The 57,671-nt window shown below is 50.5% G+C and carries 45 protein-coding genes, 2 tRNA genes and 1 other annotated feature (2 of these 48 cut by a window edge); of the genes, 40 read left to right on the top strand and 7 right to left on the bottom strand.

The features are described 5' to 3' along the window. The 27 genes from H8S75_RS16580 to H8S75_RS16450 all read left to right on the top strand — a co-directional run. On the top strand, window positions 1–1,806 hold the 3' portion of the coding sequence (locus H8S75_RS16580) for a glycosyl hydrolase family 65 domain-containing protein (RefSeq protein WP_187022590.1). Its footprint begins 417 nt before the window's first position; only the last 1,806 of its 2,223 coding nucleotides appear in the window; the start codon falls outside the window, past its left edge; the stop codon is at window positions 1,804–1,806. Beyond that, window positions 1,788–2,861 carry a CdaR family transcriptional regulator gene (locus H8S75_RS16575; RefSeq protein WP_187022589.1) on the top strand — a complete coding sequence of 358 codons (1,074 nt, stop codon included), beginning with the start codon at window positions 1,788–1,790 and terminating at the stop codon, window positions 2,859–2,861. The genes H8S75_RS16580 and H8S75_RS16575 overlap by 19 nt, the downstream gene beginning before the upstream one ends. A gap of 118 nt (window positions 2,862–2,979) precedes the next feature. Further along, window positions 2,980–4,332: an ABC transporter substrate-binding protein gene (locus H8S75_RS16570; protein WP_243270295.1), complete on the top strand. Its 1,353-nt coding sequence runs from the start codon at window positions 2,980–2,982 to the stop codon at window positions 4,330–4,332. A 279-nt stretch (window positions 4,333–4,611) separates the two neighbouring features. After that, the gene (locus tag H8S75_RS16565) at window positions 4,612–5,562 is read left to right on the top strand and encodes a carbohydrate ABC transporter permease (RefSeq protein ID WP_187022587.1); all 951 of its coding nucleotides are present in this window, start codon (window positions 4,612–4,614) and stop codon (window positions 5,560–5,562) included. Continuing rightward, window positions 5,559–6,602 carry a carbohydrate ABC transporter permease gene (locus H8S75_RS16560; RefSeq protein ID WP_187022586.1) on the top strand — a complete coding sequence of 348 codons (1,044 nt, stop codon included), beginning with the start codon at window positions 5,559–5,561 and terminating at the stop codon, window positions 6,600–6,602. Before H8S75_RS16565 ends, H8S75_RS16560 begins: the two co-directional genes overlap by 4 nt. A gap of 10 nt (window positions 6,603–6,612) precedes the next feature. After that, entirely contained in the window at window positions 6,613–7,716 is a 1,104-nt protein-coding gene (locus H8S75_RS16555) for an ABC transporter ATP-binding protein (protein WP_117621121.1), read from the top strand. A 64-nt stretch (window positions 7,717–7,780) separates the two neighbouring features. After that, entirely contained in the window at window positions 7,781–10,450 is a 2,670-nt protein-coding gene (locus H8S75_RS16550; protein WP_187022585.1) for a glycoside hydrolase family 38 N-terminal domain-containing protein, read from the top strand. 3 nt (window positions 10,451–10,453) lie between these two features. Next, window positions 10,454–12,136 carry an alpha-amylase family glycosyl hydrolase gene (locus tag H8S75_RS16545; protein WP_187022584.1) on the top strand — a complete coding sequence of 561 codons (1,683 nt, stop codon included), beginning with the start codon at window positions 10,454–10,456 and terminating at the stop codon, window positions 12,134–12,136. Window positions 12,137–12,162: 26 nt separating this feature from the next. Continuing rightward, on the top strand, window positions 12,163–13,812 hold the full coding sequence (locus tag H8S75_RS16540; RefSeq protein WP_187022583.1) for an MGH1-like glycoside hydrolase domain-containing protein: 1,650 nt from the start codon (window positions 12,163–12,165) through the stop codon (window positions 13,810–13,812). Window positions 13,813–13,849: 37 nt separating this feature from the next. After that, complete coding sequence (locus H8S75_RS16535) at window positions 13,850–14,458, top strand: SGNH/GDSL hydrolase family protein (RefSeq protein ID WP_187022582.1); 609 nt, start codon at window positions 13,850–13,852, stop codon at window positions 14,456–14,458. A gap of 65 nt (window positions 14,459–14,523) precedes the next feature. Then, entirely contained in the window at window positions 14,524–15,576 is a 1,053-nt protein-coding gene (locus tag H8S75_RS16530) for a LacI family DNA-binding transcriptional regulator (protein WP_187022581.1), read from the top strand. Between the two features lie 431 nt (window positions 15,577–16,007). Next, on the top strand, window positions 16,008–17,939 hold the full coding sequence (locus H8S75_RS16525) for a glycoside hydrolase family 127 protein (protein WP_187022580.1): 1,932 nt from the start codon (window positions 16,008–16,010) through the stop codon (window positions 17,937–17,939). 55 nt (window positions 17,940–17,994) lie between these two features. Next, a complete protein-coding gene (locus tag H8S75_RS16520; protein WP_002601820.1) occupies window positions 17,995–19,374 on the top strand; it encodes an ABC transporter substrate-binding protein in 1,380 nt (459 codons plus the stop codon). A 37-nt stretch (window positions 19,375–19,411) separates the two neighbouring features. Next, window positions 19,412–20,296: a carbohydrate ABC transporter permease gene (locus H8S75_RS16515; RefSeq protein ID WP_002601819.1), complete on the top strand. Its 885-nt coding sequence runs from the start codon at window positions 19,412–19,414 to the stop codon at window positions 20,294–20,296. A gap of 1 nt (window position 20,297) precedes the next feature. Beyond that, complete coding sequence (locus H8S75_RS16510; protein WP_002601818.1) at window positions 20,298–21,155, top strand: carbohydrate ABC transporter permease; 858 nt, start codon at window positions 20,298–20,300, stop codon at window positions 21,153–21,155. 22 nt (window positions 21,156–21,177) lie between these two features. Beyond that, window positions 21,178–22,137: a family 43 glycosylhydrolase gene (locus tag H8S75_RS16505; protein WP_187022579.1), complete on the top strand. Its 960-nt coding sequence runs from the start codon at window positions 21,178–21,180 to the stop codon at window positions 22,135–22,137. Window positions 22,138–22,608: 471 nt separating this feature from the next. Beyond that, window positions 22,609–22,692 (top strand) — tRNA-Tyr (locus H8S75_RS16500). A 64-nt stretch (window positions 22,693–22,756) separates the two neighbouring features. Further along, window positions 22,757–22,841 (top strand) — tRNA-Ser (locus H8S75_RS16495). A gap of 30 nt (window positions 22,842–22,871) precedes the next feature. Continuing rightward, entirely contained in the window at window positions 22,872–23,030 is a 159-nt protein-coding gene (locus H8S75_RS16490; RefSeq protein WP_187022578.1) for a hypothetical protein, read from the top strand. Window positions 23,031–23,060: 30 nt separating this feature from the next. Then, on the top strand, window positions 23,061–23,339 hold the full coding sequence (locus H8S75_RS16485; protein ID WP_055654608.1) for a hypothetical protein: 279 nt from the start codon (window positions 23,061–23,063) through the stop codon (window positions 23,337–23,339). A gap of 92 nt (window positions 23,340–23,431) precedes the next feature. Continuing rightward, window positions 23,432–24,493 (top strand): AI-2E family transporter, encoded by a 1,062-nt coding sequence (locus tag H8S75_RS16480; RefSeq protein ID WP_055654610.1) that lies wholly within the window; start codon window positions 23,432–23,434, stop codon window positions 24,491–24,493. A gap of 217 nt (window positions 24,494–24,710) precedes the next feature. After that, window positions 24,711–26,075: a M20/M25/M40 family metallo-hydrolase gene (locus H8S75_RS16475; RefSeq protein WP_243270294.1), complete on the top strand. Its 1,365-nt coding sequence runs from the start codon at window positions 24,711–24,713 to the stop codon at window positions 26,073–26,075. Between the two features lie 87 nt (window positions 26,076–26,162). Next, window positions 26,163–26,510: a methionine--tRNA ligase subunit beta gene (locus H8S75_RS16470; RefSeq protein WP_002601813.1), complete on the top strand. Its 348-nt coding sequence runs from the start codon at window positions 26,163–26,165 to the stop codon at window positions 26,508–26,510. Between the two features lie 95 nt (window positions 26,511–26,605). Then, window positions 26,606–26,807: a binding site (T-box leader), on the top strand. Between the two features lie 314 nt (window positions 26,808–27,121). Further along, complete coding sequence (proS, locus tag H8S75_RS16465; protein ID WP_187022577.1) at window positions 27,122–28,555, top strand: proline--tRNA ligase; 1,434 nt, start codon at window positions 27,122–27,124, stop codon at window positions 28,553–28,555. A gap of 72 nt (window positions 28,556–28,627) precedes the next feature. Then, window positions 28,628–29,860 (top strand): CCA tRNA nucleotidyltransferase, encoded by a 1,233-nt coding sequence (locus H8S75_RS16460; RefSeq protein WP_187022717.1) that lies wholly within the window; start codon window positions 28,628–28,630, stop codon window positions 29,858–29,860. A 141-nt stretch (window positions 29,861–30,001) separates the two neighbouring features. Beyond that, entirely contained in the window at window positions 30,002–30,979 is a 978-nt protein-coding gene (locus tag H8S75_RS16455; RefSeq protein WP_055654616.1) for a protein kinase family protein, read from the top strand. Between the two features lie 78 nt (window positions 30,980–31,057). Further along, entirely contained in the window at window positions 31,058–32,794 is a 1,737-nt protein-coding gene (locus H8S75_RS16450) for a phospho-sugar mutase (protein ID WP_187022576.1), read from the top strand. Window positions 32,795–33,338: 544 nt separating this feature from the next. On the opposite strand, the gene H8S75_RS16445 is transcribed toward H8S75_RS16450, so the two are convergent. The 5 genes from H8S75_RS16445 to H8S75_RS16425 form a co-directional block, all read right to left on the bottom strand. Further along, window positions 33,339–34,097 (bottom strand): ABC transporter ATP-binding protein, encoded by a 759-nt coding sequence (locus H8S75_RS16445; protein WP_187022575.1) that lies wholly within the window; start codon window positions 34,095–34,097, stop codon window positions 33,339–33,341. A gap of 16 nt (window positions 34,098–34,113) precedes the next feature. Then, on the bottom strand, window positions 34,114–36,435 hold the full coding sequence (locus H8S75_RS16440; RefSeq protein WP_187022574.1) for an ABC transporter permease: 2,322 nt from the start codon (window positions 36,433–36,435) through the stop codon (window positions 34,114–34,116). A 3-nt stretch (window positions 36,436–36,438) separates the two neighbouring features. After that, a complete protein-coding gene (locus tag H8S75_RS16435) occupies window positions 36,439–37,671 on the bottom strand; it encodes an MFS transporter (RefSeq protein ID WP_187022573.1) in 1,233 nt (410 codons plus the stop codon). Next, window positions 37,655–38,311, bottom strand: a complete 657-nt coding sequence (locus H8S75_RS16430) for a TetR/AcrR family transcriptional regulator (protein WP_187022572.1) — start codon at window positions 38,309–38,311, stop codon at window positions 37,655–37,657. Before H8S75_RS16430 ends, H8S75_RS16435 begins: the two co-directional genes overlap by 17 nt. A gap of 180 nt (window positions 38,312–38,491) precedes the next feature. Further along, window positions 38,492–39,457: a putative ABC transporter permease gene (locus H8S75_RS16425; RefSeq protein WP_110322934.1), complete on the bottom strand. Its 966-nt coding sequence runs from the start codon at window positions 39,455–39,457 to the stop codon at window positions 38,492–38,494. Between the two features lie 164 nt (window positions 39,458–39,621). Between H8S75_RS16425 and H8S75_RS16420 the strand changes: the two genes are divergently transcribed. The 4 genes from H8S75_RS16420 to recD2 all read left to right on the top strand — a co-directional run bounded on the left by H8S75_RS16420 (window position 39,622) and on the right by recD2 (window position 45,476). Further along, complete coding sequence (locus H8S75_RS16420) at window positions 39,622–41,178, top strand: ABC-F family ATP-binding cassette domain-containing protein (protein WP_002601802.1); 1,557 nt, start codon at window positions 39,622–39,624, stop codon at window positions 41,176–41,178. Then, complete coding sequence (locus tag H8S75_RS16415) at window positions 41,142–41,291, top strand: hypothetical protein (protein WP_187022726.1); 150 nt, start codon at window positions 41,142–41,144, stop codon at window positions 41,289–41,291. The genes H8S75_RS16420 and H8S75_RS16415 overlap by 37 nt, the downstream gene beginning before the upstream one ends. Before the next feature lie 836 nt (window positions 41,292–42,127). Further along, the gene (locus tag H8S75_RS16410) at window positions 42,128–43,126 is read left to right on the top strand and encodes a rod shape-determining protein (RefSeq protein ID WP_187022571.1); all 999 of its coding nucleotides are present in this window, start codon (window positions 42,128–42,130) and stop codon (window positions 43,124–43,126) included. Window positions 43,127–43,241: 115 nt separating this feature from the next. Further along, entirely contained in the window at window positions 43,242–45,476 is a 2,235-nt protein-coding gene (gene recD2, locus H8S75_RS16405; protein WP_187022570.1) for an SF1B family DNA helicase RecD2, read from the top strand. A 48-nt stretch (window positions 45,477–45,524) separates the two neighbouring features. Here recD2 and H8S75_RS16400 read toward each other — a convergent pair whose 3' ends face one another. Both H8S75_RS16400 and H8S75_RS16395 read right to left on the bottom strand, forming a co-directional pair. After that, window positions 45,525–47,024, bottom strand: a complete 1,500-nt coding sequence (locus tag H8S75_RS16400) for a response regulator transcription factor (protein ID WP_187022569.1) — start codon at window positions 47,022–47,024, stop codon at window positions 45,525–45,527. Further along, window positions 47,018–48,808, bottom strand: coding sequence for a cache domain-containing sensor histidine kinase (locus tag H8S75_RS16395; RefSeq protein WP_187022568.1), 1,791 nt, complete (start codon window positions 48,806–48,808; stop codon window positions 47,018–47,020). The genes H8S75_RS16400 and H8S75_RS16395 overlap by 7 nt, the downstream gene beginning before the upstream one ends. 237 nt (window positions 48,809–49,045) lie before the next feature. Between H8S75_RS16395 and H8S75_RS16390 the strand changes: the two genes are divergently transcribed. From H8S75_RS16390 to H8S75_RS16350, 9 genes are all read left to right on the top strand, one after another. Beyond that, window positions 49,046–50,017, top strand: a complete 972-nt coding sequence (locus H8S75_RS16390) for a uroporphyrinogen decarboxylase family protein (RefSeq protein WP_187022567.1) — start codon at window positions 49,046–49,048, stop codon at window positions 50,015–50,017. 12 nt (window positions 50,018–50,029) lie between these two features. Then, window positions 50,030–51,421, top strand: coding sequence for an ABC transporter substrate-binding protein (locus tag H8S75_RS16385; protein ID WP_156832611.1), 1,392 nt, complete (start codon window positions 50,030–50,032; stop codon window positions 51,419–51,421). An 82-nt stretch (window positions 51,422–51,503) separates the two neighbouring features. Continuing rightward, a complete protein-coding gene (locus H8S75_RS16380; protein WP_187022566.1) occupies window positions 51,504–52,421 on the top strand; it encodes a carbohydrate ABC transporter permease in 918 nt (305 codons plus the stop codon). Next, on the top strand, window positions 52,418–53,263 hold the full coding sequence (locus H8S75_RS16375) for a carbohydrate ABC transporter permease (RefSeq protein WP_187022565.1): 846 nt from the start codon (window positions 52,418–52,420) through the stop codon (window positions 53,261–53,263). The genes H8S75_RS16380 and H8S75_RS16375 overlap by 4 nt, the downstream gene beginning before the upstream one ends. An 8-nt stretch (window positions 53,264–53,271) precedes the next feature. Next, window positions 53,272–54,708 carry a Sapep family Mn(2+)-dependent dipeptidase gene (locus tag H8S75_RS16370; RefSeq protein ID WP_187022564.1) on the top strand — a complete coding sequence of 479 codons (1,437 nt, stop codon included), beginning with the start codon at window positions 53,272–53,274 and terminating at the stop codon, window positions 54,706–54,708. A 156-nt stretch (window positions 54,709–54,864) separates the two neighbouring features. Then, on the top strand, window positions 54,865–55,599 hold the full coding sequence (locus tag H8S75_RS16365) for a ComF family protein (protein WP_187022563.1): 735 nt from the start codon (window positions 54,865–54,867) through the stop codon (window positions 55,597–55,599). Between the two features lie 48 nt (window positions 55,600–55,647). Then, complete coding sequence (locus tag H8S75_RS16360; protein ID WP_110322923.1) at window positions 55,648–56,139, top strand: GNAT family N-acetyltransferase; 492 nt, start codon at window positions 55,648–55,650, stop codon at window positions 56,137–56,139. A 217-nt stretch (window positions 56,140–56,356) separates the two neighbouring features. Then, window positions 56,357–57,046 carry a ThuA domain-containing protein gene (locus H8S75_RS16355; protein WP_187022562.1) on the top strand — a complete coding sequence of 230 codons (690 nt, stop codon included), beginning with the start codon at window positions 56,357–56,359 and terminating at the stop codon, window positions 57,044–57,046. Between the two features lie 10 nt (window positions 57,047–57,056). Continuing rightward, window positions 57,057–57,671 carry the 5' portion of an SDR family NAD(P)-dependent oxidoreductase gene (locus H8S75_RS16350; protein ID WP_187022561.1) on the top strand. It continues 75 nt past the right edge of the window, so the window shows 615 of its 690 coding nt (coding positions 1–615); its start codon is at window positions 57,057–57,059; the stop codon falls past the right edge of the window.

Raw genomic sequence — 57,671 nt, 5'->3', positions numbered from 1 at the left:
CGGCTGTTTTGCCATCAGCTGTCGGTCTCCTGTGAAAAAGGCGGTATTCTGGAGCTTTCCACCGGAATCAACGGGCAGATTACAAACAGCGGAGTGTCTCATTTCGACCATATGGAGGCCAGAGTATTTGAAAAAAAGCGGATGTTCCTGGAATGCGGATGCGACGATGGGCAGATACTATCTGTTATGACGGTATGCAGCACAGGCGAAAGCCGTGAGACGGCGGCCTTTCATCTGGAACGGAGAGGAATCTGTCAGGACTTCAAAAAGGAGCTTCGGCCGGGAGAGGTGTGGACAATCTGTAAGTATACGCTGTTTTATGTGGAAAACGGCGAAGAAGCTGCCGGAAAGACGGCTGGTCAGACCGTGACGGAGATGACGGACGTCCTGGAAGAAGCGCAGGAGGCTGGCTGGGGCGGGCTGAACCGCCGCCACAGAGAGGCATTTGACCGATTCTGGGATATGGCGGCAATTGAGATCACCGGGGCTTCGAAGGAAGAGCGGGCCGTCGTGGAATTCGCAGAGTATCATCTGGCGGGTATGGTTCCCTGGGACGGCTGTTCCTGCAGTGCGGCTGCAAAGGGACTGACCGGGGAAGGCTATAAGGGCCATGTCTTCTGGGATACGGAGATATTCATCATGCCATTTTTTATTTATATGTTTCCGGAGACAGCGAGGAATCTGCTGCTTTACCGGTACCATGGCCTTGCAGGAGCGCGGAAGAAGGCAGAAGAGTACGGATACTCCGGAGCCATGTATCCATGGGAGGCAGCGTCCTCCGGTGAGGAGGAAACGCCTCTTTACGCGGCAATCGATATCCATTCGGGAAAGGCCGCGAAGGTATGGTCGGGAATCAAGGAGCACCACGTGACCGCGGATATTATTCATGGGCTGATCTCTTACTATCAGGCGACCGGCGACCGGGAATTCATGGAGCAGTACGGATGCCGGATGATTCTGGAGACCGCTGTGTTCTGGCACAGCAGAGCCGTCTGGAACGAGGAAAAGGGCCGTCTCGAGATTCGTGATGTGATTGGACCGGATGAGTACACGGAGCATGTGGACAATAATGCATATACCAATTACATGGCTTACGAAAATGTAAAAGCGGCGGGAGATGTCCTGGCCTCCTGGAAAAACCCTCTGGCGGATTCCTACCAGGAGGAAGGATGGAGCGAGCGGTTTGAACATTTTCTTCGCTGCCTCTATCTGCCGGAGCCGAATGGTGAGAAGATCATTCCGCAGGATGATACCTTCCTCAGTAAAAAGAAGCTGCCGGACATTGAGAAATACAGGAATGCGGATGTGCGCCAGCTGATCTTGAAGGACTACAGCCGCAGCCAGGTAGTCAACATGCAGGTACTGAAACAGGCGGATGTGGTCATACTGCTGGAACTTCTGCCAGGCCGGTTTGACGCAGAAACTGTTAAGAAAAACGTGGAGTTTTACGAGGCACTGAACACTCACGATTCCTCCTTGAGCCTCTGTGCACACGCTGAGGCGGAGGCCGTGATTGGGGAAATGGACATGGCGATGAAATTTTTCCGTCAGGCGATGGAGATTGATCTCTGCGAGGGATATAAGGATTCTGCGGAAGGAATTCACGCCGCATCGCTGGGCGGGATCCTTAACTGCATCCTGAGGGGATTTGCAGGGATGAAAACGGATGGCGGAACGTATCGGTTTACTCCGCATCTGCCGGACCACTGGCAGTCCATGCGTTTTTCCTTTATGGATCATGGGAAGAAGAAAACGGCCGTGGTAACCAGAGAGGGGATGGAGATCACATGTACGAAAATTATCTGAACACAGAGAATGCGCAAAAGATTGCAGACGGGATTATGAAAATCATCCCCTGCAATATCAACATTACGGACACGGCCGGAGAGATCCTTGCAAGCGGTGACAAAAGCACGCTGGGAACGCTTCACAAGGGAGCGCTGACCGCGCTGAAGCGGAAGGAAGCCTATGTGATATACGAGAGCACTCCCACGGAACAGAAGGGAGTCAGCCTTCCGATTATCTATAACAACAGCATATTAGGCGTGATTGCGATTGGCGGGGACGTGGAAGAAGTGATGCCCATCGGGCAGATTTGTTTATCCATCGCGGTTCTGACCATTGAAAACCGTCTGTTGAGCGATATGTCCTCCATTAAGGAAAGCCGTCTGAAGGATTTTCTGTACGAATGGATCGGCTTAAGCAAGGAACAGTACGATGACACATTTTACGACCAGGCGGCGTATTTAGGCATCGATATGAAGATTCCGAGAACCGCTGTCGTCATAACCAGCAGCAGAATCCGCTACAGCATCATTGAAACCATAAAAAGCCATCTGGCGGCGGGAGAGTACATCGTGCGTCAGGGTATGGAGGAGGTCCTGATTCTGTTCCGGTCGGATAAAAGGCTGGAATCGCGTCTGGAGAAAATACTGGATATCAGCAAAGACCTGGAGAATTGTTATATCGGTGAATCCGATGTCATTGCCAGCAGAACCACAAACTCCGTCATGCAGACGTTTCACATAGCCAGGGTGCTGAATATCCGCAAACGGATTCTATGCTACCATGAGGTTTCACTGGAATGTCTTCTTAATAATATAGAAGTGACCAGGGAGCTGGAAGAGATCCTGAAGCTTCTGGAGGAGCGGGATGTGGACGGCGTCCTGAAGGAGACGATAACCGCTTACGTGGAAGACAACGATAACTATGCCCAGATCTGTGATAAGCTTCATATACACCGCAACACGTTAAACTATCGTCTGGCAAAGATTGAAGAGCTGCTGAACCGGAACCCGAGAAGGGCGAAGGATCTGATGATGCTCTATATCGCCGTGATTAAAATGGGCGGGGAAAAGTAGAAACGGCAATTGTGCAAATGCACAAAAGCGTGGCCCGGGTTTGGGCGCTGCCACATTGTAGTAAAAATGTTGGAATGTTATAATGTTATCATCAACAAATGGTAAAGGAGAGGGAACAATGAAAAAAAACTTAACGAAGAAATTAGCGGCACTTGGTCTTGCAGTGATAACGACGGCGAGCATGGCGGGATGCTCATCGAAGCCGGCTGAGACAAAGGCTCCCGAGACAACGACCGCGGCAGCTGGAGCAGAGAGCACGGAGGCGCCGGAGACGGAAGCAGCCAAGAAGGAAGCCGGCGGCTCGAATGTCTTAAAGGTTACCTACAGCGGCACTCCGGAAATTCATGAGAAGCAGTATTTAATGGATACCTTCTTCAAGAACTTCGAAGAGGAGAATAACTGTACCGTAGAAGTGGATTTTGTAGCTCAGGCGGACGCGGTGAAGAAGATCCAGTCGGAGCAGGAAGGCAAGAATTACATAACCGATATTATCTACGCTGACACAGCAAACATGGCGCCATACGTAAACGGCGGATGGATGCAGGATATTACAGAGCTGGTAAACAGCACAGGATCGACCTATACTCAGATGTTTGACAACACAACAAATAAAGACGGTGTCCGTTACTTCGCTCCGTTTACCTTTGATGTATACGTAACGTGTGCCAATAAGAAGGCCCTGGATTACCTTCCGGACGGACTGACAGAAGAAGATGTTGTTTCCGGTATCACATGGGAACAGTACGCAGACTGGGCGGTTGCGATAGCAGCCGGTGAAGGCGAAGGAAAGACCATGATGCCTGCCAACTTAACAAGCTCCCAGCTGTTATACCCGATGGGCGGCATGAGCCTGGCTTATGGCGGAGGTTTCCCGGAATTTACTTCTGACGGATTCAAGGAGGCGCTGGGGATTATCGCTAAGATCGCGGCAGGCAATGGATTCTACGCGGAGCAGGATCAGTACACCGCACCGACAGATCCGTTAAACAGCGGCGACGTATGGCTGACATTTGCACATATGGCACCTGTTGGTACAAGCTACAACGCAGCTCCCAACAACTATGTAATAGGCGCGGCTCCTAAGGGAAGCAAGGGCGCAGGTTCCACATCAGGCGCATGGTGCTACGGCATCGCTCAGGGAGCTCCGAATCAGGAACTGGCAGAGAAATTTATCAATTACATCGCAGATCCGGAAGTAAACTATGAATTCTGTTCCAACTACGGCGGATCCTTAAGCCCGATCGAAGAGGTTGGCGACATTCTGGAATCCAGCGACGTAGTGATGAGAGCCGGTATTGAAATGTTAAAGACCACGATTGTAACCGGTGTACCGGCAGCAGAGTATTCTGACTGGAACGCGGTAAAACTGCTTTACGGTGATATTTTTAACGATGTATTAAAGAATAAAGCGGTTCCTGGAGATGATTACCTTGCAGAAGAGCAGAGTAAGCTGGAAGCATTGAAGAACTAATTAATTATGCAAAGGCCCAGTGCTGTATTGTATAAGTTTTGGTGAATAGAGCGGTTGATATCTGCGTCAGGTGTGCGCCTGCGAAGCGACGGCGCAGCGGATCCTGCGTCTAGCTTTGCAGGCGTGCTCCAGGCGTAGATAGCGGCCGCTCTATTTGCCGGAACTTATGCAGCACAGTGCTGAAAAGCTGCGGTGTGGTAATACGATCTTCACCGGGCGTTTCCAGGCCTTTCTATTATACAGACAGGATTATCCTGCCTAAAGGAATGGGGGATATATTTGAACGAGAACGATTCAAAACAGACGACAAAGAAAGCAATATTCAGTAAAAAAAGCATTCCCTATCTGCTTCTGCTCCCGGCATTCCTCTTTTATGCAGTATTCTGGCTGCTGCCGGTGCTGTCGGGGGTAAAAGAGGTTTTTACTGATTTTGACGGCAATTTCACACTTCTTGGCAACTTTAAGCTGATGGCCCAGTCCGACTTAATTGGCCCGGCAATTTTTAACACCGCAACATTTGCAGCAGTCTCGGTTGTGCTTCAATATTTTCTGGCGCTTCTCTTAGCCGTACTCCTTTCGAGAAAGTTCAAAAGCTCCAAGCTTTTGATGTTCATTTCCATGATCCCCATGGCCATTACCCCGACCGCAGTAGCGATACTCTGGAAGACGGGACTGGTCAGAGATGGCTGGATCAACACCGTTCTGATCGGATTACACTTAATCGACAAGCCCATCGTGTTCATGGGGGCGGAGGGACTGTCCGCAGTCTTCCTGATTATCCTCATCGACACCTGGACTGTAACCCCTTCCGTCATGATTATCTTAATCGCAGGACTTCAGGGGGTACAGAGGGAGTTAAAAGAGGCGGCATACCTTTTTGGAGCCAACAAATGGCAGACCTTTAAGGACATCGTGATCCCGATCTTAAAGCCTTCCATTACCACGTCGATCATCATGAGACTGATCGCGGCCATTCAGGTGTGGTCGATCGCGGTTATGGTATTGGGATACAGCAAGGTTCCGTTCCTGGTGGAGCGAATCGCGTTCTATGTCGAAGCCGTACCCGGTGTCAACACGAGCCAGAAGCTGGCATTTACGCTCTCCTTCTTAACGACTCTGATCGTACTGTGTGCGACGGTTGTGTACTTGAAGGTATCGAAGGGCGCGGGAGCCGGTTCCCACGAAAAAGGCGGGAAACGCCTGGATAAAGCGAAGGAGGCAGCAAAATGATGGACAAACTGAATATCGTACAGAAAACCGTTATGGCCCTTATACTGGCGACCATGGTCCTCCTTGTGGCGGTTCCGCTTCTCGCATTTACAACGGTTGCATTTTCCAACTCCGTCGAAATGACGGAATTCCCCAAACGGCTCATCCCGAAACGCACAGTCACCGTCAAGGTGGCGCCGACTTCGGAGGGGGAATTCGAGATTTTCTATGACAGCGGAGAGGGATATGAATCTATTATCACGACGAAGAGAGCCTCCAAGCTGGAAGCACACTTTACCAGACAGTATGCGGTAACCGTGCCCGGCGAGGAGCTGGTCGAGGATTTTAAGCAGACTCTTACTAATGGCCCCATGGAGTTTACCTATAAGAAAGACTTATTCTATAATTTCAAGACATTTTTCAGTATCGTGCCAAACGCAGCCGGGGCGCTGAAAAACAGTATTATCGTTTCACTCTACACAATTCTGATTTCCCTGGGAATCGGCAGTCTGGCCGGGTTTGCCATGGCCAGGTTCCAGTTTAAGTTTAAGGAACAGATTAATGTATCGCTTTTAATCGTCCGCATGTTTCCGGTGGTGGGAATCAGTATTCCCATGGCAATGCTTTTGATTAAGTTCGGCCTCTTTGATACGAGAATCGGTCTGGCGCTTCTCTATTCCGTTCCCAATATCGCGCTGACGGCATGGATCACCAACAGTATCTTCATCGGAATCAACAAGGAGCTGGAAGAGGCGTCCATGATATTCGGGGCGGGCAGTGTGCAGACTTTTGCGAAGATTACTCTGCCGTTGGCCTTTCCGGCACTGGCGGCGAGCTCGATGTATTCGTTTTTAACAGCCTGGAATGATACCATTTCAGCCCTGATCCTGACCAATAAAAACCAGACGCTGTCCCTGGTTGTCTATAAGGCGATTGGAACCACCTCAAGCGGAATCCAGTACGCGGCGGCGGGAAGTATCGTGCTGATCCTTCCGGCACTGGTGTTTACATTCATTATCAGAAAATATATCGGTCAGATGTGGGGCGGAGTAGAACTATAGGAGGAAGCTTATGAGTTATTTGGAAATCAAGAATTTGCAGAAAAAATATACGAAAGATGGTCCACTGGTTGTTAATAATATGAATTTATCCATTGAGAAGGGAGAGTTCATCGTATTTCTGGGACCGTCCGGCTGCGGCAAGACGACCACCATCCGCATGATCTCGGGTCTGGAGGATATCAGCGGCGGTGAGATATTAATCGACGGGGAAGACGTAATCGGAAAGAAGCCGAAGGACCGCGGCGTATCCATGATATTCCAGAGCTACGCCATCTGGCCCCACATGACGGTATTTGACAATATCGCCTATCCCTTAAAGCTCCAGAAGGTGCCGAAGGATGAGATCAAAAAACGCGTGACGGCGGCAGCGGAAGCCACCGACATCGTAGGACTCTTAAATCGTTATCCGGCGCAGATGTCGGGCGGTCAGAGACAGAGGGTTGCCGTATCCAGGGCGATTGTTGTGAAGCCGAAGATTTTCCTGATGGACGAACCACTGTCCAACCTGGATGCAAAGCTCCGTGTGTCGATGAGAACCGAGCTGAAGAATATCCATATCCAGCAGAATTCCACCAGCATTTTCGTTACCCATGACCAGTCTGAGGCCATGAGCCTTGCAGACAGAATCGTCGTCATGTACAAGGGCAGGATCGAGCAGATCGGCACGCCCATGGAGGTATATCAGGACAGTGCGACCAGATTTGTCGCAGAGTTCATCGGCACGCCGCCGACCAATTTCTTTGTCACAAAGATCGAAAAGACGGCAGACGGCCTGATGGCTGTAAACGATGATATTCACTATCTGGTGCCGGATTCCTTAAAGGATGCACTTCTGCCGTACGCCGGCAAAGAGGTGGACTTAGGCGTGAGGCCGGAATACATCGATCTGTCATTCTCCATGGATCGGACAAAAGGTTACTTATGCGACACCGTCATCGATTTCGTGGAACCCCAGGGTTCCCATGCCATTCTGATCACAAAGATTGGCGGAAATGAAGTGAAGATTCACACCACCACCTACATGGAGATGGCGCCGAAGACTAACGTGGCATTAAACGTGAAGGACGACAAGGTGATGTTCTTTGACCGCGATACGTCTTGCAGGATTAAGTAGTAATCGGAATAAAGCAACAATCAGATAAGTAAGAAACCGTGCAGCGGTGGAAAGAGGATGCAACATGGATAAGATTCTGATCGCGGCATCAACCCATTGGGACCGTGAGTGGTACCGTACCTTTCAGGAGTTCCAGATCCGGCTCTGCGGGCTGATGAACCGGCTGCTCTCCCTTCTGGAACAGGATGAGGAGTTTCTGTGCTATACCTTTGACGGACAGTCGGTGGTTTTGGAGGATTACCTGGAGATCTATCCGGAAAACAGGGGGAGAATCGAGAAGCTGGCGGCGGAGGGGCGTCTCGTATTCGGGCCGCTCTATAATCTGCCGGATGAGTTCTTATCCGGAGGAGAGGCGCTGATCCGTAATTTCCTGTTGGGAGATGAGGTCTGCCGGTCGGTTGGAGGCAAGCTGAACGCGGGATATGTGCCGGATAATTTCGGTCATATTTCCCAGCTTCCGCAGATATTTAACGGCGTGGGAATCGATACGGCGTTCTTCTTCCGGGGCGTGGACCGGACGGAATACAAAGAAAAGGAATTCTGGTGGGAGTCTCCGGATGGGTCCCGCGTCCTTTGTGAATATATGATTCTGGGATACTGGAGTCTGAAGAGCTGGGGGAAAATGGGAAAGACCGTGGCTGAGCATTTTTACGATGCCTACCGCACGTTAAAGGAATCCAGCCGTTTAAATACCTTTCTGCTGATCAATGGTTCCGATCATCTCTACCAGGACCCGGATTTTACGGCTATGGTGAGAGACGTGAAGGAAATGTTTCCGGAGCTGGATATCAGAAATGGTTCCATTGCCGATTACGCGGAAATGGCGAAGGAAGCGGCGGGCGATTTCTGCGGCCTTAAAACGGTCAGAGGGGAGCTGCGGGATTTCCGGTACGGGCCGGATCCGACCGCGGTCACTTCCTGCCGGGGCCGGATCAAACGCCTTCTGTTTGCGGTTCAGTCGCAGGTGGAACGGTATGCAGAGCCGCTGGCCGTCCTGGCCTCTGCCTGTGGAGACGGATTTGACTATCCGGAAGGGCTCTTCGGAAAAATTTGGAGAAACATCTCCATATCTCTAGGACACGACGGAATCTCCGGCTGTTCTACCGACGAGGTGATGGACGATATCAAGTCCTATTTAACCCATGCGTTCCAGTCTTCCTCACGGATCAGCGAGATGGCGATGGAGGAGTTGACGGGACGGGAAGAGTACGGACAGGATTTTGGCGATGAGTCGTATCTGGCAGTCTTCAATCCCCATCCATTTTCCTATACGGGGATGACGGAACAGACGGTGCACTTGGAGAAGGCCGGAGGCTGGAAGGATTTCGTGCTTTACGGGGACAACGGCGAGGAGATTCCCTATGAAATTCTGGAACTTTCCGATGAGGTGATCACAAGGGAATACTTTTATAACAGCAAGGAGAAGGTTCCGAGAACGTGTGTGAAGCTCCTCTTTCCGGTAAAAGATATTCCGGCGCTTTCCATCCGGTATTTCCGGATTCAGAAGAGCCGTCTTCTGGAGAAGCGGTGTCAGGAATTCTACGTGCGGCGCCAGCCATCCGGGGCTAAGATTGAAAACCAGCGTTTTTCTGTCACCGTCAATGAAGATGCCAGTATCAATGTGCAGGACAAAAAGAACGGACAAATATACCGGGGACTGAACAGCTTCGTGGACAGAGGCGAGGCGGGGGATGAGTATCAGCACGTGTCTCCGCTTCTGGACGAACATGTTCTGGCAAGGCTGACGGGCGTATCCGTAATTCACAACAGCCCCCTGTCACAGAAGCTTAAGATAACGGCCGAACTGAACATACCGGACCGGGCGGACCGCGGATTTTTAAAGCGCTCCGCCGAGTATCGGGTGTGCCGGATCGTAACGCTCGTCTGTCTGACTGAGGGAACGGACCGGGTGGAATTTACGGTACAGATCGACAATCCCTGTCCGGATCACATCCTGTTCGCCAGATTCCCGGTGACATTAAAAAATCCGGTGGAATACTCAAACACAGGTTTTGAGGAGACAGTGCGGACAGGGGAAAGAAAGGACTTTGCACCGGAGCTTAAATCGACCCAGTCCCTGTTAAACCCGATGCGGGGATACGCAGGACTCAGGGGAAAAAAGGAAAGCGCCCCGCAGGGTACGGCGGCGGAATGTGACGGAAGCTTCCACGTGATAGGAAAAGGGCTTTATGAGTACCACACGAAGAAAAACGGAGAGACAGTGGACTTCTACATCACCCTGCTTCGGAGTACGAGTTACTTGTTTCACGGCCTTCCAGCCTCATGGCTGGATGGACAGGAGAGCACCACCCCCGTGGTGGAGACGAAGGGAGCCATGGAGCTGGGGGAGACCACTGTGGAATACGCGGTTCTGTTTGATGAAGAGAATCCGGCAAGGGAGGCAGAGAAATACTTATATCCTCTTTATGGAATAGATGTACCACGCCTTCCGGCAGAGAGAGGGGGCTGCGGATCCTTCTTAAGCTTTGACAACGAAAACATCCTGCTCAGCGCCCTTAAGAAGCACCGGACAATGGACGGAACGGTGGTGCGCTTCTATAACAGAAGCAGCCACGAGGAGGAACTGGTGATCCGCACCGGCCGGGAGATCGGCGAATGCCGGGCGTGCAGCCTTTTGGAGGAACTGGAAGGGGAAGTAAAGCACACGGCGGACACCATAACCTGTACGGTACCGGGAAATAAAATTATAACACTATATATCGCATGGAGATAGAATATGGACAGCATAAAAGAACACTTACAAAATTTATACCCGGACTGCTGGGAGGAACTGGAACAGCGGATAGGAGCACTGACGGAATCGTGGAAGCTTAAGATGGGGAGTACCTCCGGTGAGGCGCTATATCCATGGGTGAGTAAGGAAGATGTCATGCTGATTACGTACGGTGACGGAATCAGAAGAGAGGGGGAAGCGCCTCTCGCGACACTCCGCTCATTTCTGAGCGAGGAACTTTCCGATACGGTGACCGCGGTCCATTTACTTCCCATGTTCCCCTATACGTCGGACGACGGATTCTCAGTGACGGATTTTAAGGAGATCAATCCGGAGCTGGGAGACTGGGAAGATATCGGGAATCTGGGGAAACAGTACGATCTGATGTTTGACGCAGTGATCAATCACGTCTCTAAGTCGAGCCGGTACTTTAAAGAGTATGCGGCAGGAAATCCGCACTACCGGGGATTCTTCATCGAGGCGGATCCCGATGGGGACTACAGCACCGTGATCCGGCCCAGGACGCAGCCGCTGCTCACGAAGTTTGAAACTTCCATGGGGACGAAGTATCTGTGGACCACCTTCAGCGAGGACCAGCTGGATTTAAACTACAGGGATCCGGAAGTCTTAATGGAAATTCTCGATGTACTTCTGCTCTATGCGGCGAAGGGCGCGCGTTTTATCCGGTTTGACGCCATCGGCTTTGCCTGGAAGGAGCTGGGGACGACGTGCATGCATCTTCCGCAGACCCACGAGCTGATCAAGCTGATGAGGTGTGTCCTGGAGTCCTGCGCAAGGGGCTGCACAATTATAACAGAGACCAATGTGCCTCATAAGGAGAACATCAGCTACTTTGGCAGCGGCTATGATGAGGCCGGGCTGGTTTACCAGTTTCCGCTTCCTCCGCTGACCCTGTATTCCTACTTGAGCGGGAGCGCGGCGCATTTATCAGACTGGGCGGCGGGGCTGGAACCGACTACGGAAGCGACTTCCTACTTTAATTTCCTGGCATCTCACGACGGAATCGGCCTTCGCCCGGTGGAAGACATCTTAAGCGAGGGGGAACGGCGCCTCATGGTGGCAGAGGTCATGGAGCGCGGCGGAGAAGTCGGTTACCGATCCCTGGCCGACGGCAGTATGGTGCCGTATGAACTGAATATCAATTACCTGGACGCCATAGCCGGCAACGAGACGGATATGGGGAAAATGGTCCGCAAATTCCTTGGCTCCCAGTGTATTCTGCTTTCCGTCATGGGAATGCCTGCGATTTATTACCACAGCCTTCTGGGCTCCAGAAACTGTTATAAGGATTTCAAAGAATCAGGGATTAAGAGACGGATTAACAGGGAGAAACTTGACGCAGACCAGCTGAAGGCGGAACTCTCGGATCCGGAGTCCTTAAGAAGCCGGGTGCTGGCTGGATACAGGCAGATGTTAAAGATCCGGAAGCAGGAGGACGCGTTCTCGCCCAACAGTCCGCAGCAGGTTCTGAAGCTGGATAGAAAAGTGTTCGCGCTCTTGAGGGGAACGAAAGAAAATCAGATTCTGGTACTTATCAATGTATCGGATGATGTGGTAGAATTAGAGACAGGAATGGCGGGAAGCGGTCTGCTTTCCGGTAAATTGATGAATCAGGAGGTCACGCTGGAGCCATATGAATATCTGTGGATGAAGATTAACAGCTGACCAATATAAAAGAGGAGAAGCAGGGTATGGACAGAGATTACAGCTTTTTGGATTCCCTCGACAGGGGAATGTATTTTGATAAGAAAGAGTACGACGGAGCGCCCCTTTTAAGCTACGAAGAGGTAAAGGACAGGCTTCCTGTTCCTATCGTATCAAGCCATCCGGAATGGGTGGACTGCTACAATTATGCGATTCAGGTTTTATATACCAACGTACACCGTCCGACAGAGGGCAGCGGGTTTGTCAGCAATTTTGTGGACGCTGCATTTAACGATGATATATTCCTCTGGGACACGGTATTTATGACGCTGTTCTGCAATCTTCTTCATCCTTACGTTCCGGGAATCTGTTCCCTGGATAACTTTTACTGCAAACAGTTTGATGATGGGGAGATACCCAGAGAGATGGTGCGGGATACGGGAAAAGATTTTCTCCTGTGGGTCAACGCCTTTGACAGCCCGCTGTACTCCTATTTCCAGAATCACTACGGCTTCCGTACCTTGAGAGAACTGGGAAAGCTGCCGTATGAGGACATGTACAAGCCGAATATGGGCCGCATCATCGAGAAGAAGCCGTATCTGACCCTGGACAATCTAAACCATCCCCTTCTCGCCTTCGCGGAATGGGAGAGCTACTGCCATACGAGAGACGCGGCGCGTCTTCACATGGTATTTGAGCCGCTCTACCACTATCATGAGGCGATGAAGTACCATCTGCGCCATCAGAACGGCTTGTACGTTACGGACTGGGCGAGTATGGATAACTCACCGAGAAATAAGCATCTGGGGCTCGCGGTAGATACCAGCAGTGAGATGGCCATGTTTGCAGGCAATCTGATTGACATCATGGATGTCCTGGTAAAACGGGGATACGAGGTGCCGGATTACGATAAGCGGCGTGAAGGCCTCGTGAAGGACCGCATGGTTCTGATCGAGAAAATCAATCACTATATGTGGAACGAACAGGACGGATTTTACTACGATATGACATTTGGCGAGCGCCAGACCAGAATCAAGACGATCGCGGGCTTCTTCCCGCTGGTGTCTGGCGTGGCAGATGAGAAGCAGGGAAAACGTCTCATCGAATGGCTGGAGGACAAGGAGACCTTTAACCGCGTACACCGGATTCCGGTTGTGGCTGCGGACGAAGAGGGATACGATCCAAGAGGCGGATACTGGAGAGGCTCCGTGTGGGCTCCGACCAATGCCCTCGTCACCTGCGGACTGGAGAAGCACGGATTCCATAAGCTGGCCAAGGACATCGCCATCAACCATCTGGACGTGATCGCAAAAGTCTATGAGCAGACAGGAACTATCTGGGAGAACTATCCGCCGGATGAGATATCCAGCGGGGATGCAGACAACAAGGATTTCGTGGGCTGGTCCGGCCTCGCTCCGATTCTCTATCTGATCCAGTACGCCGCAGGCCTGTCCCTCGACAGGAATGAGACGGAAACGACGGTCCGTTGGGAGATAGCCGAGCATCTTGTGCGGGGAGGCGTTCTTGGCTGCAAGCAGTACTGGTTTGCAGGAAAGACAGCTGATTTTGAGGCCGCAGACGCAGGCGGGTCCCTTGAGGTGAGTATTCATACGGAGGACTGCTTCAAGCTGAATCTGATCTATCAGGGCGCACAGCATTCGATTATGGTGCAGGGGGACATGAAACTGACATTTTAAATCCTGACTTGTATGACTTATGAGGTAAGATATTTTTATGAAGACAATGGCGATTTACGGCGACAGTATTTCTACGGGAACACACGGGGAGGGCGGCTATGAAGCCATGCTGAAAAGCAGCCTCTCCCTGGAAAAGGTTTATAATTTTGCCGTCGGCTCCAGCGGACTGACGCGGAAGACACCCGTCGGCATGCTGGAGGTACTCGATAAGAATCCGGTTCCGGAAGACGCAGATCTGTTTCTTATCTGGCATGGCAGCAATGACTGGTACTGGGGAAGCGGGCTGGAAGAGTTTTCCCATGGGATAAAGGAAGCTGTAAACAGGCTGCGCGCCGCGGCTCCCACTGCGGAACTGGTTTGGGTGACTCCGATCTACCGGTTTGAGTGCCCGGATGGCATGACGCAGGCGGGAGAGGCTTACGAACTGCCCAACAAAAACGGACACACCATGCTTGATTACTGCGAGGAGCTGGAGCGCTCCAGTAAGCGGCTGGGCTTCCCGCTCATCGACATGCGGCGGCTGTGCGGAATTCATCGCGATAATGCCGGTATATACCTGGAAGACCGGGTTCATCCCAACCGGGCGGGCTACCAGAGGATTGGCGCGGTCCTGAACCGGGAGATTCAGAGATTTTGTATATATTAAACGTTTCAGCTTGACATTTCCCCCAAAATCTGTATTAATAGTTTTAGAGACTTGGGGGTGATTGAATGGCAACCATAAAGGAAATTGCAAAGGCATGCAATGTTTCCGTGGCAACGGTATCAAATATATTGAATGATAAGCCCGGGGCCAGCGCGGCGACCAGGAAAAACGTGTTGGCTATGATTGAGAAGATGAATTACACGCCAAACGTGGTGGCCAAAAATCTGAAGCTGCAGAAAACGAGAAGCATCGGCGTGATCGCCGAGGATATGACCATATTCAGCATTCCGGATATCATAGATGGAATTACGGAACAGTGCGAACAGGTGGATTATCAGATTCTTCTGATCAATTTAAGGCTTTATAAAAAGTATAATGACACCTACTACAGCAAGGATGACTACTACGAGGTGGTACGCCGCGAGATCAAAAAGCTGATGCAGAAGCAGGTGGAAGGAATCATCTATGTAGCGGCCCATGAGCGGCCGATCTTATGCATACCGGACAACCTTCCCATACCGGCGGTGATGGCCTACGGCTACTCCAGGACGCCGAAGGTGCCCTCTGTCGTGGTGGACGACTGCCACGGCGCATACGAGATCACGAAATACTTAATCGAGAACGGCCATACGAGAATCGGCGTGATCATGGGAAAATCGGACAGTATCCACGCGCAGTCCCGGCTGGTGGGATACCAGGAGGCGCTGTTTGACAGCGGAATCCTCTATTCCCCGGGGTTCGTGACCGAGGGAGACTGGAACAGGGAATCAGGCTATGAGGGCATTACGAAGCTTCTTGCAAAGGACATCACGGCGGTATTCTGCATGAACGACCTGATGGCGGGCGGCGTCTACGACAGGCTGGCGGAGTTAGGCATGGCGGTGGGCGAGGATCTGTCCGTGGTGGGCTACGATAACCGGGAGCTGTCCAGTTATTATAATCCGCCGCTGACGACCATTGACCTGCCGCTTCACGATATCGGCTACCGGGCCAGCGAAATCATGATTGAGATGCTGGAAGGCAGGGAGATCAGCGAAGAGGACTCCGTCTGCGCAGTGGAGTGTACCAGGCGGATTCGGAAGTCGGTGAAGGATATATCCGGAAAGAATATGTCTTAGAAGAATGTACCAGAATAGAATCCATCAGATAAGAATACTCCAGGAAAGAATTCATCAGAAAAGAATTCATCAGAAAAGATTCCGGAGTGACAACGAGAGGAAGTACGATCTGCTAACCGAGAGATATCGGACATGCAGACTGTACTTCCTTTTTTGCAGCCATAGGAAAATCCTATACTTGTAGTCAAAATGCCCTATATGAAACGATTAATAAAATGGAAAAATTGCGCAAAAGTACTTTACAAGGCAATTTTATTGTGATATTATCTAACATATAAAACAAAAAGATGAAATGAAAGTATAAAAAAAGCATATCTAATGCATAAATGATAAGAAAAAACCAATAAAAACATGCCATACGTTAAAAATGGTATTTTTTTTAAACATTTATGTTAATCGTTTAATATAACGAGAAAGGAGGAAACGCTAAGATGTTTCAGGAAATACCGCTGAGAAATACGAAAATTACCGATGAATTCTGGAAACCTTCCATTGATCTCGTGAGAGAAAGCATTATCCCGTATCAGTGGGAAATATTAAACGATTTAGTAAAGGACGCGGAGCCGAGCCACTGCCTGCACAATTTTAAAGTGGCTGCAAGGGAAGAAGAAGGAGACTTCATGGGAGCCGTGTTCCAGGATACGGACGTGGCGAAATGGCTGGAAGCCGTGGCGTATACGCTGGAGGCTTTTCACGATGAGGAGCTGGAGCGGCTGGCCGATGAGACGATCGCACTGATCGGGAGAGCCCAGCAGGAAGACGGTTATCTGGATACATACTTTATTATAAAGGAACCGGAGGGACGGTTTAAAAATCTCCAGGAGGGGCACGAACTCTACACCGCGGGCCATATGATAGAAGCCGCTGTTGCCTACTATCAGGCCACCGGGAAGGATAAATTTTTAAAGATTGTCTGTAAAACGGCTGATCTGCTCTGCGATACCTTCGGGCCGGAGGCGGATCAGATTCACGGATATCCCGGCCACCAGGAGATCGAACTGGCACTGGTGCGTCTTTACCGCGTGACCGGCAGACGGCAGTATCTGGAGCTTGCGAAGTATTTTATCGATATCCGGGGCGTGGGAGCGAATTATTTTCTGGAGGAGCAGAAGAGGAGAGGCGGCAGGGGAATCTTTCCTGAGTTCTCCGGATATGACCCGGCCTATTCTCAGTCCCATATGCCGGTGCGGGATCAGAAGACGGCGGAGGGGCACGCAGTCAGAGCCGTCTATATGTACTGTGCCATGGCTGATCTGGCGTTGGAATACGGGGACGAAGCCCTGATGGATGCCTGTAAGACTCTCTGGGACAATATGACCAGAAAGAGAATGTACCTGACAGGAGGAATCGGTTCCTCCGGCATTCTGGAGCGGTTCACAACCGATTACGACCTGCCGAACGACCGGAATTACTCCGAGACGTGCGCGTCCATCGGCCTGGCTCTCTTCGGAAGCCGCATGGCGAGAATCACAAAGGACGCTTCCTATATGGAGATCGTAGAGCTGGAGCTTTACAACAATATCCTGGCGGGAATCGCCATGGACGGAAAGAGCTTCTTCTACGTTAATCCCCTGGAGGTGTGGCCGGACAACTGCATGAACCGGACTTCCATGGAACATGTCAAGCCGGTGCGCCAGAAATGGTTCGGCGTTGCCTGCTGTCCGCCTAACATTGCGAGAACGTTAGCAAGCCTGGGCCACTATATCGCATTTCGAGAAGGAAAACGAGTTTATGTAAACTTATATGTAAGCGCCGTAATCGATGGAATCCCTGGTTCTCTTAAAATCGAGAGTCAGATGCCCTGGAAAGGCCGGTGTGAGATTACACGAGGCGGAGATGGCGGGAAGGAGATGGAGCTGGCGCTCCGGATTCCCGCATACGCGGAAGGATTTGCAATAACGGGACGTGACGGCAGACCGGTCCGGTGGCATGAGGAGACGGGGTACGCCGTGCTGGATGAGGACAGCGGCCATGATCCGGTCACTCTTACCTGGAATATGCCGGCCGCCTATGTGTGGGCCAATCCCATGGTACGGGCGGACGCGGGAAAAGTGGCCGTTAAGAAAGGGCCTGTCGTGTACTGTCTGGAAGAAACGGACAACGGCGCGAATCTGGCCGGAGTCTTTGCAGATACTTCCCAGCCGCCGGCTGAGACCTGGGAACCGGATCTTTTAGGCGGCGTGGTGAGCGTTTCCATTCACGGCAAACGGCTGGCCGCAGGAGCGCCGCAGGAGAAGACGCTGTACGCCGCAGAACGGCCGCAGTTAGAAGATGTTTTGCTGAAGGCAGTTCCATACGCCAGGTGGTGCAACCGCACGCCGGGTGAGATGACCGTATGGATGAAGGAACTATACCATGTGTGATGCAGGCGAATAAGCCTGATCAGAATAAATGATTCAGAATAAGGAGGAAACTTTTATGAGAAAACGAGTATTAGCAGTTTTACTGACGGCAGCGATGGCAGTTTCAGCCCTCGCAGGATGCGGCTCCAAGAGCGCAGATACGAAAACAGATGATACCAAGGCCGCCGAGACGACGACAGCTGCTTCCGCAGGCAAGAATGAGATGGCCGTGGAAGGCGACGACGTTACCACCTTAAATGTATGGACCTTCATCGAGCTGCACCAGCAGTTCTATGTAGACATGGCGGAGAAGTGGAACGCAGAGAATCCGGATAAGAAGGTGAAGCTGGTCTTAAGCAACATGGCTTACGATGATATGCACAACAAGCTGTCTCTGGCTCTGGAGTCAGGCGAAGGCGCGCCGGATATCGTGGATATCGAGCTGGGCAAATTCCCGGCGTTCATGACAGGGAAAATCGGCCTGATGGATCTGACATCTGCAATCGAGCCGTACAGAGACACCGTTGTAGAATCCAGGCTCGACATTTACTCCAAGGATGGAAAGATCTACGGCTTCCCGACCCACGTAGGAACCACGGTAGCTTTCTATAACGAAGATCTCTTAAATGCGGCAGGCGTTGACTACAAGAGCATTAAGACATGGGATGACTTCAAGGAAGCGGGCGTCAAGTACTATGAAGCAACCGGCAAGTATTTCGCATGTATCGAAACCAGCGCACAGTGGATGATCAATCTGATGCTGGCTCAGAAGGGCGGAAATTACTTAGACGCTGACGGCAATGTCAACATCACCAGCGACGAGATGGTAGAAGTACTGACCTACATAAAGGGAATGCAGGATACAGGCGCATTTGCAACCGTTCCGGGCGGACAGCCTGACAACGAGGAAGCGTATCCGTTCTATAATTCCGGCGACTACGCAGCACAGATTATGCCTTTCTGGCAGACATCCAGATACACCAACTACATGACCGACTTAAAGGGCAAAGTAGCAATCGCAGCCGTTCCTGCATTTGAAGGCAGCAAGGTTCAGACCATCGGCGGCGGCGGTACCGGTACGGCTGTTGTAGCCAGCGGCGAGCACGCAGACCTGGCGGCAGAAGTGATGGCATACATCAAGCTGTCTGCTGAAGCAAGTAAGGAAATCTGGAACGTATTGGGCTTTGACCCGGTCAACACAGAAGTATGGACCGACACGGCGCTGACACAGAATCCGGATAACCAGTTTGTACAGTATTTTACCACCTATCCATTTGACGTATTAAATGAAGTAAAAGACAGTATTGGTCTCTTGACCTGCTTTACAGATGAGAAGATGCCGTCCATCAACAACGAATTCTGCAACGTAACACTCAACAGCATTTACGAGGATGGAATGGATATTAAGGAAGCACTTACCCAGTCCCAGGAAACGTTGGACAATGAATTCAGATAAGTAATGATGGAAAGCATCGAGGAAAGGAGTTAGCGGAATGAAAAAACTGTTTTATTCACAGAAAATAGCCCCATACGTATTTATCTGCCCGTTTGTTATCACGGTCCTTCTGTTCTGGATCGCCCCCATATGCAACGGCGTGCTGTTAAGCTTTCAGGATGTGCTGAAGGATGAGTGGGTGGGGTTTAACAACTACTCCCGGCTGCTGACGGATAAAATCTTTTATAAAGCCGTGTGGAACAGCTTTAAGTATATGGTCGGGACACTGGTTCTGCTGATTCCTTTCCCGATGCTGTTTGCTACATTATTAAACAATAAGCTGTTAAAGGGAACCGAGTTCTTTAAATCCGTTTATTTCCTGCCGGCTCTGACGTCGGTAGTGGTAGCAGGTACGATTTTCCGGCTTATGTTCGGAGAATCGGCCTCCTCCCTCTTCAATCAGGTCATTGGATTTTTCGGCCTCGACCCGATCAAATGGTTAAAGGGCGCTAATACCACATATTTTGCCCTCCTTCTGCTGGCCTGCTGGCGCTGGACCGGCGTCAATATCCTCTATTTCCTGGCCGGCCTCCAGAACATTCCGACAGAATTATACGAGGCGGCGTCCATCGACGGAGCGACGAAATGGCAGCAGTTTAAAAGTATTTCCATCCCCCTGTTAAAGCCGACTACAGTCTACGTACTGACCATCAGCATTTACGCGGGCCTGTCCATGTTCCTGGAGAGTACCATGCTGTTCAAGGGCAACAACTCCCCGAACAACATTGGCCTTACCATTGTCGGATACTTATACCGGCAGGGCGTGGAGAAGCGGGCCATGGGATACGCCTGTGCCGTCGGTATGGTGCTACTTATCATTGTCATGGTTGTCAATGTCATTCAGCTGAAGCTGACAGGTACCTTTAAAGAGGAGGATAAATAGTATGCAGACGAAATTATCCGGTAAATCAAAAAAGGCGAGTCTGGAGCTGTGGGGCAGTACCATCCTGTTCATCGTTCTGGCAATCGTGATTATTCTTCCGATCTGGCTGCTGTTAATCGCCAGCTTCAAGCCCGGAGGCGACTTATTACAGTACGGCTTAAACCTGGATATCAACTTCTCCAGAATGAGCCTCGACAATTTCGTCCTTCTTTTCACGGGACAGCACGAGTACTGGACCTGGTTCTTCAACAGTATCTTTTTAACGGCTCTGACCGTGCTTTTGACACTGGCCGTAAGCGCCTTTGTCGGATACGGCTTTGCGGCGTACGAGTTTAAGGGGAAAAGGGTATTTTTCGTCATCGTCCTTCTCATCCTTTCGATCCCGCTGGAGGTTGTCATGCTGCCGCTGTATAAGCAGATGTCCATGATGAAGCTGATGGACAGCTATACGGCCATTGTCCTTCCGTTCATGGCGCATGCATCCACAATCTTCTTTTTCCGCCAGTACTTACTGAGCCTTCCAAAGTCTCTCTTAGAGGCGGGAAGAATCGACGGCGCCACGGAATACGGAATCTTTTTAAGGCTGATCGTACCGATCATGAAGCCGGCGTTCTCCGCTATGGCGATCTTAAACGGCATGAACGCATGGAACAACTACTTATGGCCGCTGCTGGTAATCCGTTCTTCGGATAAATACACACTGACCCTTGGTTTAAATACGCTGATCAACCCTTATGGGGACAATTACAGCCTGCTGATCGTGGGTTCCCTGTTCTCCATCATCCCGATCTTCATCCTGTTTATTGCTTTCCAGAAGTATTTCATTGAAGGTATGACGGCCGGAGCGGTGAAAGGTTAAGCGTCGGAGGGGGATAACACGTATGAATCAGTTTAACTATAAAAAGACTCCGGAAAATGTGCCGTTTATCAGTAACCGGGCAGACCCGTATGTGACGCGCCACGACGACGGTACGTATTACTTTACGGCCAGCGTTCCGGAGTACGACAGAATAATATTGAGAAAGTCGGATTCCCTTATGGGGCTTCGGGAGGCTCCCGAGAAAACGGTATGGAAAAAGCATAAAAGCGGTGAGATGAGCGCCCACATCTGGGCGCCGGAGCTTCACCGGATCGGAGACGCCTGGTACCTCTACTTTGCCGCGGGCGCTGCCGAGGATGTCTGGGCCATCCGGCCGTATGTGCTGGAGTGCAGGGCGGAGGATCCCATGGAAGGTCCCTGGCAGGAATTGGGGATGATGGAGGCCGCAGATGATTTTTCCTTTCAGGATTTTTCCCTGGATATGACCGTCTTTGCCTCGCACGGCGCCTGGTACTGTGTCTGGGCGGAAAAGGTGAGCGTGGGAAAGAAGATTTCCAATCTCTATATTGCCAGGATGAAGTCACCGCATAGTCTGGCGACGAAACAGGTTCTCCTGTCGTCTCCGGATTACGACTGGGAGCGGGTTGATTTCTGGGTCAATGAAGGGCCGGCTGTTATCCGGAGGAATGGACGCATCTGCATGACGTATTCGGCCAGCGCCACAGGCGCGGAATACTGCATGGGCTTACTGAGCGCCGAAGAAGACAGTGATCTTCTGGACCCCGCCAGCTGGACCAAGGAACGGCTGCCGGTCCTTGTGACCGATGAAACGGCCGGACTGTACGGTCCCGGCCATAATTCCTTCACTGTCGATGAGAATGGCCGGGATATCATGGTATTTCACGCCCGGCAGTACGATGAGATCACGGGAGATCCGCTGTATGACCCGAACCGGCACGCGTATCTGGCTTGTGTGGAATGGGAGGATGGGGAGATGGTTTTCAAGCCGATGAGGCTTTAGACAGCAGACAGACCGCAGACATCATTTGACAGACCGCATCCTCTGTGATACACTGATGAAGTAAAACGAACATAAACGAAATCAAAAACGCTTCTGCCGCTTCCGGCGAAAAACGTTTTTATGAGGATAACAGCGATGAACAGACCAGCTCATGCATTCACTTATGAATATTGCAGCGATACCTTCAGTGCAGAGACTTACTGCAGTGAAGCTTTTGGCGTACAATATAAGAGGGAATCCATGCAGTCGGGATATGGTTTATCGTGAAATCCGTTTAGACATTTTGAATGTAAAATGTAATGATATCGGAGGAATCGCTGCCCGGCGGTTCCTTTTTTGTGTGCAGCAGGATATCTGCCATACTATGAAAAATAATTTTAAAAATCTTTAAAGTAATGCAAATTTGCATAGTTCGGTATGGTAAAGTATGACCATAGACAACAGAAAGAAAGTCTGAAACGTAACATTTGAGGATGCGTAAGCCCAGCGGCGAGGGCAGGAGACTGTAAATCTCTCACATCGGAAACAACGCAGGTTCGAGTCCTGCCGCATCCATTTTTCGTCAAACGAAGCGGGACGGGAGCCGCCGCGCTTCGGAAAAACGGGAAATTCAAGAATTGGAAAAGTGATCGAGAGGATTAAGATGATACTTTGCTAAAGTATTGTGCCGTCAGGCACCGGGGGTTCGAATCCCTCCTTTTCCGTTTGGAGTATTTTATAATAGGAAGAAAGGAATGGAAAACGAAATGGAAACCGTCGTACTGCGTGAGCGATATTACAGCAGCGCGCCTGTCAGTTATGATAACTATAACTACAGGCTTTTTTGCGTTGCAGAAGACGATCGCTTAAAGAACGTGCGGCGGATATCCAGTCCCGCGGCAGGGAACGCATGATCTTTAAGCCTCAACAGGAGGATGAGTATCATGCATCAGGTTTTATTTCCGCTGGTAATTGTAAATATATTAAAACAACATGGATCAAAGGAGCAGCCGCTGACGATCACGCAGATCGCGGATATGATCAATCGGCAGTACGCACCGTTTTCAGACCGGGAACAGGTCATCAACCGTTCTACCGTGGCCAGGACACTGGAATCGCTGGTGCTGTACACGGAGGTCGGCGATCTGCTGGATTTCTGTGTCGTAGAGGGCGGTTCAGCGAATAAAAAAAAATACTACATCGAAAATCACAAAATTGGATAAATTTTGGCAGGAGCAAGTCCGAATAATTTACTGCCCTGCGGCTCATACTAGATTTTGTACAAAAGAAGTACAAAACAGAAACAGGTGAGTCCATGGAGAAACCGAGTAGGAAACTGAAGAAAACTTTTTTAATACTGGGAGTTACGGGGGCAGTTTATGCTAGCTTTAAGTATCTGCTGCCCCTGGTGATTCCCTTTTTGATTGCATATATATTTGCCCTGGCACTTCGCCCTTCCGCCGTATGGCTGGAAAAGAAATGCCGGTTTACATTAAAAAGGAAAGAAGTCCATCTGCCCCTGGCGGTTATCGGCGGCGTCCAGATCATCATCCTGATGGCGCTGTTCGGCACGCTTCTGTATTATGGCGGGAGAAAGCTGTGTATGGAGGCGAATTTGTTCTTCGATAACCTTCCGCAGATGATTAACAGCCTCGACCGCTGGCTGACCGGCTGCTGCTTTTTTACCGAGAATCTCTTCCGCCTCCCCAGGGGCTTTCTGGTGAAAATGCTGCGCGAGATGCTGGTCGGCGGCGGGAAGGCCATGAAGGATGCCGCCATGCCGTTTTTAATGGTAAACTCCATGACTGTCGTGCGCTGTTTCGTGGAGGTTACGGTCATGACCATTATTCTGTTTATCGCCACCATCCTCTCCCTTCAGGAGATGGAGGATATCCGGATGCGCCGTGACAATTCCATTTTCCGCCACGAATTTGCCCTGTTGGGCAGCAGGCTGACCATGGTAGGCAGCGCATGGCTGAAGACACAGGGAAGCATTATGTTCCTGACCATGTGCATCTGCACCGCAGGCCTTTTCCTTATGGGCAATCAGTACAGCCTGCTTCTGGGAATCGGAATCGGCCTTCTCGACGCGCTTCCCATCTTCGGCACGGGAACGGTACTGATTCCCTGGGCTCTGTTTCGCCTGGTAAATGGAGACTGGCTCTACGGAATCGGCCTCTTTGTCATCTATATTATCTGCTACTTCCTCCGTCAGGTGATGGAGGCCAAAATCATGGCAGACAAGGTTGGCCTGACACCGCTTGAAACGCTGATCTCCATGTATGTGGGACTCCAGCTGTTCGGTCTTCTGGGCTTTATCCTGGGGCCGATCGGTCTTCTGATTATTGAAGATCTGGTGGAACTGTACGGCGGCTAGTGCCTCCCGGCGTAAATACGCCACTATATAGCACCTGATATCCTCGTTAGGTGTGCGTCTGCAAAGCGACGGCGTAGTGGGCGCTACGACTAGCTTTGCAGGCGTGCACCTGGCGTGGAGAGCGGGTGCTATATAGTGGGGGATTTACGCCGGGAGGCACTGGTGGTATACTGGTTCCATATAAGAATCTCAACAGGTGTGCCGGGGCAGCGATGCCATGGCAGAAATGGAGGCAGCAATGGAGCCGGAGAAATTGATTGAATTTTTAGGAGTATTGGAAAAACTAAAATGCAATACCCGCCATAACTGGACCACCTCCGGCAGGAGGGAGAGCGTAGCAGAGCACAGCTGGCGTCTGGCGGTTATGGCGTTTCTGCTGAAGGATGAATTCCCGGAGCTGGACATGGACCGGGTGGTGGACATGTGTCTGATCCACGACTGGGGAGAGGCCATTACCGGGGATATTCCCGCCTTTATAAAAGGTGGTGCAGATGAAGAGACGGAGAGCGCCGTCCTTCGGACCATGACCGGTTCCCTCCCTGATAATCTGGCCTGCAGGCTTAATGGCCTTTTCGACGAGATGGAGGCGCTTCAGACGAAGGAGGCAAGACTCACCAAGGCTCTCGACAAGATCGAGACCCTGATTCAGCATAACGAGGCGGGCGCGGACACATGGCTCCCTCTGGAATATGAGCTGAATCTTACATATGGCGACGACATATCGAACATGTCAGAATACACCAGACGTTTACGTGACCTGGTCAGGCAGGAGTCCGAGCGGATTATAAGCGAAAAGCCACTGGGGGATAAAGAATGCGGCAGTACAGGAAGCCACAGCGCTCTGGACGATGAGACATTCGAAAAAATAAAGGCGCTCCGCAGAGAACTCCACAAAATCCCGGAACTGTCCGGCCAGGAACGAAGGACCATGGAAGTGTTAAAAACGTTCCTCAGTGAGCACACCTCCCTTTCAGTCATTGACCGCAGCGGCTGGTTCTACGCCCTCCATCAGGAAAACGGCGCGGAGGAAACCGTTGTCTTCCGAGCGAATATGGACGCCATAAAAGGCGCCGGAAACATTCCTTATCACGGATGCGGCCACGACGGCCACAGCGCCATTCTGGCGGGGCTCTGCCTCTTGACGGAGGGACGGGTTTTTCAAAAGAATCTCTGCTTCCTCTTCCAGACTGCCGAGGAGACCGGAGAAGGCGGAAATCCATGCAGCAAATTATTAGAAGAACTGGGTGCGGACAGAGTCTACGGCTTTCACAATCTCCCGGGCTATCCGCTGGGGACTGCGATTATGAGGAGGGAGACATTTTCCTGTGATACCGTAAACACCCCTGAGATCACAGACATGAGCCGGATGCTTTTCGAGCAGGAAGGAATCCCCTGCCTCGAAGCCGCCGCCCCATTCCGCTGGTCTGAGGATTTCGGATGGTATTTAAAGAAATGCCGGGGCATGTATTTCGGCATAGGAGCCGGTGAAGACTGTCCGGACCTTCACACGCCAGATTATGAGTTTCCAGACGAAGTGATCAGAAATGCGGTCAGATGCCTGTATCTGCTTGCGGAGATATAAGGCGTATTCCCGTGTTGTGTGTCACCTTCCATGAAAATGGTATGGAATAATAAATAAAATATTTATGAAGAAAGCAGAGAGCGTGTCATGGAAAATATAAAAGCAGAAATCAAGATGAGTGATTTGGAAAAAGTTGATATCAGGGTGGGGACGATCGAACTGGTGGAAGACGTACCAAAATCAGATAAACTGGTAAAGCTGACTGTGGATTTCGGTACATTTAAGAGGACAATTCTCGTCGGACTGAAAAAAGAACGGGAGAATCCAGGAGAAGTAGAAGGGAAACAGGCGTTATTTGTTGTAAATCTGGCGCCGAGAGAGATGTTTGGCATCGAGTCCCATGGAATGCTGTGGGACATTGGTTATGAGGACGGAATCGTACCAGTTCTTGCGATGCCTGAAAAACCAGTACCGAACGGAACGAGGGTCGGGTAATCAGCGAAGAAGACGAAGGCAAGTTCTGATCTCCCCTTGACAAAGAAATCCAAATAGCGTAAAATCAACCATACAAACTAACATGACAACATACATTTCAGACGTGGAAGAGGATTAGTAAGCGATGATGCATTCCAGAGAGAGGGTCACTGGTGGAAGACCTTCATGCCCATGGTCGCCCAACCTGCCTTGGAGTCCCGCAGCAAACTGCGGCGCATATCCGGCGTTATCGGAGATACAAGTGAGTCACAATTGTGGCTAAATTGGGTGGTACCACCGAGCTGTTCGGTCCCTTGTCCGGGGATCGGCGGCTCTTTTTGTTTCACAGGAAGGTGCATTCTGTGAAACAAAAGCCCTCCGGGCAGGATGCGCACTCCGCGCCAGGGAAATATGGCTGCTGAGGCAGCCGCGCTCCGGCGCAGGAGTCCGGCTTGCCGGACTCCATTCACAGGAAGGTGCATTCTGTGAAACAAAAGCCCTCCGGGCAGGATGCGCCCTCCGCGCCAGGGAAATATGGCTGCTGAGGCAGCCGCGCTCCGGCGCAGGAGTCCGGCTTGCCGGACTCTATTGACAGGAAAATACGTAAATTTAAAAGGTAAAGGAGAATTGTTATGGCAAAGGACAAAAAGTTAGTAGAAGCAATCACATCAATGGATGTGGACTTCGCCCAGTGGTATACCGATGTGGTGAAGAAAGCAGAACTCATCGACTATTCCAGCGTAAAGGGCTGTATGGTCATCAAACCGGCCGGTTACGCGATCTGGGAGAATATCCAGAAGGAACTGGACGGAAGATTTAAAGAGGTTGGCGTGGAAAATGTATACATGCCGATGTTTATTCCGGAGAGTCTTCTCGAGAAGGAAAAGGATCACGTGGAAGGGTTCGCGCCGGAGGTGGCATGGGTGACCTATGGCGGTCTGGAGCCGCTTACAGAGCGTCTCTGTGTGAGACCGACTTCAGAGACTCTGTTCTGTGATTTTTATGCGAGGGACATTCATTCTTACCGCGATCTGCCGAAGGTATATAACCAGTGGTGTTCCGTTGTGCGCTGGGAGAAGACGACGAGACCGTTCTTACGTTCCCGCGAGTTCTTATGGCAGGAGGGCCATACGGCTCATGCCACAGCAGAGGACGCGCAGGCAAGAACCGAGCAGATGTTAAATCTCTACGCCGATTTCTGCGAGGAAGTCCTGGCCATGCCGGTTATCCGCGGCCAGAAGACCGACAAGGAGAAATTCGCCGGAGCAGAAGCTACCTACACGATCGAGGCGCTGATGCACGACGGCAAGGCGCTTCAGTCTGGAACGAGCCATAACTTTGGCGATGGATTTGCAAAAGCCTTTGAAATCCAGTATTCTGATAAAGAGAACAAGCTGCAGTACGTACACCAGACCTCCTGGGGCATGAGCACCCGTCTGATCGGCGGCATCATCATGGTGCACGGCGATGACAACGGCCTCGTGCTGCCACCGAGAATCGCACCGGTCCAGGTGATGATCGTACCGATCCAGCAGTCGAAGGAAGGCGTTCTGGAGAAGGCGGCCGAGATCAAATCCGTGCTGTCCGGATACCGTGTGAAGGTAGATGACACCGACAAGAGCCCGGGATGGAAATTCGCTGAATCTGAGATGCGCGGTATTCCGATCCGCGTGGAGATCGGACCGAAGGATATTGAGGCAGGCCAGGCCATTCTGGTTCGCCGCGATACCCATGAGAAGACCGCCGTTTCCCTGGAGGAGATCGGTCAGAAGGTTGGAGAACTGCTCGAAACCATCCAGCACGATATGTACGAGCGCGCACTGGCACACCGTGAGGCCCATACGTATGAGGCGACTGATTTTGATACATTTACAAAGACGATTGAAGAGAAACCGGGCTTTGTAAAAGCCATGTGGTGCGGATGCCAGGAATGTGAAGACAAGATCAAGGAACTGACAGGAGCGACTTCACGCTGTATGCCATTTAAGCAGGAGAAACTTTCCGATACGTGTATCTGCTGCGGAAAGCCGGCGACGAAGATGGTATACTGGGGCCGCGCATATTAATGCATGCGTCGATTCAGCCATACGGCTGCTTTGATACGCCTATAATTATAGAAATGAGATGATGGCATGGGGATAGAAATACGGGTTCCGGCGGACGCGGAGCAGATCATTGATAAACTGAATGAGCACGGATTTGAGGCGTATGTTGTGGGTGGGTGCGTCCGCGACAGCCTGCTGGGAAAAGAGCCGGAGGACTGGGATATCACCACCTCGGCGAAGCCAGAGGAAGTGAAGGCCATTTTCAGCCGGACGATCGATACGGGGATCCAGCATGGCACGGTTACGGTGATGCTTAACCGGCAGGGCTATGAAGTGACCACGTACCGGGTAGACGGTGAGTATGAGGATGGGCGCCATCCGAAATCCGTAGATTTTACCACCAGCCTTTTAGAAGACTTAAAACGCCGCGATTTCACCATCAACGCCATGGCTTACAACGGCCGTGAGGGGCTGGTGGATGCATTTGGCGGCATGGAGGATTTAGAGAACCGGGTGATCCGGTGCGTCGGAAGCGCCGTGAATCGCTTTACGGAGGATGCGCTCCGGATTTTGAGGGCAGTCCGGTTTTCCGCACAGCTGGATTTCCGGATTGAGGACGAGACGTACGAGGCGATTTCCCTGATCGCACCCAACCTGGAAAAGGTGAGCAAAGAGCGTATCGCGACGGAGCTTACGAAGTTGTTGCTGTCCGGCCATCCGGAAAAGATGAAGAGAGTTTCCGACACCGGGGCTTCCCGCTATATATCGGAGCCATTTTTTAAGGCAGCCATGCTGAGCAAAGGCGAGCTGCGTCCGCTGGGGTGTCTTCCCGCTGTAAAATATATGAGATGGGCCGGCTTCCTCCGCAGAGAGCAGGGGGAGACGGCGGCAGACATACTGCGGGATTTAAAGATGGACTGTGACACCATGGATCGGGTAAAAATACTTGTATCCCGGTGGAGAACGCCGATTGCCGCTGAAAAACCGGCGATCCGGCGGGTGATGAACCAGATTCCCGGCGATCTCTTCGACAGCCTGCTCTGCTTCCAGGAGGTATTTGCCGGAGAAGTAGGCGAAGGCTATGGAGAGACGTTAAAGACGGTAAAGGCACTGGCGGAGGAGATCCGCAGGGCCGGAGACCCGGTGAACTTAAAGGAACTGGCTGTGGATGGCCGTGATCTGATGGCGGCCGGTATGAAGCCGGGACCGGCGCTTGGGAAGACGCTGAATGCGCTGATGGAACAGGTGCTGGAGCGGCCGGAGTGCAACGAGAGAGCGTATCTGCTGCGCGCCGCCGGATTGGAAAATGGGATAAAAGAATCATGAGAAGGAGTTTGGCCCCTGCGGCCGCGGCTGTGTAAAAACAGCAGTGGAAGCAGGGGCCAAACTTTCTTTTTTCACGTATATTTCCGTCCCGCCACTCATACCCTAGAAGTAGCCGATGAGCTAAGAGTTGGAGGGGTGGTTGTGATAGAGAAATACACAGAGGTGCTTTCGCAGTATGAGCTTGAAATTCTGGATGTGAGACGCGGCCGCGGCGCCTGGCTGTGTGAGACAAACCAGGGCCTGAAGCTTCTCAGAGAATATAAAGGGACCATAAAACGGCTGGATTTCGAAGACCAGGTGTTTACACAGCTGGAAGAGGCCTGGCACCCTTTTGTGGACCGTTATGTGAGAAACCGTGAGGGCGAACTGCTTTCCAGCGCGGATGACGGGACGAGATGGATCGTAAAAGACTGGTATGCCGACAAAGAGTGTAATTTAAAAGACGACAAAGAAGTCCTCAGAGCCATTACGCAGATTGCCAGTTTACATAAAATGTTGCGAAAGATCGAATTCAAGGAAGAGTGGAATCTCGGTTCTATTCTCGTGCAGCTTCCGGGAGATGAGATGGAGCGCCATAACCGGGAGCTTATAAGGGCGCGTTCCTTTATCCGAAACAAGAGAAAAAAGACGGAGTTTGAACTCTGCGTCATAGGAAACTACGATATGTTTTACGAGCAGGCCAAGGACGCCAGACTTGGTATGAAGGAATTCTGTGCGTATCACGGAGACGAGGAATGCTATCTGTGTCATGGAGACTTAAACCAGCATCATATCCTGATGTGTCCCAGGGACGTGGCCGTGGTGGAATTTAACCGCATGCATCTGGGAATGCAGATGGAAGACCTGTACCATTTTATGAGAAAAGCCATGGAGAAGCATGACTGGAGTTTAAAACTCGGGAACTCCATGCTGGAAACGTATTCCAGGATTCTTCCGCTTTCGGACACAGACAGGACCTGCCTTTACTATCTGTTTTTGTATCCGGAAAAATACTGGAAACAGATTAATTTCTACTACAACGCGAACAAAGCCTGGATTCCGGCCAGAAATATCGAGAAATTAAAGGACTTGGAATTGCAGCAGCCGCTTCGCAATGAGTTCCTTTCCAGAATTAAATAACACAATTTCGCTTTCCTTTTAGGCTGTTATGATTTATAATGTTGATAACAGAATGGAGAGAAAGGAGTATTGTGTTTTATGAAAGACTATAAGAGTATTTATGAAGAATGGCTGGCTAATCCATACTTCGATGAGGCTACGAAAGAAGAACTCCGGTCCATTAAAGAGGACGAGAATGAAATTAAAGAAAGGTTTTATCAGGATCTGGAATTTGGCACGGCAGGTCTGCGCGGCATCATCGGCGCGGGAATCAACCGTATGAATATTTATGTGGTCCGCAGGGCAACCCAGGGGCTTGCCAATCATATTATCAAGCAGGGCGGCGCAGATAAAGGCGTGGCAATCGCTTACGATTCCAGACATATGTCTCCGGAATTTGCAGAGGAAGCGGCCCTTACTCTGGCGGCCAACGGTATTAAGGCCTATAAGTTCGAATCCCTGCGTCCGACTCCTGAACTTTCCTTCGCAGTCAGGGAACTGGGCTGCATTGCCGGTATTAACATCACCGCAAGCCATAACCCGCCTGAGTATAACGGATACAAGGTTTACTGGGAGGACGGCGCACAGTTTACCCCGCCTCACGACAAGGGAGTAACCGCGGAGGTTCTGGCGATCACAGACCTTTCCACGGTAAAGACCACCGATGTGGAATCAGCAAAGGCAGCAGGCAAGTACGAGATCATCGGCGAAACCATTGATGATAAATACATCGCGCAGGTAAAAGCCCAGGTAGTGAATCAGGAAGCGATCGACAAGATGCAGGACAGTATTCAGATTGTATATACTCCACTCCACGGCACAGGCAACATTCCGGCCAGGAGAGCACTGGCTGAGATCGGCTTCACCCATGTATATGTGGTTCCGGAACAGGAGCTTCCGGATGGAGACTTCCCGACCGTCAGCTATCCGAACCCGGAGGCAGAGGAAGCCTTTGAACTGGGCCTTGCTCTGGCAAAGGAGAAGGACGCCGATTTAGTGCTGGCGACCGATCCGGATGCAGACCGTCTCGGCGTTTACGTAAAAGACGCGAAGTCCGGCGACTACATTCCGCTTACAGGCAACATGTCAGGTTCCCTGTTATGTGAATACGTGCTGAGCCAGAAGAAGGAGCGCGGTGCCATTCCGGAGGATGGACAGGTGGTGAAGTCCATCGTTACCACCAATCTGGTTGACGCGGTGGCGAAGTCCTACGGATGCGAGCTGATTGAGGTTCTGACCGGATTTAAGTATATCGGCCAGCAGATTTTAAAAGAAGAGAACACGGGATACGGAACGTATTTATTCGGTCTGGAGGAGAGCTATGGCTGTCTGATCGGTACGTATGCCCGTGATAAAGACGCGATTTCCGCCACTGTAGCGCTCTGTGAGGCGGCCGCTTATTATAAGATGAAGGGCATGACCTTATGGGATGCCATGATTGCCATCTATGAGAAGTACGGCTACTATAAAGACGCCGTCAAGTCCATCGGACTGAAGGGAATCGAGGGCCAGGCAAAGATCCAGGCCATCATGGATACATTAAGAAACAACACACCAACCGAAGTGGGCGGATACAGAACGGTCTCTGCCAGGGACTACAAGCTGGATACCATTAAGGATATGGAAAACGGCGAAGTAAAACCGACCGGACTTCCGGAATCAAACGTTCTCTATTACGATCTGACCGATGACGCATGGCTGTGTGTAAGGCCATCCGGCACAGAGCCGAAGATCAAGTTCTACTATGGGATCAAGGGCACTTCCCTTGCGGATGCGGATGAGAAATCTGCGAAGCTGGGTGAAGCGGTGATGGCCATGGTGGATTCCATGATGTGATAGAATAATAATGAAGTGTAAAAACGCCTGTGGAACCAAAACACAGGCGTTTTTCAAATGATTCAGGACCGCTATATATGCGCAGCAGTTACTGCTCACAGCAGAAATTATTTCTTAAAATACTCTAAAAAAATGTAGATAAATATCAGAAATTGTGGTATTCTGAAGACGCTGTCAAACCTCCTATAGAAAGGAGGTGAGTCTATGGCCGATATTATCACGGCATTTATAATCTCTGTCGGAGCAAGTGTGGTTGGCTACTACATATGCAAATGGCTGGATGGGGATAAATAGGCAGCTGCAGCCTAAATGGGACAGCTCACCATAACGAGCAAGAAAAGCCCCAGAGCGGTAACTCTGGGGCTTTTCGTTTTGAGTCTATAACCTTTCACAGCATTTATTTGGCTAAGATTATGATATGATAAAATTATGGAAAAGTCAATCCTTTTTTGTCTTGCGGCGAAAGCCAAACGTAACAGTTTAGCCCTCGCTTCCAACCGCAGCGGCTGGAAGCGAGGGCTGAACTGTTATAGTCGTCAAACATTCATATCCCGGCTTCTTTCATAAGTACCATGATCTTTTCCATCCGCTGCTCCATATCTTTCCCGGTATATTTGGGGAAATGAGCCTCGCGCACGATTCTGCCGTCACACAGGAACAGGACGCGCTCTGTGCGGGCTGCGATCCTGGCATCGTGCGTTACCAGCATGACTGCGGTTCCCTGTGCGTTGATTTCCGTAAATATATCCATGATCTCCTGGGCGGATTTTGAGTTTAAGGCGCCGGTAGGTTCATCGCCAAACAGGATTCGCGGGTTATTCATGAGAGCGCGGCAGATTCCGGCGCGCTGGAGCTGTCCGCCCGAGGCACGGGAGATATCCCTGTCCTCCAGCTCCCCGATTCCGGTCTCCTTCATGAGTGATCTTGCCTTTTCGGTGATCCGGGAGACGTCCTTCTTTTTATCCCGCAGGGAAGGGAGGATGATATTGTCCAACATGTTTAAATTCTTCAGCAAAGTGGGCTGCTGGAAGACGAAGCCCATCTGTGTCCGGCGAAGGTCTGCCAGCTGGTTTTCCGTGCAGGCGGACAGTTCGCTGCCGCAGAAGGATACGCTGCCGCTGTCGATGCGGTCCATACCGCTCAGTGCGAAGAGCAGCGTCGATTTTCCGGAACCTGAGGGACCCATCACCGAGATAAATTCGCCTTCGCGAACCGACAGGCTGATGCCATCCAGGATGCGCTGGTTTTCGGATCCCTCTTGAAACGATTTGATGATGTTTTTTGCGTGTATGATTTCTTCCATGTTATTTCTTTCCATGCTATTCCTTTCCATATTCAGCTATTGTGATCTTCGTTATTCCCTTTGTGCCGGCAAGTGAGGCGGAGACCGCGGTGTAGATCATGAGAAGCGGGCAGAGCAGACAGGACAGGAGAGGGTTTACCGCAAAGCGGAAGGAGGGGGCGCCGAAACCGGAGAGCACCAGGCTGGCCAATGCCCCGCCTACAGTATTGGCCAGAAGGATTCCGGCAAAGACTCCACACACGGATACGAGTACGAAACGGCTTATATACTGCAGCCGGATGTCCCCGGCCGTGAACCCGGAGGCCTTCATCACGGCGATGGAGTAGCGGTCCTTTGCGGTCAGCATGTTGACAAACAGCAGTGTAATCAGACCGGTGAGCGCAAGAGCCACCGCAGCCGCAGCGATGGCCGCCAAGCGGATGGAGTTCAGCGTTGGTCCGTAAGTCTGGGCGACGTAATCACGGATATCCGTGACTTTCGTATCGTGAAATGTGTCCCCATATTCACGGACAGTCTGTGAGAGCATCGAGGGATCCTTCAGTCCGGCGTAGATGACGGCCCATACCGTATCATCTGAATCCGCCGGGAAGGCGGCCTTCGCCGTTTTTCCCCCGTTGGTGATGTCGGAATAGATTCCGCTTACCGTCATGGTCTGTGTACCGCTGCCGGTAATCAGTGTGAGTCTGTCTCCCGGGTTCTTGCCCAGTTCTTCGGCGTTCATGGCAGAGAGGGCGATCTCATCGGGGGAGACGGGGGCCTGCCCTTTTACGTAGGAAACAGGAAATACCCGGTGATCCCCCAGCTCTGTCAGTAGATTATGAACGGTGCCGTCCGGCGTTTCCACCTGAAATGCCTTGGTAATCAGCGAAGTATGGCGGAGAATGGAGTCGTCCTGTTCCATCTCCCGGGCGATCCGGGCGGCATCTTCTGCCAAATGGTCTGACTGGCGCAGATCGATCCGCAGATCACAGTTACCGATTCCCATGTAGGTGACGAAGCCCCTGGACGACATGGTGGTATACAGATTGATGGGAATCACAAGGAGAAATGCCGCAAAGAGAAGTACGGTGAAATTGACGCCGTACAGCTTCTTTTGCAGGAGTACATCCCGGATTCCCAGGAAAATGCTGACATTGGAAAAATGGCTGTGGCTCAGAGCCATCCGGCCGGCGCCGCCGGAAGCTATCGGCCCGGTACCGCGCCGCATGGCCTCAGAGGCGGATATATTCTGTAAACGTCCCAAAACTCCATTTACATAAAGCAAAATGGCAAAAAACACGATCAAAACGCCCGCCGGTGCGAGGAATAAGGAGGCCGTCCCGTTTCCGCCGGTTCCCATATTTAGACGGATATTCTGAAGAAGAAGGCTCTTAAGCAGGAATGACAGAACGATGCCTGCCATGCATCCAGCTGCGGCAATTGCCGCATATTTGGCGAGATACAATTTCTTTATGTCGGAGACGCGCAGGCCGACCGCCTTCATCACACCCAGTTCCCGGTAGTCGGATTCCAACTGGGACAGGAGCGTAAAACGAATGCATAAGAAGGCGATCATCACGGTCAGGAAACCGAGAAGCAGGATCACGGCGATCATCATGCCGTCGGATAAGGCGCCCAGCATGCGAAACAGCGGGTATGTGACGGCCGGACCGTTGGAAGGAAGTCCGGCGGCCATATAATCAGCGGCAAAGGCATCCAGGGCCGACAAGTCTTTTAAACGGAATTCGATTAAATGTTCCATAGTTCCGAGGTCTCTCAGCCGCTCAAAATCCTGGGGACTTACGAGGAAGCGTTTGGAGGAAGAGAGCATGGAGTTCATCTGTGAATCCCGCAGAAATCCGGCTGTGCGAAACGGAATTCCACAGACGTAGACGGTGTCGCCTGTCTTCATGGCGGCTTCCTGCATATAGCAGACCGGAACGTAGATATCTCCGACGGCAGGGGTAATGACGGCTCCATCCAGGTCCAGAAGGTAATCAAACGCACCGCTCTGAGTGGAAATACCGTTGTCCTGCGTACTGCTGATCAGGGATTGGCCGTTCAGTTCAATCCCCCCGTTGTCAATATTTAAAAATTCCAGAATTTGATACCGGTCAACGGCCTCATGGTGTGAGGCAAAACGGTTTAAGGGCTCAGCATCCAGCGGACCGGAGTGCATCTGCATAAAATGGGGTGTTTCTGCCTGCACCATCAGCCGGTCCAGGGCGCCTGCAAGGTTCAGAGCCAGAATAACGGCCAGGGAGACGAGCATGGCGGCCAGCGCCACAAACAGGGAAGTGATCATGGTGGTGAGCCGGCTTTTTCTGATATCGTTACGGATGATGCGGCAATAGTTCATAACTTACCTCGTTTCTTCAAGGGCCCTCACGGATTTAATCCGGCAGGGCAGAAAGGATATGGCGGCCAGGAAAATACCGGCTGCGACGATCAGGAGACCGGAACCTCTCCCGGAGCCGATGGAAAACAGCGCGCCGGTACCGTCTGCCAGAATGCCGGAAACTGCATAAGCGGCCACGTATCCCAGCTGTGACAGGACACCGATCAGCCCCCAGGCTCTGCCCTGGAAATCATCGGCAATATTCGTGCGGACGAGAAAATCCAGCGCTGCGTTTGCAAAAGGCAGGGAGGAGAAGAAAAGAAATCCAAAAGTGCAGATAACTACAATGTTTTCCCTGATTCCAAAACCGGCCATGAAGATCCCCGCTGCAAAGAGGGCGGCAGACAGGATAACCACGCGGTTTTTCTTCAAACTGACCGTCCCGATCACCAGACTGGAGATGAGCATGCCCGAGGCGCAGATGGTCTCGGAAACACCGAGGACAGTGCTGTCTGCGAAGCCCAGGATCATCGGGCCGAAAAGCGTCTGGATAAAGCCTAAGAAAAATGTGATGGCAGAAGACAGAATAACCAGCACCAGCACGCCCTTCTTCTGTGTGATGGCATTCCATCCTTCCGAAAATTCTTTGGTAAAGGATTTTTTCTCCATTGTCTTCCTGGAGTCGATCCCTTTCCGGACGACCAGCGTCGCAGTAATCGTCAAGAAAAAGGTAGCGGTATCTAAGAGAAGCAGAAGACGAATATCGGAGATAGTGAGCAGCAGGCCTGCGAGTACCGGAGAAATCAGGTATTTCGCAGATCCCGCGACGCCTACCAGACCGCTGGCCTTCGTATATTGTTCCGGCGTCAGCAAGTCGGTCACCGTGGCCTTGTAGGCGGGATCGAGAAGCGAGGAAAACACAGAACTTATGGTAACGCCCACACAGATTTGCCACAACGCGGCCTCCCCCTTAGAGAGGCAGAACAGGATAAAAAGGAGTCCCAGCGCGGACAGGCCGTCGCCCAGTATCATTAAGAGTCTGCGGTCATAACGGTCTGCCAGAACCCCGGCAGGAACACCCAGAATCAGTCCCGGAGCAAAGGCCAGCAGTGTGACGAGTGCCGTGGCGGAGGCCATACCTGTCTGCTGAAAGACGTATACGCCCAGCCCGAAGGAGGTGAGTCCGCTTCCGATGGCGGAAACCAGTTCTCCTGTCCAGAGGAGAAGAAATTTATTAAAATTAGTTGTCTGCTTCATTCCTCTCGACCTTTCTGCTGCCGAACACCCTCATAAGATCCGACGCAAGACTCCCGGTCTCTGCTCCCAGCAGCCGTTCTATATTGAAGATAAGCGCCTGCGTCCGCTCGTCTCTCAGTTCCTCTGAGGTTTCCGTGGCATCGTCGAAGAAGACGTTGCTGTAGACCATAATCATCTCCACACACTCCCTTGGGTAGGGAGTCTGAAAGTATCCGGCCTCCGCGCCTTCCCGGATTAACCCCGTCAGAATCGGAGTGACGCCGTTTAATACCGCCATCTGTGTCTTCTGGTGCATCAGCGCGTTCTGCGGCCGGTGCATCTGTTCCTTCAGCTCCTGACCGCCCTTTTGGCTGACATTCAGCGCCAGTATCGTACGGATCAGACGTTCTCTGGCGGAGAGACTGCTGTCGGACGCGGCCTCCTGCGCCGCACTCAGGATCTGCCTGTTATACCGGTCAATCAGGGCATCCAGAATATCCTCTTTAGATTTAAAATGGTAGTACAGGGTTCCTCTCGCGATTCCGACCATCTCTAAAATATCGCCGGTACTGGTATTGTCAAAGCCTTTCCGGGCGAAAAGTGTATCTGCCGCATCCAAAATTTCATTTTTACGTATCTCGGGTTCTTTTACCGTTCTCATTGTGCCGTCTCCTTTTACGATTCATTACCGACTGGCTGTCGGTCTATAAAAGAGAATACCATACTCTGATCTGTTTGTAAAGAGAAAGAATAAAAAATATGGCAGCATTTATGATACAAAAAAACAGAGCCGATGTTTCTGCTCTGTTTTTTCCAGTCTTTTCACTCTGCTTTTTGCTATTTAGTTTTTCAGACGTTCCTTTAATTCCTTTAACGCCTCTCCAAACTGTCTGGAGGAAGCGGTCGGGTTTCCTCTTAAGAGGCCCTTGCGGTAGAAGCCCAGATGTTTGGATAGCTTGTCCCTGTTTTCTGTGAGGGACTGGAGACGTTCACTCAGTGAGGATAAGTCGGGGACTGCCTTGCCTGCAGTCTCCTTGAAGAGGGAAGCGGCCTCGAGGCCCCGTTCCGCACTTTCCTTTAATGCGTTTATGGTCTCTTCTGTACGCATGGCAGTTTCTGCTTTCAAGGTGGTGATCTTTACAGCGGCTTCGCCCTTTAGGTTGGCCGCCCGCTGAATCTGCTCGTCACGCAGGTCGGAGAGCTTGTCCGCGGTTTCTGCCTTTAAGAGAGCCATCTGCACCTGGATCTCCTCCAGCTCCGCCTTCATCTTTGTCATGGACTCCAGCACGCGGCCCAGATCGAGGGCCTCTTTCGTGGATTCCACCGTGTCGGCCACAAACAGGGCTCCGATAATGCCGCATAAGACGATGCACACGATGGGGTTTAAATCCAGGACCACGGTTTCCACGGGGCGGTGAATAAATTCTGTCAGCACAATGGTCAGAAAGCCCCAGGCAATGGAGGTGCCCAGGCAGATATAGCCGTTAATATTGAAGGGATTGTTGGTGTAGTCCCAGTATTTCATTTTAAACAGGCGCTCCATGGTCCAGCCGGTGACGTATTCCAGTGCGGATGCGCCGATCATACCGGACAGAAAAACAAGGAACAGGTTATCCTGGAACGGCAGGGAGACCCAGAGCATGATGATGGCCCCGCTTCCATATAACGGGAGGAGCGGAAGGCGTAAGAAGCCGCGGTTTACGAAATGGCCGCATTTTAGGGAAACGTATGTGGATTCAATGATCCAGCCTATGAAGCAGTAAATGAAGAAAAAGAGGAGCCATTGATACCAGGTGTATATGTACATAAGTAAAATCCTTTCGTTTAAAATTATCGACTTAACGATCTATACTATATCATAAACGTTTTTGTCGAATTTTACAACCCAAACTTGGCGCGCTCTTTCCCCTTGCCAGAACGGCGGTTGTCATGTAAAATGGGTAAAGAATAAGAAGATTGAGGAGTTTACGAATGAGCATATTAAACGTTGAACATCTGACACATGGATTTGGAGACCGGGCCATCTTTAGCGATGTGTCGTTCCGTCTCTTAAAGGGAGAGCACATCGGCTTAATCGGAGCCAACGGCGAAGGCAAATCCACATTTATGAATATTATTACCGGAAAGCTTCAGCCTGACGAAGGTAAGGTTGAATGGGCGAAGCGCGTCCGCGTCGGCTATCTGGATCAGCATACGGTTCTGGAAAAGGGAATGACGATACGGGACGTGTTAAAGTCCGCGTTTGCATTTCTGTTTCAGATGGAAGAACAGATGAATGAGATCTGTGACCGCATGGGCGAAGCGGGAGAGGAAGAGATGGAAACCATGATGGAAGAACTGGGAACGATCCAGGACCTTCTGATGGCCCACGATTTCTATATTATAGACTCCAAGGTGGAGGAGGTGGCCCGGGCCCTGGGGCTTACGGATATCGGCATTGATAAGGATGTCACCGAGCTCTCCGGAGGCCAGAGGACCAAGGTTCTGCTGGGAAAACTGCTTCTGGAAAAACCGGACATCCTGCTTCTGGACGAGCCGACCAACTATTTAGACGAACAGCACATCGAGTGGCTGAAACGTTACCTATTAGAGTATGAAAACGCCTTTATTCTGATATCTCACGATATTCCATTTTTGAACAGCGTGGTGAATATCATCTATCATATGGAGAATCAGAGTCTGGACCGCTATGTGGGAGACTACGATAAGTTTGTGGAAGTCCATGCCGTGAAGAAGGCGCAGCTGGAGGCAGCTTATAAGCGCCAGCAGCAGGAGATTGCGGAGCTGGAAGACTTCGTGGCGCGCAACAAGGCCCGGGTGTCAACCAGGAACATGGCCATGTCCAGACAGAAGAAGCTGGACAAGATGGATGTCATCGAGCTGGCGCGGGAGAAACCGAAGCCGGAATTTCATTTCCTGGAGGCGAGAACCGCGGGAAAGACGATCTTCGAGACCACTGATCTGATTATCGGTTACGACGAACCGCTGTCGAGACCGCTAAACGTCCGTATGGAGCGTGGGGAAAAGATCGTATTGGTCGGCGCCAACGGAATCGGAAAGACGACGCTCTTAAAGAGTATTCTGGGACTGGTACCGCCGCTGGACGGAAAGGTGACGCTTGGCGACTACCTGTCGATCGGCTATTTCGAGCAGGAGATGGCGCCCGGCAACAAGACGACGTGTATCGAGGAGATCTGGAAGGAATTTCCGGCCTATACTCAGTACCAGGTCCGCTCCGCCCTGGCCAAGTGCGGCCTGACGACCAAGCACATCGAGAGCCAGGTCCGTGTCCTGAGCGGAGGTGAGCAGGCAAAGGTGAGATTATGTAAACTCATTAACCGGGAAACGAACGTGCTTCTGCTGGACGAGCCGACCAACCATTTGGACGTGGAGGCGAAGGAAGAACTGAAGCGTGCATTGAAGGAGTACCGGGGAAGTATCCTCTTAATCTGCCATGAGCCGGAGTTTTATGAGGGCGTGGCGACAAAGGTATGGGATTGCCGGGAGTGGGCGCTGAAGCTGTCATAGAAGAAATTGATATTCCGTTCCTTCCCGGCAGGGCGCCGGGAAGGAATGATGATAATAAAGAAGCAGCCGCCTTGTTCCAGGCGGCTGCTTCTTTAAACTATTGGGAATGGTAGGTATAATAAATTAGGATAATGTCTTTAGGGGGGCCGGATGATTTTTTGGATCATCCGGTATGAGTATGAAAAAGCTTTGTGTTAATCACTGTTTTGTGATTAGTTATATAATATCAGGAATTTGTGTGCAATCTGTGGACTTTCCATTAAGAAAAAATAAAAAAGGTTATAACTTTATGAAGTATTTATTTAAAATTATTTCGTAAAAACCGGGTATGCTATTCTTATGTTTCTTTTTCTTGTGCCCTGCTCCCCGAACGTCCTTTTTCATTCGGTTCCCGAATTCCTTTATACAGACAAAATTCCCGCTCCGAGGGGGATCGAAGCGGGAACTAATCTTTAGGGGGGCCGGATGATCTTATGACCATCCGGTATGAGTATGAAAAAGCTTTGTGATTTCAAGTAAGTTACTTGAAACAAAGGCCCGCTATCCTCTCGGATAACGTATTCTCAGTATACGGGGAAATTGTGACCAAAGTGTGTATTGGACATAAAAAAACCATAAACATAATAAAAATAAAAAAAACCCTTTAAAAACAGGTTGTTATTGTATATAATAAGGGAGATAAACGAAATTTAACAAAACAAGCGAGAATTCCCCCACCTCTACAGGTGGAGGGCTGAAATGTCAAAAACAAGCTTAACGGCAGTGGCGGGCGGAGAGAAATCGGTATCCCCACTGACATGAAGTCAAGCCGCACATCTATAAGATGTAGTCGCACTCTGTGAAATTATCGAGCGTGGATTGAAACAACTATTAGGGCCAGTAACCCGAATTTGAAAAACAGATAAAGGAAACTCTGGGAACCGTTTAAGCGAACAGGAGGAAATAAATTATGATGTCCAATGATATCGGTATCGACTTAGGTACCGCCAGCATACTTGTGTATATTAAAGGGAAAGGTGTTGTGTTAAAAGAACCTTCCGTAGTTGCAATCGACCGTGACACGAATAAAATCAAGGCAATCGGGGAAGAGGCAAGACTGATGATCGGCAGAACGCCGGGCAACATCGTCGCAGTCAGACCGCTTCGCCAGGGTGTTATCTCCGATTATACCGTAACGGAGAAGATGTTAAAATATTTCATCAACAAGGCCGTAGGCAAGAAAACACTGAGAAAGCCGAGAATCAGCGTCTGCATTCCAAGCGGAGCCACAGAGGTTGAAAAGAAGGCGGTAGAGGACGCTACGTATCAGGCGGGCGCCAGAGAAGTAGCGATTATCGAAGAGCCGGTTGCGGCTGCCATCGGCGCAGGCATCGATATCGCCAAGGCCTGCGGAAACATGATCGTAGATATCGGCGGAGGTACTTCCGATATCGCCGTTATTTCCCTGGGCGGTACGGTAGTGAGTACGTCCATCAAGGTGGCCGGCGATGATTTCGATGAGGCGCTGGTCCGTTATATGCGCAAAAAACACAATCTTCTGATCGGTGAGAGAACCGCAGAGGAGATTAAGATTAATATCGGTGCTGCTTACCGCAGACCGGAAGTTCTGACCATGGAGGTTAGAGGCCGTAACCTGGTTACCGGTCTCCCGAAGACGATTGTTGTTACCTCCGATGAGACTCTGGATGCCTTGAAAGAACCGGCCATGCAGATCGTGGACGCCGTACACAACGTACTTGAGAGAACTCCGCCGGAACTGGCTGCCGATATCTTTGACCGCGGCATTGTTCTTACGGGCGGCGGCTCCCTGCTTTCCGGCCTGGATTCTCTGATCGAGGAGAAGACGGGAATCAATACCATGATCGCGGAAGATCCGCTTACGGCAGTTGCGATCGGTACAGGAAAGTTTATCGAGTTCACCCATGACGGCGGTAAGTCTGAATTTTAACCATTTGAGCAGGATAGTTGCAGGACAACCCTGGCGGATCATAGGATTCCGGCAGGGCTTGTTTTGTGACTGCCTGCTTTCTGTATTTTTTCTATGACGACAAAGGGGGAAGACCATGGCGACGGTCTGCGGATTTGTAGAACGAATTAAATATCGCAATGAAGAAAATGGCTATACGGTCTTGAGCCTTACGGACGAAGGAGAGGAATACACTCTGGTCGGCAATTTCCATTATATCAGCGAGGGCGAGATGGTGGAAGCCACCGGCCCCATGACCGAGCATCCGGTCTATGGGGAACAGATGACGGTAGAAACCTACGAGATCAAGGCTCCCGAGGATACGGCCGCCATGGAGCGTTACCTGGGATCCGGCGCCGTAAAGGGAATCGGAGCCGCGCTGGCGGCCCGGATTGTCCGGCGTTTTAAGGCAGATACTTTCCGTATTATGGAGGAAGAGCCGGAGCGTTTATCCGAAGTGAAGGGGATCAGCGAGAAGATGGCCATGGCGATTTCCGAGCAGGTGGAAGAGAAGAAGGAGATGCGCCAGGCTATGATGTTCCTCCAGGAATACGGCATTTCCATGAGTCTGGCCGTGAAAATCTATCAGGAATATGGCCCCAGGCTTTATACGGTTATTAAAGAAAATCCATATCAGCTGGCAGACGATATCGCCGGCGTGGGCTTCAAGATGGCGGATGAGATCGCCAAGCGGGTGGGAATCTTCACGGATTCGGATTTCCGCATTAAATCCGGCGTTCTCTATACGCTTCTTCAGGCCACCGGCAATGGCCATACGTACTTACCGGAGACGGACCTCCTCTCCCAGGCAGCGGAGCTCCTGCGGGTAGAACCGGAAGCCATCGAAAAACATCTGATGGACATGCAGATCGACAAGCGTCTGGTGATCCGGGAGTCGGAGAGCGTTCGTGTTGTCTATGCCTCCCAGTATTACTACATGGAGATGGGCGTGGCGCGGATGCTCCACGATTTAAATATCAGGGGCCGGGAGCCGGAAGAGAAGATCAGAAAGAAGCTGCTTCAGATTCAGAAGGAAGAGTCGATCGAGCTGGACGAAAAACAGGTGCAGGCTGTGGTGGAAGCGGTAAACAGCGGACTTCTTATCATCACGGGCGGACCAGGAACCGGAAAGACGACGACGATCAACACCATTATCCGGTATTTTGAGAGTGAGGAGATGGAGATCCTTCTGGCAGCGCCGACTGGCCGGGCGGCGAAGCGGATGACCGAGGCCACCGGTTATGAGGCCAGAACCATACACCGGCTGCTGGAAATCTCCGGTATGCCGGGGGACGAGCGTTCCATCGGCATGCATTTTGAAAGAAATGAGGAGAATCCCCTTGACGCGGACGCCGTCATCATCGATGAGACTTCCATGGTGGATATCCATCTGATGCAGTCTCTGTTAAAGGCGGTCAATCCGGGAACCAGACTGATCCTGGTGGGTGATGTGAATCAGCTGCCCAGCGTCGGCCCCGGCAATGTGCTGAAAGACGTCATCGAGGCAGGCTGTTTTAACGTAGTTATGTTAACCAGAATCTTCCGGCAGGCGAGCCAGAGTGATATCGTCGTCAACGCCCATAAGATCAATGCAGGTGAGACGGTTCCCCTGGGAAAGAAGAGCAATGACTTCCTGTTTATCAAGCGGGATGATCCTAATATGATTATCAACGCCATGATTACCCTGGTACAGAAGAAACTGCCGGGGTATGTGGGCGCAGACCCCTACGATATCCAGATCATGACTCCCATGCGGAAAGGCGCGCTGGGGGTGGAACGGCTTAACACCATCCTGCAGGAATATCTAAATCCGCCGGATAAGAGCAAGCTGGAGAAGGAGAGCGGAGGCGTGACCTTCCGTGTGGGCGACAAGGTCATGCAGATCAAAAATAATTACAACATCGAGTGGGAAGTCCGGAATAAATACGGGATCCCTGTGGACAAGGGAACCGGAATCTACAACGGGGATATCGGAATCATCCGTGAGATCAACTTATTTGCGGAGCTGGTTACCGTGGAGTTCGATGAGGGCCGTATGGTGGAATACAGCTTCAAACAGATGGAGGAACTGGAGCTGGCTTATGCCATCACCATCCATAAATCACAGGGAAGCGAGTATCCCGCCGTGGTGATTCCCATTTTCAGCGGTCCGAAGATGCTGATGACGCGGAATTTAATCTATACCGCAGTGACGCGGGCCAGGGCCTGTGTCTGCCTGGTGGGAGTGCCGGAGGTGTTCCAGGCCATGGTGGATAATGAGATGGAGCAGAGACGGTATTCGGGGCTTAGGGAGAGGATTTGTGAGATTTATGAAACCGTGCTCCAGGAGTAAATGAAACAGCCGGACCGGGCAGATGAATATGCCGCCCGGTTTCGGCTGTTATTTTCGGAGACTGTCGCTGTATGCGCTGGGGGTCATCCCCGTTTTCTTCTTAAAGAGCTGGGAAAAATAATGGGGATTATTGCCGCAGCCAACTTTTTCTGCGATGATCTGAATCTTCTCGCCGGCAGCGATGTATTCTTTGGCCCTCATAATCCGAATATCGGTCAGGTAGTCGGAAAATCTGCGGCCTGCTTCCTTAAAGAATCGTTTGCTGACGTAATCCACATTCATAAAGAGAACCTGCTCGGAGATAAATTTTAACGTCAATCCTGAGTTGCTTAAATTTTGTTCCACATAGGTAGTGATCTGATCAATCATGGAGCTGGTATTGGTATCTTTGGGCGGTAGAAGGAGCAGTCGTTTTAAGTGATCCAGAATCCGTGATTTCAGTTTTGCCGGATCCGCTTCAGCATCTATTTCAAACAGCCATTCCGTCAGGTTGATGGCGGAAAAGGCCGGATTATCGGCAGAGGCTTTCAAGAGCAGGCTTCCGGAAAGCTGTTTTAAAAATGCAGTGTCTTCGATTCCCAGAAGAAGCTCCGACAGGCTTTGAAAGCTGTCCTGTGATCCGGATTTTAACTCCTGATACAGTCTTTCCGCCTCAGACATGAGGTAGTTGTAATTGCACGTATAAAGCAAATGAAAGTTGTTCAGATAATAGATAATACTGAACCGCTTTAACTTGACCAGGATCACTTCCAGAAGTTCACACAGACTGTGATAAGTCTCTTTTTGGATTTCCAGTTCTACAGGCTTGATGGGAAGCGCCAGCTGCTTTATAAACTGTTCCAGCATTCCGCAGTCTGCCGAATAGTCCTTAAAAAACAGGAGAAGAGTATTGTGTACGTAGGTTCCGTGTATGGTAATCTGCAGCATAGTCTGCTCACAGTAATGCTTCAGCTCTTGAAGAAATACTTCAAGGCTGCCGATCTCCAGATAAAATACATAGAAAAGCTGGTATGGCGTGGAATAAAAGTCGAGATACGGCTCATAGGACCGTATGATTTCCGGCAGAGCCTTATTCTGTCCCAGGCTTTCACTGATAACACTGGAGACAATATTATGGTGCATGCTGCTGGTCAGAAGAAAATGGCCGTCTTCCAGGGAACGTGTGCGTTTTCTTGCGTAACAGTCTTTCGCAACATCCACAATACAGTCCGAGATCAATGACTTGTTGCAGGGCTTTAACACGTAATGCCTGACCCCGTACTTCATGGCTTCCTTCGCGTACTCAAACTCGCCGTATCCTGACAGAATAATAAAGCATGTATCCAGATCCATGAGTGAGACCTTTCTGATCAGTTCCAAACCATCCATTCCCGGCATCCGAATATCAGTCAGGACAATATCCGGTGCCTCGTCGATAATCATATCGTAAGCTTCCAGGCCATTTCTGCACAATCCGGCCAATTCCACACCAAGTTTCTCCCAATCAATGAGACAGGAAATGCTTTCCCTTATGACGCGCTCATCGTCGGCAATTATCATTTTCAACATAAGATCCCCTCCTGATCCGTGATATAAGGCATAATAATTCTGGCAACCGCCCAGTCGTTTTCATTGTAAAGGGTAAGACCGTAGTCTTTTCCAAACATCAGCTTGATCCGTTCGTTGATATTAATAAGGCCAATGCCAAAGCCATGGGGCTTTATTTCCTGTGAACGCAGTTTTTCCAACAGGTGATCTTCAAAGAGGGAGCCGTCATTTTTGACCAGAACGGTCAGTGTATCCGATTCCGGCTGATGCTCGATGGTGATTTCTATGGTACAGAGCTCTGTGGACTCCTCCAGACCATAATTAATGGAATTCTCCACGAGAGGCTGGATACACATCTTGGGGATCTGAGCGTTATACCATGCCTCGTTGCAGTGAATGGAATACTCCAGGCGGTCTTCGAATCGGTATTTCTGGATGGTGATGTATGCGGTTACGATTTCCAGCTCCTTCTTCAGATCAAAATGGGAGGTGGAGTTACTGAGTGTAGCACGGAGCAGAGTGCCCAACGATTCCACCATGGATGATATCTCCATATTGCCGGCCACCTGTGCACGCCAGTTGACGGATTCCAGAGTATTGTATAAAAAATGCGGATTGATCTGGGTTTCCAGAGCCTTAAGCTGCGCATCCTTTTTCCATAACTCGTTTACATAGTTTACCTGTATGAGATTTCTGATCTTTTCGGCCATGTGGTCAAACTGCCGGTTTAAAAGACCGAACTCGTCTTTGCGGCAGCTGTAATCGTAATCGCTTTCAATGACTGCATTTTCGTCGGTACTGAAGACTTCCATTTTACGAATCAGCCCTCTGGTGTGGCAGCTGATGAAGGATATCATGGATTCCGAAAATGCAATGGCTGACAGGATGCTCAGGATAATCATGCAGATGCTGAGTGTCCGTACAAATGATACCGACTGAAATATGGGATCGTAAGAGACATAGCAAACGTAAGTCCAGTCAAAGCCGGGAATCGTCTCTTCCGTCACAAAGTACTTATGTCTGTCAATTGTCATGATCTCATAGCTCTGCCCGGAAGGTTTCCGGCGCTGGTCATGAATGGAAGCTGAGACGGGATTGTCATTATAAATAATGGTATCCCCTGTCAGTATATAGTATTGGGGATCCTCGTACATCGAGTTATCCTTGTTTAAAGAATCCATAAGCGCTTCCAGGTCCAGAGATACGAGAAGCGTGCCCAGCTCTTCCAGATTGGAGCTCTGGATATTTTTTATCAGGCGTCCCATAAAGATTCCGTAATCTTTTCCGTAGTCGCTGATCCATACAGGCCTGCCGTCTGCGGCCTGAGCGGCGTCGAGAACAGTACGTTCAATCTCTTCGGGAGTTTTGCGCGAACCGAGAAAATTCGAATAGGTGATAAAATCAGGGTTGTTAAGGGTAATATAACTGATAAAATTAGGCTTATACTGCTGATAGTATTCCAAAACCGTATAGGATAGATTCTTGTACGCTTCAGTCCGAATACGCGGATTGTCCGAATGTCTGACATCGGCAAGATTGTTTTGTATATTCGAGTCGGACAGCATGAGTCCGGACATGGTTTCGATATTGGACAAATAATAAGAGATCGTGGTCGCAGAATAAGAGAGATTATTGGCAATGGTATTTCTTAACAGCTTTAAATAAGCGTTAGAAACGATCTGCAGCCCGGCCAGACTGACTCCTGATATCAGGAAGATGGAGACCAGAACAATCGTAAGAATCTTTCTTTTTAAAGACGTATTGGAAAATAGCAGTTTTATTTTAGTGGCCAGAAGTTCCATCATATCGTTTCCCCCTTATTTGTCCGCAAGCTGTGTCCCTGACACTATAATCATAAGAAAACACAGAGAAAAAAGCAAGAACAAGCCATGGAGAAGCCGGTTTTTTGACATATGATACCGGAATATTGGATTAATATTGTGGAGGCCGGGTGATATACTGGGATCAGTCGATGAGGAACTTCGCTGAAAGAGAAAGCGGCGGAGCGTGAGACTGTAAAGACACGATAGGGGAGAAGGAACATGACAAAAAGAGAACGTGTAATACGGGCGGTCAGAGGAGAAGAGACGGATGGAATTCCTTCCTGCTTTTCCATGCATTTTCCGCCGGAGTATGCAAATGGTGAGAGCGCGGTTGACGCGCATATTCAGTTTCTGAAGCAGACGGATACGGATATTCTGAAAATTATGAATGAAAACCTGGTGACCTGTGATCATGAGCTTATCACCAGACAGGATTATGAGAGCTTCCAGAAGATATCAGCAGAACAGCCATTTATGAAGAGGCAGCTGGACCTGGTTAAACGGATTTTAGAAGAGGCGGACGGGAAATGCTTTACAATCGGTACACTTCACAGTGTGGGCACCTCAGCCATGTACCATCCGTTCAAATCACTTGGTTATGGATATGATCAATCGAGAAAAATCTTCGATGCGTGGCTTAACGAGGCACCGGAGAAAGTGCTGGAGTCCATGAAGAGAATAACAGACGGACTCTGTGAACTGGCTGTCAAATACATAGAAGCAGGGCTTGACGGAGTGTTTGTGGCCTCCCTGGGAGCGGAGAGAAGATTTGGACTTACAAGGGAACAGTTTTTAGAGTGGGTGGCGCCATTTGACCAGATGATTATGAAAACAGTAAAAGACGCGGGAGGGTACTGTTTCCTTCATGTGTGCAACCGGGATGTGAATCTGGACTATTACCGGGATTACGATGAAAATCTATATGATGTGGTGAACTGGGGAACATTTGAAGTACCCTGCTCCATCAGGGAAGGCCGGGAAATCTTTCATCAGAAGACAGTTATGGGAGGTCTGGCTAACCGGCAGGGGGTGCTGGCAGCCGGAAGTGAGGAGGCTCTGATCAACACCGTTCACTCCATCGTGGAGTCGTATGGACGGAAGGGGCTGATTCTCGGTGCTGACTGCACCGTGGCCACCGAACAGGATTTATCGAGAATCAAATTAGCGGTGGAGACCGCAAGAAAATTATAAAGGAGAAGGAATATGAAAAAGAGAGTGATGCTAATGGCAGCGGCCGTGATTATGGCGGCAGGACTTACCGGATGCAGCGGCAGCCCGGCAAAAGAGCAGCAGGATACCACGCAGGCAGCTCAGAGTACGACGGGACAGGAGAGTAGGGAAACAAAAGAAACGACGACAGAGGCAGATAAAAAATCCGGTGAAAAAACGGAACTGACCATAACCTGGTGGGGGAGCCAGCAGCGGGCAGAACTGACACAGGAAGCATTATCACTCTATGAAGGGGAAAATCCCGGAGTTACGTTTGACGGACAGTTCCTCTCAGGAGCGGATTACTGGAATAAGCTGGCGACTTCCGCGGCGGGCCATACCATGGCTGACGTTGTACAGATGGACAAGGCCTATATCAAACAGTACGTGGATAACGGCATGTTGGTAGATTTACAGCCGTATGTGGACAGCGGCGTCATCGATCTGAAAAATGTGGATAAGACAGTACAGGAATTCGGAAAAATCGGAGATGGCCTGTATGCCGTCTGCATTGGGGTAAATTCGCCGGCACTTCTGTATAATAAGACCCTGCTTACGGAAAATGGAATCGAGATCAGGGATAACATGACAATGGAAGAATTCCTGGAGATCTGCAGGCAGGTAAATGAGAAGACGGGATACAAAACGAATCTTCAGTATAACAATGGAACCTCATGGCTGGATTTCTTCCTGCGCTCAAAGGGCGAGTATTTATTCGGAGACGGTACGATCGGAGCATCAAAGGAAAACTTGACGGAATATTTTAACCTTTATAAAATGGGAATTGATGAGGGCTGGCTGATCAATCCGAGTGTATTTGCAGAGCGATCTATCGGACAGCCGGAACAGGAGCCTTTAGTCTATGGCTCGGATCCGTCCAATATGTCCTGGTGTGCGTTTTATTTTTCCAATAATATGAATGCCGTCACGAATGCAGCTCCGGAGGGCATGGAGATCGGCATCACTACGTGGCCATCCGATGATGCGGTCAAATCCAATTACTTGAAACCCAGCATGTTCTTCTCGGTTTCCGTTGACAGCAGTCAGCCGGAAGAGGCGGCAAAACTCATTGATTACTGGACTAACTCCGTGGAATGCAACAAGATTCTGTTAGGAGAGCGTGGAGTGCCTGTATCATCGGCAGTTGCAGAGGCAATTGCATCAGATATGAGCGAATCAGACCAGAAGGTAGTTGATTATATTAACAATGTGGTGACTCCAAAGTGCTCCATGGTCAGCCCGGCATCTCCCAACGGAGCCACAGAGGTTTATGACGTGGTATATAAAATGGAAGAAAAGGTCTGTTACGAGGAGATTACCCCCGAGGCAGCAGCAGAGGAGCTGTTGAACCAGGGAACGAAAATTTTACAGAGTAAGCAATCGTAGGCTACAGAGGGCTGCTGCAGAAGAGCGGCAGCCTTTTTACTGCCCAGAATGGCTCGAATCTATCAGAACGGCGGTGGTTTGTATGGATAAAAAATGGATTAAATTAAAAATGGCATTCAGCAAAAACAGCACGGCGGGCGTCGTCTTTGCACTGCCCTTTATCATTGGTTTTTTTGTGTTTATGGTCATTCCCATGGGAATGTCGCTGTATTATTCTTTTTGTGAATTTGAAATTCTGGGCGCCCCCAAATTTATTGGTCTTGGCAATTATGTAAAAATGTTTACGGAGGATGAAACCTTCTACAAGTCAATTTCCGTGACATTCTTTTATGCGTTGGTTTCAGTTCCGCTGCGCCTGGTATTTGCCCTGATTGTAGCCCTGATTCTCAAGCAGACGACGAAAGCGACAGGAATCTACCGGGCGGCTTACTATCTCCCGTCAATTATTGGCGGGTCGGTAGCGATTTCTATCTTGTGGAAACGGCTTTTTGCAGAGGATGGAACGTTTAACCATCTGCTTCAGCTGATTGGAGTCAACAGCCATTTTTCCTGGCTTGGAAGCAAGAATACCGCGATATGGGTTTTAATTCTCCTGGCAGTTTGGCAGTTTGGTTCTTCCATGCTGATTTTTCTTTCCGCATTAAAGCAGATTTCAATCTCCCTTTACGAGGCCTCGAGAGTGGATGGGGCGGGAAAAATCAACCAGTTTTTCTGGATTACGCTGCCGCTTTTGACCCCCACCATATTCTTTAATCTGGTGATGCAGATGATTAACGGGTTTCTGGCGTTTACGCAGTGCTTTATTATTACTCAGGGGCGGCCGATGAGTTCAACACTGTTCTACAGCGTCTATATGTACCAGCAGTCCTTTGAATTCTATAACACGGGGTATGGCGCGGCAATGGCATGGGTGATGCTGGTGATTATCGCCATGATTACGGTACTGTTGTTCTGGTCGAAAAAGTTCTGGGTTTATGAAGGAGGGAATGAAAGATCATGAAAAGCAAAAAAATAGCCGGAAAAATTGTTTACCACCTTCTGGTTGGGATCGGAGCGTTCATTATGGTGTATCCACTGCTCTGGATGGTAATGAGCTCTTTTAAAGAGACGAACACTATTTTCACGACAGCCGGGCAGCTGATACCAAAGCGGTTTACCCTGGAGAATTATCAGAATGGCTGGAGAGGGTTCGGAAAAGTAAGCTTTGGCACCTTTTTTAAAAATTCCTTTTTCATTGCAGCTCTTGCGACGTTCGGCACCATTCTGTCCTCCGCTTTTGTGGCATACAGCTTCTCACGATGCCGTTTTTTTGGAAAGAAGCTTCTGTTTGCCGCAATGCTGGTATCCATGATGCTTCCGGCCCAGGTACTTATGATTCCCCAGTACTTATGGTATCAGAAGCTGGGCTGGGTTGGTACGTATCTTCCTCTGATTGTCCCCTACTGCTTTGCTATTCAGGGATTTTTCGTATATCTGATCATGAACTTTATAAATGGAATCCCCACGGAGCTTGACGAGGCGGCAAAGATAGATGGCTGTTCCTATTATTCCATTTTCTTCCGGATCATTTTTCCGCTGGTAGTACCGGCCCTTATTACCGCAGTCATCTTTTCTTTTATGTGGAGATGGGAAGACTTTCTGTCGCCTCTTTTGTACGTAAATAAATCAGAACGGTATCCCATCAGCCTTGCGCTGAAGCTGTTCTGTGATCCGGCTTCTACCTCGGACTATGGAGCGATGTTCTCAATGTCGGTACTTTCCATTCTGCCGCTGATTATTATATTTATTCTGCTTCAGAAGTATCTGGTGGATGGAATCGTATCTTCCGGAATTAAGGGATAGGAGGAAATATGGATCGAGAGGCTGATATCAGACAATGGATTGATATGCATGAGGAAGAACTGGTCCGGGATATCGGAGAACTGGTGAATATCCCCAGTGTCTCGCGGCCGGGACAGGAGCAGTCAGATGATGTGGTAGAAGCGGCGCACAGTATGATAAAAATTGCGGCTCAGTATGGATTTCATACGGAGAACTGCGATAACCGCTGTGTAAAGATACTCTACGGGGACGGTGAAAGCGAAGTACAGGTATGGGGACATCTTGATGTTGTTCCGGCCGGTGAAGGCTGGACCTATCCCCCGTGGGATTGTACGAGAAAGGGAGACTTTCTGATTGGAAGAGGGGTTTCAGATAATAAAGGGGCGGTCATCACGGTTCTTTACTGCCTCAGATATATGAAGGAGCATAACATAAAGCCATGCTTTCGTATCAGTCAGATCTGTGGACTGAGTGAAGAGACGGGAATGGCTGACGCGGCCTATTATCTGACGAAATGGCCGGCTCCCGATTTCGGATTTGTATCAGACTGCCGCTTTCCGTTGTGTTATGGGGAAAAGGGCAGATGCGTGGTGATTCTGGAACGGGATTCGGTCCCAGAAGGGATAATCGATATGACGGCAGGGGATGCCTCCAACAGTGTACCGGCAGAAGCTGTGATCCGTATTGACCGATCCATAGATATGGGGGATATGGAAGAGGAGGCATTACGGCTGGGGGTGATGATCAGGAGAGAGGTATCCGGGTCCATCGTGAGCTATACAATAAATGGGACACCAGGACATGCGGCGGCACCGGATCGCTGTGTAAACCCCATAGGTCTGGCTGGCAGGCTTCTAAAACGGGGGATCGGGTTGAAAAAAGAGGAAAAACATATTTTGGAATTTCTGCAAAAAGCCTGTCTGGATGGGTATGGAAAAGAACTGGGGATTGCGGTGGGCGATCCGGTTTTTGATGATCTCACATGTGCCGGAACTGTGCTGGAGATGAAGGGCCGGACCGTTCGCCTGACAATGGATATCAGATACCAGCCTTCGGTCAATGCCGGGGAGATGGTGGAACAGCTGAGGAAAGCGGCGGAGCGTTATGGTTTTACGGTCTCTGCTGAAGAGCACCGGGATGGTTACTGCGGCAGTATTGATTCAGAGGAGGTAAGAGCGCTGCTGTCTGCGTATGATCATGTGGTGAAGGATGGGAAAAAACCGTATGTGATGGGAGGCAATACCTATGCGGGAATGATACCGAATACCGTGTGCTTTGGGCCGGGCATACCGAAAGATTACTCTGAGCTTGGGCTGCCTGCCGGCCACGGGGGAGGCCATGGCTGCGATGAAATTCAGTCGGTATCCAGTCTTAAGAAAGCGATGGAGGTCTACATTCATGCCTTCATGAATTTAAATGATCTATATAAAGTGCGGAGTGGAAAAAGAAAAAATCCAGAGTCTTAAAAAGATGAAAGAGATTGAAAAACAGAACATAGATGGTATAATGGGACTATACTCCGATACGGCTTCGCACGGCAGTTCTGAACATTATTTGCGCATATCTTATCTTTTTTAATCGTAACAGAATCTTTCATACCCATCCCCAACAGGAGAAAAAATATGAAAAACGAGACTTTTCCGGTGCGGCTCCGGACTTTTTTAACCGACCTCCTTTTCCCCCGCCGCTGCCCTGTCTGCGGCGGCATTGTGCTGCCCAAAGGAGAACTGATCTGTCCCGGCTGTGTGAAAAAGCTGTCTTTCGTGAAACAGCCGGTCTGCAAGAAATGCGGAAAGGAGATTACCAGTGCCGAGAGGGAGTACTGCCTGGACTGTACGAAGCACAAGCGGTCCTTTGATTACGGGAGGGCGCTGTTGAACTATGATGACGCCGCGAAAAAGTCCATGGCGGATATTAAGTACAGAAACCGGCGGGAATATCTTGATTTTTACGCGGAGGCGGTCTGCCTTCGGTATGGGAAGCTTCTGATGCGGCTGGGAGCCGATGCGCTGGTGCCTGTGCCCGTCCATCCGTCCCGCAGGCGTCAGAGGGGCTTTAACCAGGCGGAGATTTTTGCCGACCGGATCGGAGCACGGCTGGGGATCCCGGTCTGTCCGGAGATGCTGGTGCGCAGGAAGAAGACCGCGCCACAAAAGCAGCTGAATCCAAAGGAGCGGCTTCACAATCTCGAGGAGGCGTTTGCGGCGGGAGCGGTGCCGGAAGGGGTAACGCGGGTGATTCTGGTGGATGATATTTATACGACCGGGAGCACGATGGAGGCGTGCGCCAGGGCACTGTTGCGTGCGGGAGTGAAAAATGTCTATTTTATTGCGATTTGTATTGGACGGGGACAGTAAAATATTGTAATATTAGGAAAAGAAATAGAAACGCAGGAGGAAAAGTTTATGGAAATCAGAATTGCGCAGGAAGAAGACGTCCCATATCTGCTGGATATCTATAACCACGAGGTGCTGCACGGGGAAGCGACCTTCGATATCAACCCCAGGACGCTGTCGGAGCGGCTCGACTGGTATTATGCTCATAACATAAGTAATCATCCCTTAATCGTGGCGGTGGAGGACGGCCATGCGGTCGGTTATGCCTGCCTGTCCCCCTATCGTGTGAAGGAGGCTTATGCGGCTACCGTGGAATTGTCTGTCTACGTCCACAGGGATTACCGGAAGCGCGGAATTGCCAGGAAGCTGACACTGCATATACTGAACCTGGCGAGGGAGGACGAGCGAATCCATACCGTCGTTTCCGTGATCACCGGCGGAAATCAGGCCAGCATCCATCTGCACGAGGAGCTTGGATTTCTGCACTGCGGGACGATCAAAGAAGTGGGCGTGAAGTTTGGAAGGTATCTGGATATTGAGAATTACCAGATGATGGTGTAGGGAAGACAGCGGGATTGCTGTAAGAATGTGGCCGAATGAGAGGCGGAAGCAGGAAAAACTGCTGCCGCTTCTTTTTAATTACCGCTTTTCCATATAAGACAACGAAAAATATTCCTTAAAATCATAGTTTCGTATCCTGTTTATTTTTCCCGAAACCGTTATAATGAGCTTAGTAACCGCAGACAATTGACATGTATCAGGGAGAAGGAGGACATTCATGGAACGGGTGTTGGTTTTATGTGATGACTTGTGGCATCCAGCCGAAGTGATCGAAAAGGGATTTGCACGAATGGAGGGGGAGGCGTATCATTTTGATTTTATAATGGCGGTAAAGGATATTCTGACCCCGGAGCTTCTGGACCAGTATCCGGTGGTGATCAACTGTAAGAGCAACAATGTGATCGCTGCCAATACGGAGCCGTGGTTTGAGGAAGGGGTGACAGAGGTATGCCCGCAGCAGTTCCGTGACTATGTGGAGCAGGGCGGGGGCTTTATCTCCATTCACTCCGGAAATGCTTTTTCAGAGCAGTTTTGCAGGACAGAGGAAAAATTTCAGAGGCCCTGCAGGGAGTATATTGATTTCATAGGCAACCGTTTTACGGGCCATCCGCCCCGCTGTCCGGTATCGGTCCATGTGACAAATCCGGAGCACCCGGTCATGGAGGGGGTAAATGATTTTACGGAGCGGGATGAACATTACCAGGTAGAGGTATTTGCTGAAGGCGCGGAAATACTGTTTGAGACCACCTCAGAGACGGGCGGCGTTCAGACGGGCGGCTATGTAAAGGAAGCCGGCAGGGGAAGACTCTGTGTGCTCATGCCGGGTCACACCATGGCCGTATGGGAAAATGACAACTTCAGGCAGATGGTGTTAAATGCCATTGCCTGGTGCAAAAAAGACCGGTAAAGGAGAGCAGATGAAATCAGTATTCGTAACAGGAGCCGACAGGGGCGTTGGATTCGCCCTCTGCCAGCAGTTTGTGGAACATGGTTGGAAGGTGTATGCCGGTCAGTTCATGCCGGAATGGAGTGAATTAAAGGGATTGCAGGAGTCCTGTGGGGAACAGGTTGAAATGATTCCTCTCAATGCAGCGGATACGGAATCCGTGAGAGCGGCAGCCGATATAGTGGCAAAACGTACGGAGTCATTGGATATGCTGGTCAACTGTGCCGGAATCGGCGGCATGGACGATGACAGGGTGGCGATGAGAGCCGTCTTTCATGTCAATACCCTGGGTCCGATGCGCATGGTGGAGGCATTTCTTCCGCTGATGAGGACGGGACTAAAACGTCTCTGCTTCGTATCGTCGGAGGCGGGAAGCATTTCCGTCGCCCACCGTACCGACAGCTTTGCCTACTGTATGTCAAAGACGGCACTGAACATGGAGGTCAGGCTGATGTTTAACCGGCTGGCAAAGGACGGCTATTCCTTCCGGCTGTACCATCCGGGATGGGTTCGCAGCTATATGATGGGATCGAAGAGCACGATCGGCAATTTTGAGCCTGAGGAGACAGCCGCGGTGGCATACGCG

It is taken from the genome of Hungatella hominis, assembly GCF_014288005.1.
In the GTDB taxonomy this organism is placed as follows: domain Bacteria; phylum Bacillota; class Clostridia; order Lachnospirales; family Lachnospiraceae; genus Hungatella; species Hungatella effluvii.
The sequence above is the reverse complement of the archived record's forward strand: the minus strand, read 5'-3'. Positions and strand labels throughout refer to the sequence as shown.

Bases quoted from the DNA above. Each gene is read 5' to 3' on its own strand.
- H8S75_RS16575 (WP_187022589.1), top strand. From the start codon at position 1,788: ATGTACGAAAATTATCTGAACACAGAGAATGCGCAAAAGATTGCAGAC.
- H8S75_RS16570 (WP_243270295.1), top strand. From the start codon at position 2,980: ATGAAAAAAAACTTAACGAAGAAATTAGCGGCACTTGGTCTTGCAGTG.
- H8S75_RS16560 (WP_187022586.1), top strand. From the start codon at position 5,559: ATGATGGACAAACTGAATATCGTACAGAAAACCGTTATGGCCCTTATA.
- H8S75_RS16555 (WP_117621121.1), top strand. From the start codon at position 6,613: ATGAGTTATTTGGAAATCAAGAATTTGCAGAAAAAATATACGAAAGAT.
- H8S75_RS16550 (WP_187022585.1), top strand. From the start codon at position 7,781: ATGGATAAGATTCTGATCGCGGCATCAACCCATTGGGACCGTGAGTGG.
- H8S75_RS16545 (WP_187022584.1), top strand. From the start codon at position 10,454: ATGGACAGCATAAAAGAACACTTACAAAATTTATACCCGGACTGCTGG.
- H8S75_RS16540 (WP_187022583.1), top strand. From the start codon at position 12,163: ATGGACAGAGATTACAGCTTTTTGGATTCCCTCGACAGGGGAATGTAT.
- H8S75_RS16535 (WP_187022582.1), top strand. From the start codon at position 13,850: ATGAAGACAATGGCGATTTACGGCGACAGTATTTCTACGGGAACACAC.
- H8S75_RS16530 (WP_187022581.1), top strand. From the start codon at position 14,524: ATGGCAACCATAAAGGAAATTGCAAAGGCATGCAATGTTTCCGTGGCA.
- H8S75_RS16525 (WP_187022580.1), top strand. From the start codon at position 16,008: ATGTTTCAGGAAATACCGCTGAGAAATACGAAAATTACCGATGAATTC.
- H8S75_RS16520 (WP_002601820.1), top strand. From the start codon at position 17,995: ATGAGAAAACGAGTATTAGCAGTTTTACTGACGGCAGCGATGGCAGTT.
- H8S75_RS16515 (WP_002601819.1), top strand. From the start codon at position 19,412: ATGAAAAAACTGTTTTATTCACAGAAAATAGCCCCATACGTATTTATC.
- H8S75_RS16510 (WP_002601818.1), top strand. From the start codon at position 20,298: ATGCAGACGAAATTATCCGGTAAATCAAAAAAGGCGAGTCTGGAGCTG.
- H8S75_RS16505 (WP_187022579.1), top strand. From the start codon at position 21,178: ATGAATCAGTTTAACTATAAAAAGACTCCGGAAAATGTGCCGTTTATC.
- H8S75_RS16490 (WP_187022578.1), top strand. From the start codon at position 22,872: ATGGAAAACGAAATGGAAACCGTCGTACTGCGTGAGCGATATTACAGC.
- H8S75_RS16485 (WP_055654608.1), top strand. From the start codon at position 23,061: ATGCATCAGGTTTTATTTCCGCTGGTAATTGTAAATATATTAAAACAA.
- H8S75_RS16480 (WP_055654610.1), top strand. From the start codon at position 23,432: ATGGAGAAACCGAGTAGGAAACTGAAGAAAACTTTTTTAATACTGGGA.
- H8S75_RS16475 (WP_243270294.1), top strand. From the start codon at position 24,711: ATGGCAGAAATGGAGGCAGCAATGGAGCCGGAGAAATTGATTGAATTT.
- H8S75_RS16470 (WP_002601813.1), top strand. From the start codon at position 26,163: ATGGAAAATATAAAAGCAGAAATCAAGATGAGTGATTTGGAAAAAGTT.
- proS (WP_187022577.1), top strand. From the start codon at position 27,122: ATGGCAAAGGACAAAAAGTTAGTAGAAGCAATCACATCAATGGATGTG.
- H8S75_RS16450 (WP_187022576.1), top strand. From the start codon at position 31,058: ATGAAAGACTATAAGAGTATTTATGAAGAATGGCTGGCTAATCCATAC.
- H8S75_RS16445 (WP_187022575.1), bottom strand. From the start codon at position 34,097: ATGGAAGAAATCATACACGCAAAAAACATCATCAAATCGTTTCAAGAG.
- H8S75_RS16440 (WP_187022574.1), bottom strand. From the start codon at position 36,435: ATGAACTATTGCCGCATCATCCGTAACGATATCAGAAAAAGCCGGCTC.
- H8S75_RS16435 (WP_187022573.1), bottom strand. From the start codon at position 37,671: ATGAAGCAGACAACTAATTTTAATAAATTTCTTCTCCTCTGGACAGGA.
- H8S75_RS16430 (WP_187022572.1), bottom strand. From the start codon at position 38,311: ATGAGAACGGTAAAAGAACCCGAGATACGTAAAAATGAAATTTTGGAT.
- H8S75_RS16425 (WP_110322934.1), bottom strand. From the start codon at position 39,457: ATGTACATATACACCTGGTATCAATGGCTCCTCTTTTTCTTCATTTAC.
- H8S75_RS16420 (WP_002601802.1), top strand. From the start codon at position 39,622: ATGAGCATATTAAACGTTGAACATCTGACACATGGATTTGGAGACCGG.
- H8S75_RS16415 (WP_187022726.1), top strand. From the start codon at position 41,142: ATGGGATTGCCGGGAGTGGGCGCTGAAGCTGTCATAGAAGAAATTGAT.
- H8S75_RS16410 (WP_187022571.1), top strand. From the start codon at position 42,128: ATGATGTCCAATGATATCGGTATCGACTTAGGTACCGCCAGCATACTT.
- recD2 (WP_187022570.1), top strand. From the start codon at position 43,242: ATGGCGACGGTCTGCGGATTTGTAGAACGAATTAAATATCGCAATGAA.
- H8S75_RS16400 (WP_187022569.1), bottom strand. From the start codon at position 47,024: ATGTTGAAAATGATAATTGCCGACGATGAGCGCGTCATAAGGGAAAGC.
- H8S75_RS16395 (WP_187022568.1), bottom strand. From the start codon at position 48,808: ATGATGGAACTTCTGGCCACTAAAATAAAACTGCTATTTTCCAATACG.
- H8S75_RS16390 (WP_187022567.1), top strand. From the start codon at position 49,046: ATGACAAAAAGAGAACGTGTAATACGGGCGGTCAGAGGAGAAGAGACG.
- H8S75_RS16385 (WP_156832611.1), top strand. From the start codon at position 50,030: ATGAAAAAGAGAGTGATGCTAATGGCAGCGGCCGTGATTATGGCGGCA.
- H8S75_RS16380 (WP_187022566.1), top strand. From the start codon at position 51,504: ATGGATAAAAAATGGATTAAATTAAAAATGGCATTCAGCAAAAACAGC.
- H8S75_RS16375 (WP_187022565.1), top strand. From the start codon at position 52,418: ATGAAAAGCAAAAAAATAGCCGGAAAAATTGTTTACCACCTTCTGGTT.
- H8S75_RS16370 (WP_187022564.1), top strand. From the start codon at position 53,272: ATGGATCGAGAGGCTGATATCAGACAATGGATTGATATGCATGAGGAA.
- H8S75_RS16365 (WP_187022563.1), top strand. From the start codon at position 54,865: ATGAAAAACGAGACTTTTCCGGTGCGGCTCCGGACTTTTTTAACCGAC.
- H8S75_RS16360 (WP_110322923.1), top strand. From the start codon at position 55,648: ATGGAAATCAGAATTGCGCAGGAAGAAGACGTCCCATATCTGCTGGAT.
- H8S75_RS16355 (WP_187022562.1), top strand. From the start codon at position 56,357: ATGGAACGGGTGTTGGTTTTATGTGATGACTTGTGGCATCCAGCCGAA.